Consider the following 57,532-nt stretch of genomic DNA (forward strand, 5'->3'; position numbering starts at 1 on the left):
CCTGGTCATCCCGGACACTGCGAAGGAGAAGCCCCAGGAGGGCGCCGTCCTCGCCGTGGGCCCGGGCCGGTTCGAGAACGGCGAGCGCCTTCCGCTCGACGTCAAGGTCGGCGACGTCGTCCTCTACAGCAAGTACGGCGGCACCGAGGTGAAGTACAACGGCGAGGAGTACCTCGTCCTCTCGGCTCGCGACGTCCTCGCGATCATCGAGAAGTAACACCTCGAGCAGAACCTTTGCTTATGGCTGCGCCCCTGGCCCCCGCGATCGATAAGAAGCCGGGCGCCCGGGGCGCAGTGTCTTTTTACTCCCACAGATTTCCGAGAGGGCTCCCGCTGTCATGGCGAAGATCCTGAAGTTCGACGAGGACGCCCGTCGCGCCCTCGAGCGCGGCGTCAACAAGCTGGCCGACACGGTGAAGGTGACGATCGGCCCCAAGGGCCGCAACGTCGTCATCGACAAGAAGTTCGGCGCCCCGACCATCACCAACGACGGTGTCACGATCGCCCGCGAGGTCGAGATCGAGGACCCGTACGAGAACCTCGGCGCGCAGCTGGTGAAGGAGGTGGCGACCAAGACCAACGACATCGCTGGTGACGGCACCACCACCGCCACCGTCCTGGCCCAGGCGCTCGTCCGCGAGGGTCTGAAGAACGTCGCCGCCGGTGCCTCCCCGGCCGCCCTGAAGAAGGGCATCGACGCCGCGGTCAAGGCCGTCTCCGACGACCTGCTCGCCACGGCCCGCCCGATCGACGAGAAGTCCGACATCGCCGCCGTGGCCGCGCTGTCCGCCCAGGACCAGCAGGTCGGCGAGCTGATCGCCGAGGCGATGGACAAGGTCGGCAAGGACGGTGTCATCACCGTCGAGGAGTCCAACACCTTCGGCCTGGAGCTGGACTTCACCGAGGGCATGGCCTTCGACAAGGGCTACCTGTCGCCGTACTTCGTGACGGACCAGGAGCGCATGGAGGCCGTCCTCGACGAGCCGTACATCCTCATCACGCAGGGCAAGATCTCCGCCATCGCGGACCTCCTGCCGCTGCTGGAGAAGGTCATCCAGTCCAACTCCTCCAAGCCGCTGCTGATCATCGCCGAGGACGTCGAGGGCGAGGCCCTGTCGACCCTGGTGGTCAACAAGATCCGCGGCACCTTCAACGCCGTCGCGGTGAAGGCCCCCGGCTTCGGCGACCGCCGCAAGGCGATGCTGCAGGACATGGCCGTCCTCACCGGCGCCACCGTCATCTCCGAGGAGGTCGGCCTCAAGCTCGACCAGGTCGGCATCGACGTGCTCGGCTCCGCCCGCCGCGTCACCGTCACCAAGGACGACACCACGGTCGTCGACGGCGCCGGCAAGTCCGAGGACGTGCAGGGCCGCGTCGCCCAGATCAAGGCCGAGATCGAGAACACCGACTCCGACTGGGACCGCGAGAAGCTCCAGGAGCGCCTCGCGAAGCTGGCCGGCGGCGTGTGCGTGATCAAGGTCGGCGCCGCCACCGAGGTGGAGCTGAAGGAGAAGAAGCACCGTCTGGAGGACGCCATCTCCGCGACCCGCGCCGCGGTCGAGGAGGGCATCGTCTCCGGCGGTGGCTCCGCCCTGGTCCACGCCTCCAAGGTCCTCGAGGGCAACCTCGACAAGACCGGCGACGAGGCCACCGGTGTCGCCGTGGTCCGCAACGCCGTGGTCGAGCCGCTGCGCTGGATCGGCGAGAACGCCGGCCAGGAGGGCTACGTCATCGTGTCCAAGGTCAAGGACCTGGACAAGGGGCAGGGCTACAACGCCGCCACCGGCGAGTACGGCGACCTGATCAAGGCCGGCGTCATCGACCCGGTCAAGGTCACCCGCTCCGCCCTGGAGAACGCCGCCTCCATCGCCTCCCTGCTGCTCACGACCGAGACCCTGGTCGTCGAGAAGAAGGAAGAGGAGCCGGCCGAGGCGGGCCACGGCCACAGCCACGGCCACGCCCACTGACGCGCTCTCAGCGCTGAGGCCCGGCACCCCGTTCGGGGTGCCGGGCCTTCGCCGTGCCGCCTACTGCTCCAACTCGTCCAGCGCACCCAGCTGCTGCATCAGTCCCAGCTGGTCGTGCTGCCACCACAGCTCGGCGATCTTGCCGTTCTCGCCGAACCGGAAGACGGTCGTCCCGGTCATCGTCACCTGCCGGCCGGTGTTCGGCAGGCCCAGGAACTCGCCCTTCTGGATGCCGCCCCACCTCCAGCGCGCGCAGGCCCGCTCGCCCTGGGCGAACACCTCCTCGACCGTGAACCTGCAGTCGAAGGCCGCGCGCCACATCCGGAACTCGGCGCGGACGCTGTCCAGCCCGATGGTGTCCTGCGGGTTCACCGGGTCGTGACTGTGGATGTCCTCGTCCAGCAGGTCGTTGAGCGGAGACAGCTCACCCGGCGCCCCGAGCGCCTCGAAGAGACGCCGCACGGTGTCCTCGGCCAGTTGCTCGTCCCGTACGACGTCCAGGTCGATGAACGTCGGCATCTCGTCGCACAGGGCGACCATCCCCTGGAAGATCTTGTCGGTCTCCGGGAGGTTCGAGTTCCGCATCGCCTCTTCGTACGACGGGAACTCCACCACTTCGACGATGTGCGACGCGTCCGACCGGTCCTTGCCGACCAGTGCGTGCGTCGCCGTCCGCTTCCCCTTGGTCTGCGCGACCCAGTCGTCCATCAGCCGGTTCATCTCGTCCAGCCGGCTCGTCCTGCACTCGATGAGCTGTACGAAGGTCATGACGCCGCCTCCGGTCCCTGGCCCGGTTTCCGTCACCCTCATTTTCGCACCGGGGCGGCAGCGCCACCCGTCCGCTACTGCGGCCCGTACTTGCGCCCGGTTTTGGAGGAGACCCCGCCCAGCAGCCCGCGGGGCGTCACCTTCACCAGACCCATCAGCGCCTTGTACCGCGGGTCCGGGATGGACACCGACTTGCCGCGCGCCAGGTCCGCCAGCGCCGCCGCGACCAGCTTGTCGGCGTCCAGCCACATCCAGCCCGGGATGTTGTCCGTGCCCATCCCGGCCCGCTGGTGGAACTCGGTGCGCACGAATCCCGGGCACAGAGCCATCAGCCGCACCCCGGTGCCCGCCAGGTCCTTCGCCGCGCCCTGCGTGAACTGCACGACCCAGGCCTTCGACGCCCCGTACGTGCCCCGCGGCACGAAGGCGGCCACCGAGGCGACGTTGACGACTCCGCCCCGCCCGCGCTCGCGCATCGCCGCGGCCGCCGCCGACGTCAGCCGGAGCACCGCCTCGCAGTGCACCTTGAGCATCTTCAGCTCGTCCGCCATCGGCACGTCCAGATAGCGGCCCTTGTTGCCGAAGCCGGCGTTGTTGATCAGCAGGTCGACCGGGTTCTTCCGGTCGCCGAGCCGGTCGGCGACCGCCTCGATGCCCTTGTCCTCGGACAGGTCGGCGGTCAGCACCTCCACCTCGATGCCGTGCCGGTCGTGCAGTTCGGTCGCCTGTTCGCGCAGCCTCTTGGTGTCCCGCGCCACCAGGACGAGGTCATGCCCGTCAGCCGCCAGCCGCCGCGCGAACGCGGCACCGATCCCCGCGGTCGATCCCGTAATCAGAGCCGTTGTCATGACCCAAGCGTAGTGACCCGGACCCACCGCGCCCGCTGCCGCGGCGGCCTCCGCGACGACCCCGCCGACGCCGCCTCAGCCCCCGTACCGCTCGGCGTACTCGCGGGCCGCCGCCAGTGTCTCCGTGTGCAGCGCCTCGCCCGCGGCGAGCAGTCGCGGCAGCAGTTCCCGCTCGGTGGTGACCGCGCGGAACTGCATCGCCGCCGTCACCCCGTGCTCCGGCCGGTGCACGATCTCGACCGGATCACCCGCCCGTATCTCGCCCGGTTCGATCACCCGCAGGTAGGCACCGGTCGCGCCCTTCCGGGTGAACCTCTTCACCCATCCCCGCTCGCCCAGATGGCCCTGGAACGTACGGCACGGGATCCGACCCGAGGTCACCTCCAGCACCACCTCGGGACCGATCCGCCAGCGCTCGCCGATCAGCGCGCCGGAGACGTCCAGACCGTCCGTCGTCAGGTTCTCGCCGAAGCACCCGTTGGGCAGCGATCGGCCCAGTTCGCGCTCCCAGCCGTCGAGGTCCTCGCGCGCGAACGCGTACACCGCCTGGTCGTGGCCGCCGTGGTGCCGCCTGTCGCACACCGCGTCCCCGGCGAGCCCGCTCGCGCCGAACCCCTTAGGGCCCGGCGCCGCCACCCGGACCGGCCCCTCGGCCGGCTTCTTGTCGATGCCCGTCACACCGTCCGGCTGGTCCGTGTACGGCACCGGCTGCGGGCGGCCCAGGTTGACCGAGAGAAGCTTCATGTCCCGCACGCTACGTGACCGACCTCAAAGCGTCGAGCGAATATGTGCCGCCGCCCCCAAGCAGCCCTTATGCTCAGGGGGTGATCGAGGCCCGTCATCTCCGCGTCCTGCGCGCCGTCGCCACCACCGGTTCCTTCTCGGCGGCGGGGCGCGAACTGGGTTGCACCCAGCCCGCGGTCAGTCAGCAGATGAAGGCCCTGGAAGCCTCGGTCGGCACCCCGCTGCTGGTCCGCAGCGGCCGCGAGATGCGCCTCACCCAGGCCGGTGAGGCCCTGGTACGGCACGCCTCCGGCATCCTCGCCGGGCTCACCGCGGCCGAGGAGGAGGTCGCCGCCATCGCCGGCCTCAGGGCCGGCCGGGTCCGGCTGGTCTCCTTCCCCAGCGGCAGCTCCACCCTGGTCCCCACCGCCCTGGCCGCCCTGCGCGCCGCCCACCCCGGCACCCGCGTCTCACTGGAAGAGGCCGAGCCCCCGAAGTCCGTGGAACTGCTGCGCGAAGGCGACTGCGACCTGGCCCTCGCCTTCCGCTACGAGGGCGCCGCGGCCGCCGAGGACTGGGACGACCTGGTCGTACGGCCCTTGCTGACCGACCGTCTGGTGGCCCTCGTGCCCGAGCGGCACCGGCTCGCGCGCGCGGAGGCCGTCGCCATCGGCGAGCTGGCCCAGGAGCCCTGGATCGCGGGCTGTCCGCGCTGCCGCGGCCAGCTCGTGCAGGTCTGCGAGGGGGCCGGATTCACTCCGCGCATCGACTTCGCGACCGACGACTACCCGGCGGTGGTCGGCCTGGTCGGCGCGGGGCTCGGGGTCGCGGTACTGCCGCAGCTGGCGGTGGAGTCGGTACGGCCGAGGGGGGTGTGCGCGGTGCGGCTGGAACCGGCGGTGCGACGGGAGATCGTCGCTCTCACCCTGCCCGACCTGGCGCAGGTGCCGACCGTGGCGGCGACGCTGGAACAGCTGGCCCGGGCGGCCCGGACGACCGGGCGTTCGTAGGGGGCTCCGGCAGAGTCACGGGCACGCACGCGCGTGCCCGGGGGAGCGAGTGCATCCGGGATACGGATGCAGAAACGTTACTTCAGTGGTGCGGGGCGGTGTCCCCGTTGGTGGTCGACGCCGACACCAGACGGTTGCGTGCCCGTCCCATCAGCTCCTCGCGCTCGTCCTCGGTCAGGCCGCCCCAGACCCCGTACGGCTCGCGCACCGCCAGGGCGTGCGCCGCGCACTCCGCACGGACCGGGCACCTCATGCAGACCTCCTTGGCCGAGTTCTCGCGAGCGCTCCGAGCCGCCCCGCGCTCGCCCTCCGGGTGGAAGAAGAGCGAGCTGTCCACCCCGCGGCAAGCAGCCAGCAGCTGCCAGTCCCACAGGTCCGCGTTCGGTCCGGGAAGGCGGGAGAAATCTGCCATTACGTGACCCCTTGTAGCCGTTCTGGGCGGATACGGTGCCAATGACCGTACATGTCCGGTCTAAGGAGATGAAAATATGACTCATTGCGAATCTAGCTCCAGACACCGAGAAACGGGAGCAAAAACGGCTAAATGGGGCATTCGTTGTGATGAAAAGTTGAGGGTCCGCCGCCATGTCTCCACCGTGTCGGCGCCCTCACGTAGAGTGCCGAAGACGGTACGCAGCCCCGTAACTCTTTCGAGTGACCGTCGTTGAGAGTGCGGAGGCGGTTGAAAAAACAAGCGCTCGGGCAGGCGTCCGAGACGGTCGACCGCACAGGTGACGATTCCGTACCAGCCTGGAGGCTCAAGGTGACGCGCATCAGCTGCGGAGGGCGGTCATGACATCCGTCCTCGTCTGCGACGACTCCCCGCTTGCCCGAGAGGCGCTCCGCCGCGCGGTCGCGACCGTGCCCGGTGTCGAGCGAGTGACGACGGCGGCCAACGGCGAGGAAGTCCTCCGCCGCTGGGGCGCCGACCGCTCCGACCTCATCCTGATGGACGTGCGCATGCCCGGACTGGGCGGCGTCGAGACCGTTCGCCGGCTGCTGTCCGCAGACCCGGGCGCCCGCATCATCATGCTCACCGTCGCCGAGGACCTCGACGGCGTGGCCCTCGCGGTCGCCGCCGGCGCCCGGGGCTACCTGCACAAGGACGCCTCGCGCGCGGAGCTGCGGGCCACCGTGACCCAGGCGCTGGCCGACCCGACCTGGCGGCTGGCCCCGCGCCGGCTCCGCTCGGCCGAGATGGGCGCCGCGCCCACGCTCACCGCGCGTGAGATCCAGGTCCTGGAGGGCATGAGCCACGGCCGCTCCAACGCCGAGATCGGCCGCGAACTGTTCCTCTCCGAGGACACCGTCAAGACCCACGCCCGGCGCCTGTTCAAGAAGCTCGGCGCCTCGGACCGGGCCCACGCCGTGGCGCTCGGCTTCCGCTGGGGTCTGGTCCGGTAGGACATGGGCAGCCCTGCGGGGCAGGTGGGACCGGACCGCACCGGGCACCTCTCCCGAGGCCGGGAACGGCTCCGCCTTTCTCGACGGCGGCCGGACGACACGTCGGGGTCCGGGCGGTGCGCGGTACGCCCCTCGCGGATGCGGGGCTGCCCGGCATCGGGGGCGCACCCGTGCGTCCGGTCCGCCCACGAGTGCTTGCGCGACACGCCGTCGGCCGGCCTTCCGGTCCCGGCCGGGATCGGAGGCGTGGGCCGCGCCCGCACCGTCGTTCCGGGCCGTGCCCGGCCGTCGGCGAGGTCCGTGTCACCTCGGGCGCCTGCGCCTCGGGTGCCCCGGGGCGGCGCGCGGCTGCGCGGAGCCGGTTGCCGGCACGGCGCAGGCCGAGTCCCCTCCTCGGCACGGGTGGAGGCACCCGTGGCGGGACCGCTCGACGGGGGCCGGGGCGCACGCGCGCCGGCCGGGTCCGCGTCGGGCGTACGACCCCGCCGGACGTGCCGGCGGGCGGTGTGCAAGGCGACCCGCCGGACGCCCGCTGCTCGTTTCGGCGCGGATGCCGCATCCTTGAGGTGTGGAGTCTCTCGGGGACGAGTCGGTCGAGCGGAAGGGGAGGGCGCAGGGGATGAGTGCCGGCGCACCTGCTCATAACGCTTCGGTGCACAACCACGAACACGATGCGACGGACCGGACGGCCGCAGGGCACCATGGACCGATGCGCGACGACGAGGCGGGCACGGCCCACGGGGGGATCGGTGCGCTCGTGCATCGCGCCGTCGACGGGGACGAGCAGGCCACGCACGATCTGCTCGCCCATGTCCACCCGCTGGCCCTGCGCTACTGCCGCACCCGGCTGTCCCGGCTTCCCGGCGACGCGCGCCACTTCGTCGAGGACCTCGCCCAGGAAGTCTGTGTGGCGGTCCTCCTCGCCCTGCCCCGCTATCGCGACACCGGTCGGCCCTTCGAGGCGTTCGTCTTCGCCATCGCCTCCCACAAGGTCGCCGACCTGCAGCGCGCCGCGATGCGCCACCCGGGCTCCACGGCCGTCCCCTCGGACGAGATGCCGGAGCGCCCGGACGACTCCCTCGGCCCCGAGGAGCGCGCCCTGCTCAGCAGCGACGCCGAGTGGGCCAAGAAACTGCTGGCCAATCTCCCGGAGAACCAGCGGGAACTGCTCCTGCTGCGCATCGCCGTGGGCTTGACCGCGGAGGAGACGGGGCAGATGTTGGGAATGTCACCCGGGGCGGTACGGGTCGCCCAGCACAGGGCGCTGAGCCGTCTGCGCGCCCTGGCCGAACAGTAGACAGACCTCTTCGCGCCGCGACGTCGATCGGCGCCAACGGCGCAAGTGGGCGGTGCCGGGCCCGCGTCAGCCCGCTGCGGCGGCTTCCGCACCATCCGTATGAACAACCGCGCCCACGGTTCCGTACGAACATACGAAGCGCGAACTCACTCGGCACCGTGGAATTTGCTAGCGACGCTTCCCGTTAGCATGGACATCCGCACCGATCAAGGCCATTTGGGGAAGGTGTCATGACTGCCAACGTCGACGGAGTGCCCGGTAAATTCGCGACACTCGGGCTGACCTACGACGACGTGCTGCTGCTGCCGGGCCCGTCGGACATGGCACCCGACGAGATCGACACCGCCTCGTACGTCTCGAAGAACGTGCGGGTCAACATCCCGCTGCTGTCCGCCGCCATGGACAAGGTGACCGAGTCCCGCATGGCGATCGCGATGGCCCGCCAGGGCGGCGTCGGCGTCCTGCACCGCAACCTCTCCATCGAGGACCAGGCCAACCAGGTCGACCTGGTGAAGCGCTCCGAGTCCGGCATGGTCACCGACCCCATCACCATCCACCCGGACGCCACGCTCGCCGAGGCCGACGCGCTGTGCGCCAAGTTCCGCATCAGCGGCGTCCCGGTGACCGACGGCGACAAGAAGCTCCTCGGCATCGTCACCAACCGTGACATGGCCTTCGAGAGCGACCGCAGCCGCCGTGTGCACGAGGTCATGACCCCGATGCCGCTGGTCACCGGCAAGGTCGGCATCTCCGGCCCCGAGGCCATGGAGCTGCTGCGCAAGCACAAGATCGAGAAGCTGCCGCTGGTCGACGACGAGGGCATCCTCAAGGGCCTGATCACCGTCAAGGACTTCGTCAAGGCGGAGAAGTACCCGAACGCCGCCAAGGACGCCGAGGGCCGCCTCCTGGTCGGCGCCGCGGTCGGCGTGGCCGGTGACGCCTTCGAGCGCGCCCAGGCCCTGATCGAGGCGGGTGTCGACTTCATCGTCGTGGACACCGCGCACGGTCACTCCCGGCTGGTCGGCGACATGATCGCCAAGATCAAGTCGAACTCCTCCGGCGTCGACGTCATCGGCGGCAACGTCGCCACGCGCGACGGCGCCCAGGCCCTGGTCGACGCGGGCGCCGACGGCATCAAGGTCGGTGTCGGACCGGGCTCCATCTGTACGACCCGGGTGGTCGCCGGCGTCGGCGTCCCGCAGGTCACCGCCATCTACGAGGCCGCGCTGGCCGCCAAGGACGCCGGTGTCCCGGTGATCGGCGACGGCGGTCTGCAGTACTCCGGCGACATCGCCAAGGCGCTGGTCGCGGGCGCCGACACGGTGATGCTCGGCTCGCTGCTCGCGGGCTGCGAGGAGTCCCCGGGCGAGCTGCTGTTCATCAACGGCAAGCAGTTCAAGTCGTACCGCGGCATGGGATCGCTCGGCGCCATGCAGACCCGTGGCGACCGCAGGTCGTTCTCCAAGGACCGCTACTTCCAGGAGGGCGTCGCCTCCGACGAGCAGCTGATCCCCGAGGGCATCGAGGGCCAGGTGCCCTACCGCGGCCCGCTGTCCTCCGTCGTCCACCAGCTGGTCGGCGGTCTGCGCCAGTCGATGTTCTACGTCGGCGGCAGGACCGTGCCGGACCTCCAGGCGAACGGCCGTTTCGTGCGGATCACCTCGGCGGGTCTGAAGGAGAGCCACCCGCACGACATCCAGATGACGGTCGAGGCGCCGAACTACAGCGGCAAGAAGTGATCCACGCGCGCGTGGAGCCTGTCTGAGGGCGGCCCCGGGTTCTCCGGGGCCGCCCTCGGCATGGGCGTCGGCGATACTGGAAGACGCTGAAACGCATCAGGGAAAGGCCACAGACGTGACTGAGATCGAGATCGGGCGCGGCAAGCGCGGCCGCCGGGCGTACGCCTTCGACGACATCGCCGTCGTCCCCAGCCGCCGTACGCGGGACCCGAAGGAGGTCTCGATCGCCTGGCAGATCGACGCCTACCGCTTCGAGCTGCCGTTCCTGGCCGCCCCCATGGACTCCGTCGTCTCCCCGGCCACCGCCATCCGCATCGGCGAGCTGGGCGGCCTCGGCGTGCTCAACCTCGAGGGCCTGTGGACGCGGTACGAGGACCCGCAGCCGCTGCTGGACGAGATCGCCGAGCTGCCCGTCGACCGGGCGACGCGCCGTCTGCAGGAGATCTACGCGGCTCCCATCAAGGAAGAGCTGATCGGCGCCCGCATCAAGGAGGTGCGCGACTCCGGCGTGGTCACGGCGGCCGCGCTCTCCCCGCAGCGCACCGCCCAGTTCTCCAAGGCGGTCGTGGACGCGGGCGTGGACATCTTCGTCATCCGCGGTACGACGGTCTCTGCGGAGCACGTGTCGTCCTCGCACGAGCCGCTGAACCTGAAGCAGTTCATCTACGAGCTGGACGTCCCTGTGATCGTCGGCGGCTGCGCCACGTACACCGCGGCCCTGCACCTGATGCGCACCGGCGCGGCCGGTGTCCTGGTCGGTTTCGGCGGCGGCGCCGCGCACACCACGCGCAACGTCCTCGGCATCCAGGTCCCGATGGCCACCGCCGTCGCCGACGTGGCCGCGGCCCGCCGCGACTACATGGACGAGTCCGGCGGCCGGTACGTGCACGTGATCGCCGACGGCGGTGTCGGCTGGTCCGGCGACCTGCCCAAGGCGATCGCCTGCGGTGCCGACGCGGTGATGATGGGCTCCCCGCTGGCCCGTGCCACGGACGTGCCCGGCAAGGGCCACCACTGGGGCATGGAGGCGGTCAACGAGGAGCTGCCCCGCGGCCAGAAGGTCGACCTCGGCACGGTCGGCACCATCGAGGAGGTCCTCACCGGCCCGTCCCACACCCCCGACGGCTCCATGAACTTCTTCGGTGCCCTGCGCCGCGCCATGGCCACGACCGGCTACAGCGAGCTGAAGGAGTTCCAGCGGGTCGAGGTGACGGTGGCGGACAGCCAGCACCGGCGCTGACCCGTTCGACGCGAAGGGCCCGGCCACCGGACGATGCGGTGGCCGGGCCCTTCTGCGTGCGGGCGAGGGGTCAGGCCGCGGCCTTCTTGGCGCCCGAGAACGCGGCGAACGCGGCGATGGCGAAGAAGACGAAGGTGAGCGGGTCGGCCTCTTCCTTCCAGACCTTCTGGACCACGTCGAAGTGCTGGAAGAACAGCTCGCCGAAGCCCACGCCCAGCTGGTCGGCACCGATCATGGCCTCGCCGACCAGCTGGCCGATGTAGACCGAGCCCAGCGCGAGGACGGCGCTGACGACCGCGAGAGCCGGGTTTCGGCCACCGGCCTTGCCCGCCGCGAGACCGATGACGAAGCCGACGCCGACGGCCGCCCAGCCGATCTCGTGCTTGGTGGCTCCGATGATGACGCCGTACAGCGCGGCGGCGGCCACGGCGGTGACGACCGCGGCGACCAGGCCGAGGGCGAGGTTGTTCCGGGCCGGCGCGGGGGCCGCGGGCGGCGCGGCGAAGGCGCCCGGCTGCGGCGGGTACGGCGTGCCGGGCGCACCCGGCGCCCCGGCCGGGGCCTGCTGGGCGTACGGGTTGCCGTCGACCGGACCGGACTGCGGCGGCTGAGGCGGCGGAGCTGACTGGCTCATGACAGAAATCCCCCCGATGTGGAGCACTGCTGATGGGAACGGAAGACCCGCGCGCACGCGTGTGCGGCAAGTTCGGGGGAGACTAACAGTCGGGAACGACAACGCCCTGGCTGTTTTTCGCCCGTGACCGCTTTCCCTGTGCGACCGTTCTCCGTTCGTGACCGTTCCCCGCCCCTGAGCCCCCTCAGAGCCGGTGCGCCGCCCCCGTGGGCGTGGCCCCCCGCGTGTCCAGCAGCAGCTGGGCCTTCACCGACAGGCCCTGCAGGTCGTAGGTGCGGTGCTGCTGGAGCAGGATCGTCAGGTCGGCGTCGGCGGCCGCCTCGTACAGGGAGTCCGCGCGCGGGACCGGCCGGTCCAGGACGTTCCATGCGGGCACGTACGGGTCGTGGTAGCTCACGGAGGCGCCCAGTTCCATCAGCCGGATCGCGACCTCCTGCGCCGGCGTGCCCTGCTGGTCGGCGAGGTCGGCCTTGTACGTGACGCCGAGGAGCAGGATGCGGGCACCGCGCGCGGACTTGCCGTGCTCGTTCAGGAGGGTGGCCGCGCGCTGCACGACGTAGCGGGGCATGCGGTGGTTGACCTGCTGGGCCAGCTCCACCATCCGCAGGGTGCGGGTGGCATGGCCGGTCAGGTCCTGCGGGACGCCGTGGCCGCCGACGCCCGGGCCCGGCCGGAACGCCTGGAAGCCGAAGGGCTTGGTCTCCGCGCAGCGGATGACGTCCCACAGGTCGACGCCCAGCTCGTGGCAGAGGACGGCCATCTCGTTGACCAGCGCGATGTTGACGTGCCGGAAGTTGGTCTCCAGCAGCTGCACCGTCTCCGCCTCGCGCAGCCCGCGCGCGCGTACCACCTTGTCGGTGAGCCGGCCGTAGAACGCGGCGGCCGATTCGGTGCAGGCGGGCGTGAGGCCGCCGATGACCTTGGGTGTGTTGGCGGGGGTGTGGTCGCGGTTGCCGGGGTCCACCCGGCTGGGGGAGTAGGCGAGGTGGAAGTCGCGGCCGGCGCGCAGCCCCGAGCCCTTCTCCAGCAGCGGGCGCAGGAACTCCTCCGTCGTCCCCGGCAGCACCGGCGACTCCAGGATGACCGTGGTGTGCGGGCGGAGCCGCTCGGCCAGGGCGCGGGCCGCGGCCTCCACCTGGCCGAGGTCGAGTCCGCCGTCGGCGCCGCGCGGGGTCGGCGCACAGATCACGGCCGTGCGCACCCGGCCGAGCTGGGCCGGGTCGGTGCCGGGCCGGAAGCCCCCGGAGTGCATCCGGCGCAGCTCGGCGGGACTGAGCGAGCCCGCCTCCGGGCCGGTGGCGTAGCCGACGGTGTGGATGCCTGCGGCGACGGCGGCCTGGGCCAGCGGCAAGCCGTAGGGGCCGAGTCCGATGACGGCGAGGTCTGCGGGCATGGCGTGGGCCGTCCTTCCCAGTAACCGAAGCGGGACAGGTGCGCAACCGCTGTGGACAGCATGAGCGAGTGCGATGTCAGACTAGGTACATATATGACCGTTATGTGTGATTGTGTTCGTGTGTCTTCCGAGGGTTGTGCGCGAGTTGTCCACAGGCTGGGAGCGCGTGGTGGCTGAACTCGGGCGACGCGGTCAGAATTTGGGCATGAGGAGGGGATGAACCGGGCTTCGCCCACCGGGTGCGGCCGACGCGAGCGAGTTGTGCGACAGCGGGAGGCAGCGGTGAGGACAGCGACTCTGGGACCGGCGCAGCGCGCCGAGGCACTGGCGGCGATGGTGGAGCGCGAGCTGGACGTGCTGGTGGTCGGTGGCGGAGTGGTCGGTGCCGGCACCGCACTGGACGCGGTCACCCGCGGCCTTTCCACCGGCCTGGTGGAGGCCCGCGACTGGGCGTCCGGCACCTCCAGCCGGTCCAGCAAACTGATACACGGCGGCCTGCGCTATCTGGAGATGCTCGACTTCGCTCTGGTCCGCGAGGCCCTCAAGGAGCGCGGTCTGCTCCTGGAACGGCTCGCCCCGCACCTGGTCAAGCCGGTGCCGTTCCTCTATCCGCTGCAGCACAAGGGCTGGGAGCGGCTGTACGCAGGCTCGGGCGTCGCGCTCTACGACGCGATGTCCATGGCCCGCGGCCACGGCCGGGGCCTGCCCGTACACCGCCACCTGACCCGCCGTCACGCCCTGCGGGTGGCGCCCTGCCTGCGCAAGGACGCCCTCGTCGGCGCCCTGCAGTACTACGACGCCCAGATGGACGACGCCCGCTTCGTCGCCACCCTGGTGCGCACGGCGGCGTCCTACGGCGCGAAGGTGGCCAACCGGGCCCGCGTGACGGGGTTCCTGCGCGAGGGCGAGCGGGTCGTCGGCGCCCGGGTACAGGACGTCGAGGGCGGCGGGGAGTACGAGATCCGCGCCCAGCAGATCGTCAACGCCACCGGCGTGTGGACCGACGACACACAGGCCATGGTGGGCGAGCGCGGCCAGTTCCACGTCCGCGCCTCCAAGGGCATCCACCTGGTCGTGCCCAAGGACCGCGTCCACTCCACCACCGGCCTGATCCTGCGCACCGAGAAGTCCGTCCTCTTCGTCATCCCCTGGGGCCGGCACTGGATCATCGGCACCACGGACACCGGCTGGGACCTGGACAAGGCCCACCCGGCCGCGTCCAGCGCCGACATCGACTACCTGCTGGAGCACGTCAACTCGGTGCTCGCCGTGCCGCTCAGCCGTGACGACGTGCAGGGTGTGTACGCGGGCCTGCGGCCGCTGCTGGCCGGTGAGTCCGACGCCACCAGCAAGCTGTCCCGCGAGCACACGGTCGCCCATCCGGCGCCGGGTCTGGTGGTCGTGGCGGGCGGCAAGTACACGACCTACCGGGTGATGGCGAAGGACGCCGTCGACGAGGCGGTGCACGGCCTCGACATGCGCGTCGCCGACTGCGTGACCGAGGAGACCCCGCTGCTGGGCGCCGAGGGCTACCAGGCGCTGTGGAACGCGCGTGCGCGGATCGCCGCCCGCACCGGACTGCACGTGGTCCGGGTGGAACACCTGCTGAACCGGTACGGCTCGATGGCCGAGGAGGTCCTGGACCTCATCGCCGCCGATCCCGCGCTGGGCGAGCCGCTGGAGGCCGCCGACGACTACCTGCGTGCCGAGGTGGTCTACGCCGCCTCGCACGAGGGGGCCCGGCACCTGGACGACGTGCTCACCCGCCGCACCCGCATCTCCATCGAGACCTTCGACCGGGGCACCCGCAGCGCCCGTGAGGCGGCCGAGCTGATGGCACCGGTCCTCGGCTGGGACAAGGGCCAGATCGAGCGCGAGGTCGAGCACTACGAGAAGCGGGTGGAGGCCGAGCGGGAGTCCCAGCTCCAGCCGGACGACCAGACGGCGGACGCGGCACGGCTGGGGGCCCCGGACATCGTGCCGCTCACCTGACCCGGTCGAGGACCCCGCTCGTGGGGCCGTTATGTCGTGCGCCGAGCGAAGCGCGGTGTTCTGCGACCTCACGGCCCATCAACCCGGTAGCGGAACACCCGCTTCAGGCCGTCTTCGGGCGTGCGGAGGGCGGGCCGCGGCCAGGGGCCCCCTGGGCGTCGGGCACTTGCCGGGTGAGAGACAATGGAGGCTCTGTCAGGGCGGGTTGTATGAGGGGACGCATGTCGGAGGCGGAGCGGGCGGGGACATCTCGTCAGGAGACTCGTCAGGACAAGAACGAGCGGCGTCTCCTCGCCGGGCGGTACCGGCTGGGAGACGTGCTGGGTCGCGGCGGCATGGGCACGGTCTGGCGCGCCGAGGACGAGACCCTGGGCCGGACGGTCGCCGTCAAGGAACTGCGGTTCCCGTCGAACATCGACGAGGAGGAGAAGCGGCGCCTGATCACGCGCACCCTGCGCGAGGCCAAGGCGATCGCCCGGATCCGCAACAACAGCGCGGTGACGGTCTTCGACGTGGTCGACGAGGACGACCGGCCCTGGATCGTCATGGAGTTGGTGGAGGGCAAGTCCCTCGCCGAGGTCATCCGCGAGGACGGCCTGCTGGAGCCCAAGCGCGCCGCCGAGGTCGGGCTCGCCGTCCTCGACGTGCTGCGCTCCGCGCACCGCGAGGGCATCCTGCACCGGGACGTGAAGCCGTCCAACGTGCTCATCGCCGAGGACGGCCGGGTCGTGCTCACCGACTTCGGCATCGCACAGGTCGAGGGTGACCCGTCCATCACCTCCACCGGCATGCTCGTCGGCGCCCCCTCCTACATCTCGCCCGAGCGCGCCCGCGGCCACAAGCCCGGCCCGGCGGCCGACCTGTGGTCGCTCGGCGGCCTGCTGTACGCGGCGGTCGAGGGTCTGCCGCCCTACGACAAGGGCTCGGCGATCGCCACGCTCACCGCCGTGATGACCGAACCTCTGGAGGAGCCCAAGAACGCGGGCCCGCTCCGGGACGTCATCTACGGCCTGCTCACCAAGGACCCGGCCCAGCGACTCGACGACGCCGGGGCGCGGGCCATGCTCAACGCGGTGATCCACGCGCCCGAGCCGGAGCCGATGGACGCCACGCGCGTGGTTCCGCTGCCGGCTCAGCCCGGCTCGCCCGAGGGCAGGCGGGGCGAGGAGGCCGCGGAGAAGCTGCGGGGCGCGCTGCGCTCGGTGCGCAAGGCGGCCGGCGCGGCCACCGCCGCGGCCTCGGCGCGGGCCAAGAGCGCAAGCGACACCGCGCCGGGTGCCGGTGGTCCGGCCGGCGCGGGCGGCGCGGTCGCCGGTGGGCCGCGGCCCACCCCCTCCGGACCGCTGGGCGCCGGACCCGCGGCGAGGCCGGCGGGCCCGGCCTCGGGCGCCGCCGCCGTGCCGAACTCCAGCGCGAACAAGACGAGTTCCGGCTGGCCCGTGGTGCCGCCGCCGGACCTCGACCTGCGGCCGCGGCCGGTGCCGAGGGCACCGCTGACCGACGTGGTCCCCAGGCGCACGCTGGTGATCATCGCCGTGGTGGCCGTCCTCGCGGTGATCGGTACGGTGCTGGCCCTCGTGCTGAACGGCGACGACTCCGACGGCGGCCAGGACAACGGGGCCGGCGCCGCGGCCAGTGCGAGCGCGTCCACCAAGCAGGACAAGGGCACCGGCGGCGCGGACGGCAAGGACGGCGGCGCGCGGACGGACGGGTCGAACTCGGCGACCGCGAGCACCGGTTCGGACCCGGACGACGCGAGCGCCAGTGCGTCCGCCGACCGCTCCGGCTCGCCGGACGCGTCCGGACCCGAGGACGGCGGGGGCGCCCCGGTGGTCCGGACCCGCAAGAGCGGCCAGGGCTACTCGATCGGACTGCCCAAGGGATGGACGTACAAGTCCTCCGACGGCGCCGGCGACCGCTACACCGGGCCCGACGGGCAGCGGCTGCTCGTCGGGTGGACCAGCTCGCCCAAGGACGACCCGGTGGCGGACTGGGAGAGCCAGGAAGGCGGCATGGTCCGCCCCCAGTACCGCAGGATCCGCATCGAGAAGGTGGACTACCGCGACTGGAACACCGCGGACTGGGAGTTCACCTACGTCGACGACGGCACCAAGTACCGCAGCATCGACCGCGGGTTCGTGGTGAACGGCCATCTCGGTTACGGGATGATGTACACCGCGAAGGCCGCGAACTGGGGCAGCGAGCTGCGCAAGGACACCTGGAAGACGCTGACGAAGTCTTTCAAGCCCAAGTCGTAGGCGCACGGCGCCGGTTTGGCGCCTGAGAATCCGTCATCCTCTCAATGCGGGTTGCCTACGGCACGTATCGTGAAGGGTCGCGGACCGTACGCAGCCGGATGTGCGTGCGAAACGGTCGTGAGGCGAACGGATGTGAGCAACCGGGCGGCCGGGGGAGGCAACGTGGACGACTACGCGGGTCGGGTGCTCGCCGACCGTTACCGCCTGCCGCTGCCGCCCTCCGACGAGTACGAACTCACCGAGACCCGGGCCTTCGACACCTACAGCGGCCAGGAGGTGCTCGTCCGGCAGGTGCCGTTGCCCGAGGTCGTCGAGGCCGAGGTGCTCGACGCGGAGGGACTGCCCGAGGGCTTCACCGCACGCGCGCGCGGCACACGCCCGGCGCCGGCGGCACGCGACGCCACCCGGCGGCCCGCCGAACCCGCCGTCCGGCGCGCCGTCGAGGCCGTGCAGGCGGCGGCCCGCATCCCCGACCATCCGCGTCTGGACCAGGTCTTCGACGTCTTCGCCGAGGGCGGTTCGCTGTGGATCGTCAGCGAGTCGGTGGCAGCGCGTCCGTTGGCCGCGCTGCTTGCCGAGAAGCCGCTGACGCCGTACCGGGCGGCCGAGGTCGCCTCCGACGTGCTCATGGCGCTGCGGGTGCTGCACGCCCACGGCTGGGTCCACCGCAACATCACCGCCCGCACGGTGCTCGTCTGCGACGACGGCCGCGTCATGCTGACCGGCCTCGCGGTCGGCGCGGCGGAGGAGGCACTGTGCGGATACGACCCGGTGCCGGCACACGAGGGCGTCGCGGAAGGACCGGAGGGGGCGGAGAGCGCAGCAGGCGCCGCGCCGGGGGCCGGGGGAGGTTACGCAGGTGGCCCCGGGGTACCGGCGGCCGGCGCTCGTGGTCCGGGTGGTTCCTCCGGTTCCGGTGATCGCGCACGGGGTGCGGTCGGCGGAGAGGCCGGTGCGGCGCCGGGTGCCGAGGTCGATCCCGAGGCCGCGCGCCGGGCCGCGATCCAGGCTAGGGCGGCCGGCGGGCTGCCGGTGCCGGGGGCGAACGGGGTTTCCGGCGGCACCGGTGCACCCGGGGCGTCCGGTCCGCCGGCACAGCGGGCCCTGGACAGCGGTACGGACGTCCGTGCCGCCCGTGCCGGGGCCATCGCCGCCTACCGCGCGGGTGCCCGCGCCGCCGCCCGGGTGCAGGAGGCCCAGCAGAACGGGCGTGCCGCGCTGCCCGGGGCCCGGCCGCCAGCCGAGGGCGACACCGGTGCGGACCGGTACGACGGTGCCGGGCAGCCGTCGTACCCCGCCGGACCGGGCAGCGCCACACCGCCCGGCCGGATCGCCGACCCGTACGGCGTGCACGGCCCGCCCTGGCACGGCGCCTCGCCGCGTACCGGATCCGACGCGACGCCACCGGGTCCGGGCGACGGTCCGCAGCGGGCGGGGCCGGCCCCGGGGGACGAGCGTGTCGGCCATGCGTCCGGACCTGGCCGACCGGGCACCGCCCCCGTCCCCCTCGACCACGCCTCCGGTGACCAGGGCGTCATCCCGGCCCAGGGCGTCACCCCCGCCTCCCGGACCCCTGCCCTGCCCGCACAGGCGGCCGACCGGTGGGACGGCACCGGCACCGAGGGGGCCGTACGGCGGGGGCCCGCCACCGCGCTGGCCGCCGAGCGCGCGCGGCAGGTGCGGATGACCGTCGTGGGGCCGGTGACCGAGCGGTGGGCGCCGGAACAGGCCGGGCCCGTGCACGAGAACTGGCAGCTGGCGGCGCCGATCGGCCCGGCCACCGATCTCTGGGCGCTGGGCGCGCTGTTGTTCCGGGCGGTGCAGGGGCACGCGCCGTACCCGGAGGAGTCGACGGCCGAGCTGGTGCAGCTGGTGTGCGCCGAGCCGCCCGCGTTCGCCGAGGAGTGCGGACCGCTGCGCCCGGTCGTGGAGTCGCTGCTGCGCCAGGACCCCACCGACCGGCTGGACTTCGAGGAGCTGAGCGGCTGGCTGCGGTCGCTGGTGCGGTCCGCGCCCGAGCCGGACGCCGGCACCCATGTCGTCCCCGTCCCGCCCGCCGACCCGAGCCGGCTGCCGATCGTCCGGCGCCGTGGCGAGCTGGTGCGGCGGCGCCGCGCCGGACTGCCCGCGGCCCATCCGCACGGCCGGCACAAGCGGGCCCGGGACGAGGGCCGTTCGCCGCGCAGCCTGGGCCGGACCCTGCTCCTGCTGATCCTGCTGCTGCTGGCCGGCGCGATCGCGTACGCGATGCTGTTCATGCCGAAGCAGAAGGACAGCGGCGCGGCCGGCGGCGACCGTACCGGCAGCGCCGGGCAGGCGAATCCCGCACCCACCCGGTCGGCGCAGCTGCCGTCCGGGCGGAGCACGCCGGACGGCAGCCCTTCGGCGTCCGCGCCCGCCACCGAGCCGCAGTCCGGCGGCAACCCTGCCGTCGCCGACGGCTTCACCCTGCGCAAGGATCCGGACGGCTTCCAGGTCGCGGTCGCCAAGGGCTGGAGCCGCACCCCGAAGAACGGCAGCGGCCAGGTCGTCTACGCACACGAGAAGTTCGAGCTGATCCTCGTACCCGGCCGGGACAGCGCCTCCGCCTACGGCGGCGATCCGATGGTCTACCAGCGGGACAAGGAGAGCGAGCTGCAGCCGTACCGCAACTCCAGCTGGGCCACCGCCACCGGTCTGCGCACCATCGAGGTGGGCGGACGGACCATGGCCGAGGGGCAGTTCACCTGGACCGACGGGCAGGGGCGCGATCTGTTCGTGCGCAACATGGCGATCCTGCTGAACGGCCGCTACCACATCGTCCAGGTCCGCGGTCCGGAGGCCGAGCGGGACGAGGTCACGCGGCTGTACGAGCAAGCTACCGCGACGTACCGCTACACCGGTTGAGCGCCCCGTATACCGGTCGACAGGAGCGGGATCCGGTAACCGTCACAGGACTGTCACCTTGGTACCCCGCTTGTTCCCAGCGGCAGGGGCGGTCCTTAGTCTGACCCTGTCAAGAGCATTGCGGGGCAACGTGAATCAGATGCAGGGCCTGCTCATAGCGGGCCGCTACCGGCTCGCCGATTCGATCGGCAGCGGCGGCATGGGCCGGGTCTGGCGCGCCCACGACGAGGTGCTGCACCGGTCGGTCGCCATCAAGGAGTTGACCGCCGCGCTCTACGTCTCCGACAGCGATCAGGCCATTCTGCTCGCCCGCACCCGGGCCGAGGCGCGGGCCGCCGCGCGCATCAACCACTCCGCCGTCGTCACCGTGCACGACGTCCTCGAGCACGACGGCCGCCCGTGGATCGTGATGGAGCTGGTCGAGGGCCACTCGCTGGCCGACGCGGTCAAGGAGCGGGGACGCGTCGAGCCGCGGGAGGCCGCGCGGATCGGCCTGTGGGTGCTGCGGGCGCTGGGCGCCGCGCACTCCGCCGGCGTGCTGCACCGGGACGTCAAGCCCGGCAACGTCCTCCTCGGCCGCGACGGCCGGGTCCTGCTCACCGACTTCGGCATCGCCCAGATCGAGGGCGACACCACCATCACCCGCACCGGAGAGGTCGTCGGCTCGGTCGACTACCTCGCTCCCGAGCGGGTGCGCGGCCACGACCCCGGCCCGTCCTCGGACCTGTGGGCGCTCGGCGCCACCCTGTACACGGCCGTCGAGGGCCGCTCGCCGTTCCGCCGCACCTCGCCGCTGGGCACCATGCAGGCGGTCGTCGAGGAGGAGGTGGACGAGCCGCGCCACGCCGGTCCGCTCGGACCGGTCATCGCCGCGCTGCTGCGCAAGGAGCCGGACCGGCGCCCGGGCGCGCAGGAGGCGGAGCAGATGCTCGCCGAGGCGGCGGAGGGCCGCCGGCCGAGCGCGGCGCAGGCCTTCGTGCCGACGCAGGGCTCGGGCCTGCACTCGGGAAGCGGCCAGGGACCGGGAACCTCCGGTCACCGGCCGGGAATCTCGGGCCACGGGTCGGGCACCTCCGGGTACCCGTCCGGCACTTCGCGTCACGGCTCCGGGACGGCCGCTTCCGGCTACGGCTACGGCTCCGGCACCTCGGCCTCCGGTTACGGCTCGGGGGCGAGAGGCCCCGGTTACGGAGCCGGTGCGGCGATGGGCGCGGGCCTTTCCGGTACCGGGCCGACCGGCGTGGCGCCGACGGTCGTGGGACCGGCGGGTGGGGCACGCCCGGCCGCCGGCCGGCCACGGCGCCGGCTGCGCACGCTCGCGCTCGTCGTCGCCGTCGCGGCCGTGCTCGGCGGCGGGGCGGCGGTGGCCTACCAGCAGTGGGGCGGGACGGGGCAGCCGAGCGGCAGCGGGACCGCCGGTGGTACGACCCCGGCTCCGGCGTCCTCGGGGAGCGCCGGCGGCACGTCCGGCCAGGAAGGCACGATCCCCGCCGGCTGGGAGTCCCACGACGATCCCCTGGGCTTCAGCCTCTCCCTGCCCAAGGGCTGGAAGCGCAAGGTCTACGACGTCCAGGGCGACCTCAAGCAGATCGACTACTCGCCCGACAACGGCAGGCACTTCGTCCGCATCGCCATCGACGGCTCACCGGACTTCGCCGACGCCCGGCTCCACCAGGAGGATCTGGAACAGCAGCTCCAGCGCCTGGTCGACTACAAGCGCGTGACCCTGCAGGAGAACATCTACCGCGACCGCAAGGGCTCGCTGTGGGAGTACACCTGGACCGCGCTGAGGAAGGACCCGCCCTACGTCCCCGGGCCGCGGCACGCCATCGAGGAGACGTACTTCTCCCGGCAGGGCACCGAGTACGCGATCTACATGTCCTCGCCGGCCGAGGACTGGGCGACGACCAGCAAGCAGTTCACGTGGGTGCTGCAGAGCTGGCAGCAGCCGGACGCTGGCTGACCCGGCCGGAATCGCCGGGACAGTCGGCGACGCCGAGACGGCCGGAGCGCCGAGACGGCCGAAAATGGCAGGCTGGGCGGGCCGCTTGGCCGATCGGCGCCCCGGAGCGGATGGGTCCGGTGCGGCATGATGGGCCTCATGGGGACCGAGGGCGCCGACTTCCGGGTGATCGCGGGCCGTTACCGCCTGGAGGCACGCATCGGGCGCGGCGGCATGGGCGTCGTATGGCGGGCGAGCGACCAGGTGCTGGGCCGCCATGTGGCGGTCAAGGAACTCCTCCCGGACGACTCGCTCCCGGAGGACGACACGCGCCGCCGCCGCGACCGTACCTTCCGCGAGGCCCGCGCGGTCGCCCAGCTGCGGCACCCGCACATCATCGTCGTGCACGACGTGGTCGAGCATGACGAACGGCCGTACCTGGTCATGGAGCTGGTGGACGGCGGGTCGCTCGCCGACCGGATCGCCCGGCAGGGCCCGGTCGACGCCGCCGAGGCCGCGCGGATCGGCATCGCCCTGCTGAGCGCGGTGGGCACCGCGCACGAGGCGGGGGTACTGCACCGCGACATCAAGCCCGCGAACGTCCTGATCGAGTCCGGCACCGACCGCGTCGTGCTCACCGACTTCGGGATCGCGCAGGTAGCGGGCGCCACCACGCTCACCGAGACCGGTTCCTTCGTCGGCTCGCCCGAGTACACCGCGCCGGAGCGGATGTCCGGGCTGCGCACCGGGCCGGAGTCCGACCTGTGGTCGCTGGGGGCGCTGCTGTGTACGGCGCTCAGCGGCGAGTCACCGTTCCGGCGCGACTCGCTGGGCGGCATCCTGCACGCCGTCGTCGCCGACGACATCCGTCCACCCGCCCAGGCCGGGCCGCTGCTGCCCGTCGTACGGGGGCTGCTGGAGCGCGACCCCGACCGCAGGCTGGGCGCGGCGGACGCCGAGCGGATGCTGCGCACCTACCTGGAGACGGGCCGCACACCGGCCGCGCCGGACGGTCCCGGTACGGCGGGCGCGCACGGCAACGCACGCATCCCCTGGCTCGGCGGCGGCCGCACGCACAGATCCGGGACGGCCGGGGGCCACACCTCCAGGTCCGCGGTGCCCGGCAGCCGGCCGCCCGAGGACCCGGCGCCCTACACACCGACCCGGCAGGACGTCCCGTCCAGCGGCCCGCTCCCGTCCGCCGCGCCCCGGCCGTCGGCGCCGGCCCCCGCCCGGCCGTCCCCGCGCGGGGTGCTGGTCGCCGCCCTGCTCGTCGCCGCGCTGGCCGGCGCCGGTGTGTCGGCCGCGGCGCTGCTGCTGCACGGCGACGGGGACGGGGGCGGCGGCACCCCGGGCGGGACGGCGGCGACGACCCCGGCACCCCGGACCGGCACGAGCACGAGCGCGCCACCGACCGCCACCACACCGCTCCCGACGCCCACCGGCACCTCCCCGGCCCCCAGCGCGGCACGCCCGGCAGGCACCGGCCAGACCGGCGCCGACTCGCCCACGCCACCCTCGGGTTACCGCACCGCCCGGGACCCGGCGGGCTTCTCCCTCGCCGTACCGGAGGACTTCACCCGCAGCCTCCAGGGCGAGCGCGTCTTCTACCTCTCGCCGGGGCAGACCTTCCGGCTCGGCGTCAAGGTCTCCGACCCCCAACCGGGAGGCCCCACCGGTGTGATGGAACGCTCGGCCGCCAAGGGGCCAACCACGAACCCCGGTTATCACGACGGCCGGGTCACCCCGACCACGCACGACGGGCGCCCCGCCGCGCTGTGGGAGTTCACCTGGGACGGCTTCAGCGCCGCGGAGGGCCCTCGGCACACCTACGACCTGTGCTGGGAGGAGGCCGGGCGGCTGTACGACGTGTGGGTGTCGGCGCCGGTGGGCCAAGTACGGGAGGCCCGGGAGTACTTCGACGTGGCGGTCGGCACCTTTTCGGTCCCGGGCGGCTGAGCGGAGTCCCACAGTCTCGCAGTCCCGGAGTGGCGGGCGCCTGGAGTCCCGGAGTCCCGGAGTGGCGGGCGCCCGGAGTCCCGGAGTCCCGGAGTCGCGGACGCCCGGTCGCTCGTCACCGGGTCACGGGTGTGTGACCGGTTCGTGTGCGCGGTGGCTCCGGGCGGCGGCGGCGCGATATGGATGACGCATGAACGATGACGGGGGAACCGGTCACGGGACCGACGACACGACGAGTTTTGTTCTGCAACCGCCGAGGCCGCAGCCGCGGCCCGACGCGTACCCGATGGCGCGCCCGCTCGCCGGGCCGCAGCCGCAGGCCCACGCGGCGCCGGCCCCGGCGGTGCCCGCCCAGGGCGCGGGCGGCGAGCGGCTCGTCGCGGGCCGGTACCGGCTGCTCGGCAAGCTGGGCCACGGCGGGATGGGCACCGTATGGCGGGCCAAGGACGAGATGATGGACCGCGAGGTCGCCGTCAAGGAGCCCCGTGTACCGGACCACCTTCCCGAACGGGAACGCGCCAACGCCTTCGAGCGGATGCGCCGCGAAGCCCGCGCGGCGGCCCGCCTCGACCACCCGGCGGTGGTGAACGTGTACGACGTCGCGGTGGTCGACGGCCGGCCGTGGATCGTGATGGAGCTGGTGCACGGCCGCAGCCTCGGCGACGCGCTGGGGGAGGGCACCCTGGGCGCGCGCGAGGCGGCCCGGATCGGCCTTGAGGTGCTCGGCGCGCTGGAGGCGGCGCACACGGCGGGTGTCCTGCACCGTGACGTCAAGCCCGACAACGTCCTGCTCGGCCGGTACGACCGGGTGGTCCTGACGGACTTCGGGATCGCCCAGATCGAGGGCGACACACGGCTCACGGACACCGGCGGCTTCGTCGGCTCGCCCGAGTACATCGCGCCGGAACGGGTGCTGGGGCAGCGGCCCGGCCCGGCGAGCGACCTGTGGTCCCTGGGCGTGGTCCTCTACACGGCCACCGAGGGCGTCTCGCCGTTCCGCCGCAGCAACACCCCGGCGACCCTCCAGTCCGTCCTCAACGCCACCCCGGCCCCGCCCGCGTCCGCCTCGGGCCCGCTGGCGGAGGTCATCAACGGGCTGCTCCAGAAGGATCCCGCGCACCGGCCGGCCGTGGATCGGGTCCGTGCCCTGCTCGAGGAGGCGGCGAAGCCCCCGGCGCCCCCGGTGCCGACCCGGGCCGCGCCGGTGCCCAGCCCCTCCCGCCGCCCGCGCCGTGCGGCGTGGCTCGGCGCGGGTGCCGTGGTCGTCGCGGCGGCCGTGACCGGGTACCTCGTCCTCGCCGACCCCTTCGCGGGCCCGCTCCCCGACGGCTGGGCGAAACGGCAGCAGACCGGACTGGGCGTCACCCTCGCCGTCCCCGCGCACTACCAGGTCGCCCGGCCCGAGAAGACGGACAGCGACAAGAACTGGGTGACGTACGGGGACTGGAGCGGCGACATCTGGGTCCGTCTGCACCTGGACCGGAAGTCGGAGGACGACCTGAACCGGATCAGATCCAGCGCGCGGTCCCAGATGTACGACGACAACGAGAAGTTCAAGAGCCAGGGCGACTACGAACTCGGCATGGACGAGGCCACGAAGACGGTCCCGGACGCGCAGGCCACGTACCACGGCCGGCAGGCCGCCCAGAACACCGTCACCTATCAGACCGACGACCTGCGCAAGCGCCCCCGCGAACTGCGGATCTTCTACTACCGCACCACGTCCGGCGACATGTACGAGCTGGCCGTCGGCTACCCGGCCCGGGGCGACTTCACCGCCCGCGGCCGGGAGGTGGCGAAGGCGGCGATCGCGAACCTGGAGATCACGAAGCCCTGAGGTCGCGGTATCGGCCCGGCGTGATCCCGAACTCCCGGCTGACCGCGTGCGAGAGCGCGTACGGGCTGCCGTACCCCGTCACCCGGGCCACTGTCGCGAGCGGGGCGTCGGAGTCACGCAGCCGGGTCGCCGCCAGGGTCAGCCGCCACCAGGTCAGGTCCGCCATCGGCGGACGGCCGACCAGGGAGGCGAAGCGGCGGGCGAGGGTGGCGCGGGAGACGCCCGCCTCGGCGACCGGACGGCCGGCCGTCCAGGGGGCCGCCGGATCGGAGTGCAGGGCGCGCAGCGCGGCCGTCGTCACCGGGTCGTTCAGGACGGCCGGCCAGGGTCCCGAGGCGAACGCGCGGTGTTCGTCGGCGACCTGCCGCACAGCCCGGTGCGGATCCTGCGGCCCGAGCACAGCAGCTGCTCCTGCGCCGACCCGCGCCGAGCGGCCGTCACCCGGCTGGGCGAGCTGGAAAAAGCCTCCGCGGAACGGGCGTTGGTCGTCCCGGCCCACTTCGCCGGGGCCGGCGCCGTGGAGGTGCGGAAGGCGCGGGACGGCTTCACCGTGCACCGGTGTGCCGCCTGACCGCCCGCTTCGACAACGGCGTGGTGCGCACGGTACTCATGTGACATGACTGAAGACGGCGAACACCCGCCCGACGGACGTCTGATCGGCGGCCGCTACCGGCTGACCGGACGCCTGGGCACCGGCCCGGCCGGGACCGTCTGGCGCGCCCGGGACGAACAGGGGGAGGCCCCGGTCGCCGTCAAGGAGCCGCTGCTGCCCGGCGATCCGGCCGACGACGAGGAGAGCCGGCGCATCGCGCACCGCCTGTACCGGGAGGCCCGCGCCGCCACCCGCGTGCGGCATCCCTCCGCCGTCTCGGTGTACGACGTCGTCACCGAGGCCGGAATCCCGTGGATCGTCATGGAGTTGGTGGTGGGCGAGTCCCTGCACGAGGCCCTCCGACGCGGGCCCCTTCCCCCCGCCGAGGCCGCCCGCATCGGACTCGCCGTACTCGGCGCCCTGCGCGCCGCCCACGCCGTCGGCATCGTGCACCGGGACGTCAAGCCGGCCAACGTCCTGCTGGAATCGGGCACCGGGCGGGTCGTCCTCACGGACTTCGGGATCGGCGACGGGCACGCGGGGGACGCGCCCGCCGGGTTCGTGGCCCCGGAGCGGGCGGCGGGACCCGGCGCCGGCCCGGCCTCCGACCTGTGGTCCCTCGGCGCGCTGCTCCGCGCGGCCCTCGGGGACACGGCCCCCGGCCCGCTCGGCCCGCTGCTGGACCGGCTGCGCGCCGACGAGCCCGAGGCGCGGCCCGACGCGGAGGAGGTCGACGCGGCACTGCGCGCATACCTGGGCCCGACGCCGGTACGGGACACGGCACCGGGGACGGAGCGGGAGCGGGCGCAGGAGCGGGAGTTGGAGCGGGAGCTAGAGCCGGAGCCGGGGCGGAAGCGGGAGCAAGAGGCGAGGCCGGGGCCGAGGCCGGAGGCTCGGCCCGTGACCGTGGCACCCGCACCGGCACCCGCTCCACCGGCCTCCGCTCCACCGGCCTCCGCCCCACCAGCCCCCGCCCCGTCCGCCGACGGGCGCCGCCGGACCCCGCTCACCGCTCTCAGCATGCTCCTCGCGAAAAAACCGGGAGACGGATGATCGCCCTGCCCGCCGACGCGCCAACGCCCTGATCAGTACATTCACTGCCAGTGATCACTGGCGGCATGTGAGCAGTCGGTGAATCCCCGTTACCGACGGGTACACAAAGCTTCCCCACCGGCATACCCTGCGCGTCATGACGGACACGCAGGCCCCGGACATCGCCGGTACCAACCCCCTCGCGCCCGCCCCCGAAGGGGCCCGCACCGCCGCCGACGTGGTCACCCCGGAACTGGTGGCCCAGCTCACCAAGGGTGTCGTCGGCTCCGGCCGCACCGCCAACCACACCCCGTTCACCGGTGAGAAGCTGGCCGACCTGCCCGAGTCCACCCCCGAGGACGTGCGGCGGGCCTTCGAGGCGGCCCGTACCGCGCAGGCCGTGTGGGCGAAGGTCCCGGTACGGCAGCGGGCCGCCGTCCTGCTCGGGTTCCACGACCTGCTCCTGGAGCGGCAGGCCGAGGTCCTCGACCTCGTGCAGTTGGAGACCGGCAAGGCCCGGCTGCACGCGCACGAGGAGGTGCAGGCCGTCGCCGTCGCGGCCCGCCACTACGGCCGCCGGGCCGCCGCCTACCTGCGCCCGAAGCGGCACGCCGGTGCCGTGCCGACCCTCACCAAGACCGTCGAACTGCGCCATCCGCGCGGTGTCGTGGGCCAGATCGCCCCCTGGAACTACCCGCTGGAGCTGTCCGTCGGCGACGCGCTGCCCGCCTTCGTCGCCGGCAACGCGGTGGTGATGAAGCCGGACACCGAGACCTGCCTCACCGCCCTGTGGGCCCGCGACCTGCTCATCGAGGCCGGGCTCCCCGAGGGGGTCTTCCAGGTCGTCCTCGGCGAAGGTCCCGTCGTCGGCCCGGAGTTGGTCAAGCACGCCGACTACGTCTCGTTCACCGGCTCCACCCGCACCGGCCGCGAGGTCGCCCAGGGCGCGGCCGCCCGCCTGGTCGGTGTCTCCCTCGAGCTCGGCGGCAAGAACGCCATGCTGGTGCTGGACGACGCCGACATCGAGAAGGCCGCCGCCGGCGCCGTGCGCGCCTGCTTCTCCTCGGCCGGCCAACTCTGCATCTCCATCGAGCGGCTGTACGTCCACGAGTCGATCGCCGACGCCTTCCTGGAGCGCTTCGCCGCCCGCACCAAGGCCATGCGGCTCGGCAACTCCCTCGCCTACGGCGCCGACATGGGCTCGCTGGTCGGGGAACGCCAGCTCACGACCGTCGAACGCCATGTCCAGGAGGCCGTCGCCAAGGGCGCGAAGGTGATCGCGGGCGGGACGGCCCGCCCCGACATCGGCCCCTACTTCTTCGAGCCCACCATCCTGGACGGCGTCGAGGACTCCATGGCCGTGTGCGAGGAGGAGACCTTCGGCCCGGTCGTCTCGATCTACCGCTTCACGCACGAGGACGAAGCCGTCGAGCGCGCCAACGCCACGCCGTACGGCCTGAACGCGTCCGTGTGGACGAAGAACGCCCGCCGCGGCCTGGACCTCGCCTCCCGCCTGCGCACCGGCACCGTCAACGTCAACGAGGGCTACGCGCCGGCCTACGGCAGCGTCCAGTCCCCGATGGGCGGCATGAAGGACTCCGGCCTCGGCCGCCGCCACGGCTCCGAGGGCATCCTCAAGTACACCGAGGCCCAGACCGTCGCCCAGCAGCGCCTGCTGCCGATGGCGCCGTCCCTGGGCATGACGGACGAGAAGTACGCGGCCTTCATGAGCACCAGTCTCCGCCTGATGAAGGCATTCCGGTTCAGGTGACCCACCCGAGGGGCGCGGGGCCGCATCGATGTGCGGCTCCGCCGCCCGGGCGCGATCGACCACAGACGGCCCGCACGCGAAACCCAACGAGGAGACCCCCGTGCCCCAGGACGCTTACGACTACGACGTCCTCATCGTCGGCTCCGGCTTCGGCGGCTCGGTGTCGGCCCTGCGCCTCACCGAAAAGGGATACAAGGTAGGCGTCCTGGAAGCCGGCCGCCGCTTCACCCGCGACAGCCTTCCGAAGAACTCCTGGGACCTGAAGAACTACCTCTGGGCCCCCCGACTCGGCATGTACGGCATCCAGCGCATCCACCTGCTGGGCAACGTCATGGTGCTGGCCGGCGCCGGCGTCGGCGGCGGTTCGCTGAACTACGCCAACACCCTCTACGTACCGCCGAAGGCCTTCTTCGACGACCCGCAGTGGAAGGACATCACCGACTGGCAGGAGGAGCTGAAGCCGTACTACGACCAGGCCCAGCGCATGCTCGGCGTACGGCTCAACCCCACCATGACCCCCTCCGACGTGCACCTGAAGGCGGCGGCACAGCGGATGGGCGTCGGCGACACCTTCCACCTCGCGCCGGTCGGCGTGTTCTTCGGCGACGGCAAGGACGCCGACGGAACGGCGCGGGCGAAGCCGGGGGAGCGGGTGGCGGACCCGTACTTCGGCGGTGCCGGCCCCGCGAGGAACGCGTGCACCGAATGCGGTGAGTGCATGACCGGCTGCCGGCACGGCGCGAAGAACACCCTCAACGAGAACTACCTCCACCTCGCCGAGAAGGCGGGCGCGGTGGTCCACCCCATGACGACGGTCGTGTCCGTCACGGACGACTCGCGCGGCGGGTACGCGGTGGCCACCCTGCCGACGGACCGGAAGAAGAAGGGCGAGGGCCGGGTCTTCACCGCGCGCAAGGTCGTCCTCGCGGCCGGCACCTACGGCACCCAGACACTGCTGCACCGCATGAAGGCGGGCGGTCGGCTGCCCTACCTGTCGGACCGGCTGGGTGATCTGACCCGCACCAACTCCGAGGCGCTGGTCGGCGCGCAGACCGACAACCGCCGCTACCGCAAGGCGACCGGCGAGCCGAAGGCCGACTTCACACGGGGCGTCGCCATCACGTCCTCGATCCACCCCGACGAGAGCACCCACATCGAACCCGTCCGCTACGGCAAGGGCTCCAACTCCATGGGCGGCCTGTCGATCCTCCAGGTGCCGTACGCCGAGGGCTCCTCCCGCGTGCTGGCCTGGCTGGCGAACGCGGCCCGGCACCCCCTGCTGGTCGCCCGCTCCCTGTCCAACCGGCGCTGGTCGGAGCGGACCATCATCGGCCTGGTGATGCAGTCGCTGGACAACTCCCTGACGACGTACCTGAAGCCCGGCGGTCTCGGCAAGGGCCTGCTGACCGCGCGCCAGGGACACGGCTCCCCGAACCCCAAGCAGATCAAGGCCGCCACCCAGGCCGCCTCCGCGCTCGCCGCCGAGATCAACGGCTTCGCGGGCAGCAACGTCGGCGAGCTGATGGGCACCCCGCTCACCGCGCACTTCCTCGGCGGCTGCCCCATCGGCGACTCCGCCGAGACGGGCGTGATCGACCCGTACCACCGGCTGTACGGCCACCCCGGTATCTCGGTCGTGGACGGCGCGGCGGTCTCGGCGAACCTGGGCGTGAACCCCTCGCTGACAATCACCGCGCAGGCCGAGCGGGCGATGTCCTTCTGGCCGAACAAGGGCGAGGAGGACCCGCGGCCTGCGCCGGGTGCGGCGTACGAGCGGCTGAAGCCGGTGGAACCGCAGTCCCCGGTGGTCCCGGCGGAGGCGTTCGGGGCGCTGCGGCTGCCGTTCCTCGGCATGCCGGCCGTACCTCCGAAGAAGTAGCCCGGAAGAGCCGGAAAGAGGGGCAGCGCGGGCCGCAAGGGCGCGGGCGGCAAGGGCGCGGACGGCAAAGAGGGACCTGCATCCCCCTCCGAAGGCAGGTCCCTCTCACCGTCTTTTGGATCTGGCAGGTTTGATCAGCGAAAGGCTGGAAGGGTTGCCCCGGCCGCGCCGGTTCTTCATGTGGGATGGGTCACACCGAGGCGGTCACGTCGCGTGCGCGGCGAACGGGCGGGCATGACGAAGGGCCCCGCGGAACGGAGCGACCGCGGGGCCCTTCTCCCCGTCAGCACCGACGTCAGGGCGGCGCCGGTGCCGGGGGCGGCGCCGGGGGGGTGCGCCGCTTGTTCGTGTGCCTCGTGGCGGACGGTCTCGACCTCTGGCGGTCGGTCGGTGCACCCGATGCCGTTGTCCGTGCCGGGACATGGGACTGGTGCGCGTCGTGCTGGATGAACACGTCATCCGCAACCGCTCGGCCCGGCATCGGTGCCTATCCGCGATGTTCCGCCGGCCGGCCCCGGGCGTCCCCGGAGCCGACCGTTCTCTTGGGTGACCGGGCTGCTGTCCCCTGCCGTCCGGTCACTTCCCTGGAGCGAGGTCCCACGGCGTACGGCACGACCCGTACGCCTCATCGCTCCAGCAAGCCACGCGTGGTCTGTCGGGCCCGCCCCTGGCTGGCACGGACACCCACCTCAACGAAGCGGTGCGCGAGGCGGTCACGCGCCGTACGGGTGAGAACGGGACCGAACTCAGGCGCGACCCCGGCACAGCTCCAGCAGGGTCATGGCGAGGGCGGTGCCGGGCTTGCCGAGGGCGTCGCGGTAGCGGCCGAGGATCTCCATCTCGCGGGACAGGTTCACCCGCCGGCCGCCGGCGGCGATCCGGGTCTGCTGGACGACGTCGGAGACGGCCATCCGCTCCTGGACAAGGCCGATGATTCGGTCGTCGAGCGCGTCGATGCGCTCACGGGCGTCGGCGATGGCCGCTTCCGGGGTGGTGGTGGTCACGTCGGGCTCCTTGCTTCGGAAAAGTGGATGCCCTGGAACGACAGAACCCGGAAAACGACAGGCGCCCCGGGCCTTGTCGGCCCGGGGCGCCTGGGAAGTCGCTTGGCGTTTCGCTCAAGCAGCACGACCATGGCAGCCGGCGGGCCGGATGCCATAGGTAAAGACGAAGGTCGAGTGCGTGAGCATGGGACCAGTATGCCACGGCGCCTCTCCGGCCGGCCGAGACGGCCGCCAGGGGGCTGAAACCTGGGGGCCGGGGCGGAGGGCCCGGTGACGGGAGCTGTCCCCCCGCACCCCGTTAGAATCGGAAGCACAGACCCCCGCCCAAACCGCCGGAAGGCACCCCGTGTCATCAGCGACTCAGTCTGCCGCCACGCCCGACACCGTCCTGGTCGTCGACTTCGGCGCGCAGTACGCCCAGCTCATCGCCCGTCGCGTCCGCGAGGCGCGGGTCTACAGCGAGATCGTGCCGAGCACCATGCCGGTTCAGGAGATGCTCGCCAAGAACCCCGCGGCGATCATCCTCTCCGGAGGCCCCTCGTCGGTGTACGAGGAGGGTGCCCCCACCCTCGACCGCGAGATCTTCGAGGCCGGCGTCCCCGTCTTCGGCATGTGCTACGGCTTCCAGCTGATGGCGCAGAGCCTCGGCGGCACCGTCGACAACACCGGCGCCCGCGAGTACGGCCGTACCGACCTGCACGTCTCCCGCACGTCCTCCACCCTCTTCGAGGGCACCCCGGACGAGCAGCACGTGTGGATGTCGCACGGCGACGCCTGCTCCGCCGCTCCCGAGGGCTTCTCGGTCACCGCGTCCACCGACGTCGTACCGGTCGCCGCGTTCGAGAACGACGTGAAGAAGCTCTACGGCGTCCAGTACCACCCCGAGGTCATGCACTCCACGTACGGCCAGCAGGTGCTGGAGCACTTCCTGTACCGCGGTGCCGGCCTGGAGCCGAACTGGACCACCGGCAACGTGATCGAGGAGCAGGTCGCCGCGATCCGCGAGCTGGTCGGCGACAAGCGCGCGATCTGCGGTCTGTCCGGCGGTGTGGACTCCGCCGTCGCGGCCGCCCTCGTCCAGAAGGCCATCGGCTCCCAGCTGACCTGCGTCTACGTGGACCACGGCCTGATGCGCAAGGGCGAGACCGAGCAGGTCGAGAAGGACTTCGTCGCGGCCACCGGCGTACAGCTGAAGGTCGTCGACGCCGAGGAGCGCTTCCTCACCGCTCTGAAGGGGGTCTCCGACCCCGAGGAGAAGCGCAAGATCATCGGCCGTGAGTTCATCCGCGTCTTCGAGCAGGCGCAGGCCGAGATCATCGCCGACGAGGGCCCGGCCGTGGAGTTCCTGGTCCAGGGCACCCTGTACCCGGACGTCGTGGAGTCCGGCGGCGGCACCGGCACCGCCAACATCAAGTCGCACCACAACGTCGGCGGCCTGCCCGAGGACCTCGAGTTCAAGCTGATCGAACCGCTGCGCAAGCTGTTCAAGGACGAGGTCCGCATGGTCGGCCAGGAGCTGGGCCTGCCGGAGGAGATCGTCCAGCGCCAGCCGTTCCCGGGCCCGGGTCTCGGCATCCGTATCGTCGGCGAGGTCACCAAGGAGCGCCTGGACCTGCTGCGCGAGGCCGACGCCATCGCCCGCGAGGAGCTGAGCGCGGCCGGCCTGGACCGTGACATCTGGCAGTGCCCGGTGGTCCTGCTCGCGGACGTCCGCTCGGTCGGCGTCCAGGGCGACGGCCGGACCTACGGCCACCCGATCGTCCTGCGCCCGGTCTCCTCCGAGGACGCCATGACCGCCGACTGGTCCCGGCTGCCGTACGACGTCCTCGCCCGTATCTCGACCCGGATCACCAACGAGGTCCGGGACGTCAACCGGGTCGTGCTCGACGTGACGTCGAAGCCGCCGGGCACCATCGAGTGGGAGTGAGCCTCGCTCGGTGAGGCTCAGGTCCGGCGGAGCGTGCGCACCGGCTCGCCGGGCTTCCAGACCTGGACGACCAGGTACTTCTCGTCCTCGACGTAGGTCCGTACGACCTCCGTCAGCTCGGTGCGGAAGAGGTGGAACGGCTGCGGCGGTTCCACCTCTTCGACGTACGCCCCCTTCACGGCCGCGTCGACGACCTCGCACGCCCGCCCGCTGATCCGGACGTCCCCGCTGCCCACGTCGGTACCCGGGTTGGCCTGGAGCGCGAAACGGGGGTCGCGCAGCAGATCGAGGGCCTTGAGGGAGTCCGGCATCATGCCGAGCCACAGCTCTCCGCCCAGGAAGCGGACCTCCAGGCCGGTGGTGCGGGGGGAGCCGTCCTTGCGCAGGGTCGCGAGGACATGGTGCCGGTAGGCGCCGAAACGCTTCTCGGCGATCGCCGCCAGTTCCGGTGCGGCGATGGTGAAGTCTGCCCAGTTCATACGCGCCAGTCTCGCGGCCAATCCAGACAGCCTCTGTCGTGTATTCGCTGCCTGTGCGACGCGGTCGTCAACTTCACAGAACTGCTCCTCCCTCGTGCTCTGCCCTTTTGCGCTGACCGGCGGTAACTTCCGGCCCGTACCGCAATCCCCCACGCTGGAGGACCTATGCACGGGCCCACCCCGCCCCTGCCGCTGCCCACCGACCAGCTGCAGTTCGCCATGCCGCCGATGCACGACTCGGTCGAGGACGAACGCCGGCACCGCAAGGAGCGGCTCGCCGGCGCCCTGCGGATCTTCGGGCGCAGCGGCTTCGAGGACGGGGTGTCCGGGCACATCACCGCCCGCGACCCCGAATTCACCGACTGCTTCTGGGTCAACCCGTTCGGCATGCCGTTCAAGCACGTCACCGTCAGCGATCTCGTCCTCGCCAACCAGGACGGGCAGGTCATCGAGGGCCGCTACCACGTCAACCAGGCCGCGTTCACCGTGCACGCCCAGGTCCACGCCGCTCGCCCGGACGTCGTCGCCGTCGCCCACTGCCACGCCGTGCACGGCCGTGCCGTCGCCGCCCTCGGCGAGCTGATCGACCCCATCACCCAGGAGAGCTGCGCCTTCTACGAGGACGTGGCGCTCTACGCCGCCTACAGCGGTGTCACCGTCGACGCCGAGGAGGGCCGCCGGATCGCGAACGCCCTCGGCTCCCGCAAGGCGCTCGTGCTGCGCAACCACGGGCTGCTGACCGTCGGCGACTCCGTGGACGCTGCCGCCTGGTGGTTCCTGTCCATGGAACGGTCCTGCCAGGTGCAGCTCATGGCCCGGGCGGCCGGACGTCCGGTGCTCATCGACCACAAACAGGCCGTCGCCACCCGCGAACAGCTCGGCGGCGACCTGGTGGCCTGGATCAACTACCAGCCCCTGTGGAAGGACATCAGCCGCAGCGAACCCGACCTGCTCAGCTGAACCCTCTGAGCACGGCCGCCTTCGTCATCGTGAACTCCTCGTCGGTGAGCACGCCCTCCCGGTGCAGCTCCCCCAGCTCCCGCAGCCGGCGCAGCAACACGTCGTGGTGGCCCGCCTGCGCCGGTACGACGGCCCGCCGCCGGTCCCGGCCGTCCAACGCGCCGCCCGTGCGGGTGGAGGGATGCGGCAGCCGGCGGTGACGGCCGCCGCGACCAGCGCGGTCAGCAGATCGCGCCGCACGCTGCCCCACAGGTCCAGGGTGTAGGGGTCCCGCTCGGGCGGCAGCTCGGAGAACACCGTCTCCGGGGTCACGAACCGCAGGAAGCCGTCCTCGCGGCCGGAGTTGGGCAGCCACTCCACCTGCACCAGGTCGCCGAGGCCGATGATCCGCGGGCCCGTCGCGCGCTTGACCCGGTCGGAGGTGTCGGCCCAGTCGATGCGCACCTGGGAGCCGTCGAAGGAGACCGTGCCGTCGGAGGACCGCACCGACACCGGCACCGGGGGCCCCGGCAGCAGATAGGCGGTCGTGGGCCCCTTGGGGACCTCCTCGAGAAACAGCGCGTGCCGGATCTCCTCGGCGACATACTCCGCGACCCCCGAGCGGTCCGCGTCCACCGTCAGCCGGTAGGGGTCGGCGCTGTCCGGCAGCCGGCCGCCCGTGGCCTGCAGCAGCGGATCGGCGCCCTCGCGCAGCCGCATCCGCAGCCGGCCACGCCTCCGCTCGGGCTCGTGGACGACGCCCGCGACCGCTTCCAGGGGTACGGAGATCTCCCCGTAGGTCTGCCGGAACAGCGCCACGGAACGGTGCAGCCCCGGGGTGATCCGGATCGTGCTGCCGTCGAAGGCCCAGGTCCCGTCCCGCTGGATGATCTCGGCCATGCGGGAATTCTCGCAGCCGGGTCAACACTGCGGCGCGTGCGTCACCCGCGGTGACCCGGTCCGGCGCACCCGGAGGTCCTGGGTTGGGGCACAATTCGCTCTCGTCACAGGGGAGTTGCGCGGCCCCGTCGCGGGTGTCGGCGGCCGTGCCGGAAGTTCGTGGGGAAGGCGGGCGTCGGGCGTGGCGGTGCAGGAAGCGAGAGGGGGCACGGGCCCCGGCGGGATCCACGAGGGCGGCTGCACCTGCGGGGACTGCCCGCACGGCGCCCGGGAGGGGCACCGGAGGGCCGTCGCCGCGTTCCTGCGCCGGCGCGACGAGCTCGCGGCCGGGCAGGGCCTGCCGGCCGCGGTGGCGCACTCGGCCTCGGCGTCCCGCCAGTGGGTCTCGGAGGAGCTGACCCAGCGCGCGGAGGCCGTCGCCGAACGCGGCCGCGCGGAGGGCGAGGCATGGCTCGCCCGGCTGTGGCTGCGGACGGTGTGCGTGGTGTGGGGCGCGATCGCCGTCCTGCTGCTCGGCGAGGCGCTCACCGCGATCGGCCCGGGCTGGACCGACGCCCGCACCGCCGCCCTGCTCGCCGCGCTGGTCGTCGCCGGGGCGCTGACGGCCGCCTGCCGGCTCCACCGGGTCCGCGGCGGGGCAGTCGCGCCGGTGATCGGCGAGGACAACCGGATGTCCACCTCCCGTACGGTGGCCGCCTGCTGGGTGCTGTTCGTCGCCTACGCGATCCTGCTGCTGGCCGCCCGGCTGGCCGCCGCCTCCGACCATGCCGAACGCGACGCGCTGATCGCGGGGCTGGACCTCGCGCGCGGCGCGGGCGTGGTGACCGTCCTCTGCGTGGTGTGCGGCATCGCCGTCCTGGTGCGCCGGGTGGTGGGCCTGCGCATCCTCGCCCAGCGGCTGCAGAAGGTGCCGGCCCACCGGCCGCGCGCCGCCGACCTGCTCACCGACGACTCCGGCCGGGGCACCTTCGCCGACATCCAGTACGTCGTCATCAGCGCCGTCGCCCTGCTGTTCGCCGCCGTACGGCTCGCCCGCCGCCCCGACCAGCTGCCCGACCTGCCCTGGGGCCTGGGCATGATCGTGCTGATCTCGGCCGCGACCTACCTGGCCGGCAAGTACGCCGAGGGCGGCCGCCCGGCCATCCTCTCCGTGGTCCGCGCCCGCGAACCCGGCGACCTGGACGGGCCGATCCGCACCGGCGACGACATCGAGATCCGCGGCACCGGCTTCGTCCCGCCCGGCGCGCAGAGCGCCGACCGGCTCTCGCGCATGGTCGTCCGCATCGGCGCGGTCGACGTCCATGTACCGCTCGTCCCCGTCGCGGGCGGCTTCCGCAACCCCACGGACACCGTCCTGACCGTGCCCGTACCGGCCGATGTCGAGCCCGGCTCGGTGGAGGTCCAGGTGGTGACCGCGGCCGGGGTGGCCACCAACCGCTGCATCGTCGAGGTGACGGAGTGAACCACCACGGGGTGAACCACGACGGGGGCAACCACGACGGGGTGAACGACCAAGGAGCGGATGACCAAGGAGCGGATGACCGGAGAGGCGGGGGAGCGGCGGACCGATGAGCGAGGGCGTCCTGCCGGTGATACCGGCCGATCCGCACGGACAGCGGGCCGCCGACGCCGACGCCGACGCCGACGCCGACGACCGCGCCGCGGCTCTGGTCCTGGAACCGGTCTCGGACCTGCCCACCCTCGACATCTCCACCCCTTGCTGCTCCACCGACACGTCCCTGGACCGGTTGGACCACGACTGGCCGTGCGGCTTCGGCCGTTTCGAGATCGTCGCATCCACCCCCGCCGTACACGCGAAGAGCCGAAATCCGGAAAATCAACCGGGAGAGGATTGAACGGGCCACTCTCGTCATACGTATCGTCAGACGGGGGGCGGCATGTCGGGCGAGAGGCGGATGGCAGCGATGACACACGGCATTCGGACGGAAACACCCACCCCCCGGCTCGAGGGCCGCCGCGGCCTGCGGGACACCGCCGCCCACTACGCCCTGCTGCCGCTGCGCATCTTCCTCGGCGTCACCTTCGTCTACGCCGGCCTGGACAAGCTCACCGACAGCGCCTTCATGAAGTCCGGGGGCGTCGGATCGATCGGCGAGACCATGCGCGCGGCACGTGCCTCCTCCGCCGTCCCGGCCCTGATCGACCTGGCCCTCAAGAGCCCGGTCGGCTTCGGCTACGCCATCGCCCTCGGCGAGCTGGCCATCGGCATCGGCACCCTGCTCGGACTGTTCGGCCGGCTGGCCGCGCTCGGCGGCGCGCTGATCTCGCTCAGCCTGTGGCTGACGGTCAGCTGGGCGACGACCCCCTACTACTTCGGCAACGACCTCGCCTACCTGATGGCCTGGCTGCCCCTGATCCTCGCCGGCACCCCCTACTTCTCCGTGGACGCGGCTTGGCGCGCCCGGCGCCGACAGCGGTCCGGCGGCTACGGCTACTGAGGAGTGGCGCCCAGCGCCGGGTGAACGTCCCGGCCGGGTGAACGTCCCGGCCGGGTGAACGTCCCGGACTCGCCGCACCGGATTCGGTAGCCGCCATCCGGATTCAGTAGCCGCCCTCGGCGCCGCCTCGTCCGCGTATCCGGCGGGTCAGGGCGGCCGTGGCGCCGGCCAGGCACAGGCCGCCCACGACCAGCGGGACGACCACGAACCACGGCGTCTCCCACAGGCCGCCCGCGTCCCCGGCGTAGACGGCACCGGTGGCGGTCAGGAAGAGCCCGGCGACCAGCTTCCCGGGCTGGAACTCATGACGCAGCACGGCTGACCTCCACCTGTCCCGCACCGACCTCGAGCGTGAGGTCCAGCCTGCCGGAGTCCTCGGCACCCTTGGCCGGCGCCAGTGTCACGTCCTTGTGCCTGTCCGGCTGCACGTCCACGTCCTTCCTGTTGTCCCCGGGCAACCGGATGTCGCCCACTCCCACATCGATGCTTATCCGCACGGTCGCGTCCGCCGGCACGACCACCTTCAGTTGTCCCGCGCCCACATGGGCGCTCGTGGCGACCTTCTGGCCCTTGGCCGGACGGACCAGGGTCAGGTCCAGCGTGCCCCGCCCCGTGCCCAGCTCGTAGGCGGACCGCACCTGTGCCGTCGCGGCGGGCTTCCAGGACATGTCCCGCCAGTGCGTGGTGATGTCCTTCGGCAGGGCCGACGCCCCGGCGAGCAGCACCGCCGTGACGACCGCCAGGAACACCGTCCCCGCGCCCGTACGGCCGAGGAACGCGCTGACCGCGATGCCCAGGCCGAACACCGCCAGCGCGCAGGCCAGGCCGGTCTGCAGGCTGGTGCCCAGCGGGTGCGTGTCCCAGGTCAGCCCCGTGCCGAGGCCGCCCGCCGGCAGGGCGAGCAGGAACAGCAGGCCGCCGATCCAGCGCGGGCCGCGGGGTCTGGGAGGGGCGGCGTGCGGCGGCCGTACGGGGGCGTGGTGGGCCCAGGGGGTGGCGACAGCGACGTCGAGGTCCGCGGTGAGGTCCCGCTCGCGGGTGTCGCTGGGACCCCACAGATAGCCGGTGCCGCCGACATGGGTGCCGTCCTTGACGATGGGGTCCCGCCACCAGGACGGGTAGAAGGTGACGACGGGCGGCGCCTGGGCCTCCGGCGGGGCGTCGGCGGCGGCCTGGGCCGCGAGCGGGTCGGGGTCGGAGGCGCCACGGCGGCGCGACCAGTACCCGGCGCCCGCGAGCAGCAGGGAGAGCACCACGGCGAAGGTCAGCACCCCGCCGTTTCTCAGCATGGTCAGGAGAATCCCGCAGCCGACCAGGGCGAACAGCACGGCGGCCAGCGCCTGGCCGTCGACCCGGCCGGTCAGCAGCTTGCGGACCTCGTTCTCCTCGTCGTCCTCGTACGGCACCAGGAGCCAGGCGAAGCCGTAGAAGATGAGGCCGATGCCGCCGGTCGCCGCCAGCACGGCCAGGGTGATGCGGAAGATCACCGGGTCCATGTCGGTCTTCCGGCCGAGACCCGCGCACACGCCCGCGATCATCTTGTGCCGGCGGTCGCGCCGGAACGGGGCGGGGACCTCGGCGGTCTCCTGCTCCCGCTCATGCTCCGGCTCGGGGGCGCCGGTGCTGTTGTCGGCGCCCCTCCCGGTACCGGCGGCGGTGTGTCCGCCGGTCTGGGTGCCGGCGCCGGTGTGCCTGCCGGCGCCTGTGTTCGTGTCGGCCGCTCCCGTCTTCCCCGTCGCGGCGGGCGCGGCATCCGTCGGTCCGGTGCCCGGGGCCGGGCGCGGGCCGGTGCCGGGTCCCGGACCCGTCGCGGCGTGCTCGTGATCCGTCATGCGTCCATGGTGACGGCCCGGCTGCCACGACGGCAGTCGGGACGACCCTGGGCGAACCCTGAGATCGGCCCTGAGACGGTGCGGGGAAGCGTTCGAGTGGCAGCCGACCGCCTTGTCCGGTGCTCCCCGAGCCGACCCTGCCGAAGATCAGGGGCGTCTCCGGGGCCGACCCTGATGCCCTGCCCCGCCGACCGTGTGACCATCGTTGCCATGCCGGAAGCCGCAAGCCTGCCACTCGACGACCCGCGGCCGCCGCGCAAGCTCTACCGCAGCAGCGACGGACGCTGGCTCGGCGGAGTGGCGCGGGGCCTCGCCGGGCATCTCGGGCTGCCCGTCATCTGGGTGCGGCTCGTCTTCGTCGGCCTGTTCATGGCCGACGGACTCGGTGCGCTGCTGTACGCGGCCTTCTGGTTCTTCGTCCCCCTCGGCGTCGGCGGCGTCGGCGACCAGAAGCCGCCGACGCTGGTCGGCACCGAGACCTCGCCGGACGGCCGCCGCAGACTGGTGGCCCGCAAGCCGGACCGGGGACAGATCGTCGCACTGCTCCTCATGGTCATCGTGTCCCTGGTCTTCGTGGGCAGCGTCAACGTGGGCAGCGCGGCCAAGGCGTACCTGCTGCCCACCGTCCTCGTCGCGGCCGGTGTCGCCCTGGTCTGGCGGCAGGCGGACAACGCCCGCCGGGCCCGCTGGGTCGAGGTCGGCCGACGGCGCCGCACCCTCACCCTGGTGCGCGCGGCCGCCGGTGTCCTGCTCGTCACGGCCGGTGTCTCCGCCGTCTTCTGGCTGCAGGGCTCGGCCGCCCACCTCGGCGCGGTCCTCCAGGCGGCGCTCGCCGTCCTCGTCGGCATCACCCTCCTCGCCGGCCCCTACCTGGTCCGCATGACACAGGATCTGTCCGAGGAACGCCTGATGCGTATCCGCGCCCAGGAGCGGGCCGAGGTCGCCGCCCACGTCCACGACTCCGTGCTGCACACCCTCACCCTGATCCAGCGCAACGCCGACAATGCGAGCGAGGTGCGCCGCCTCGCCCGCGCCCAGGAGCGCGACCTGCGCACCTGGCTGTACAAGCCGGAGGGCACCGGCAAGGACGAGGCCGACGAGCCGGGCACGGTCGCGGAGGCGGTGCGGCGCAACGCCGCAGAGGTGGAGGACAAGCACGGCGTGCCCATCGAGGTCGTCGTCGTCGGCGACTGCCCGTTGGACGACAAGACCGGGGCGCAGATGCAGGCCGCGCGCGAGGCGATGGTGAACGCCGCCAAGTACGGTGGCGAGGGCGGTGCCGTACAGGTCTATGCCGAAGTCGAGGGAAAGACGGTCTTCGTGTCCGTGCGCGACCGCGGCCCGGGCTTCGACCTCGACTCGATACCCGCCGACCGCATGGGCGTCAGAGAATCGATCATCGGCCGCATGGAGCGCAACGGCGGCACGGCCCGGCTGCGGGCGGTGCCGGGCGGCGGCACGGAGGTCGAACTGGAGATGGAGAGGGCGGAGAAGACGTCATGAGCGACGCGACCGAGGCGAACGGCACGGCGGCAGCGGCGGCGGAGGCGGCCGAGTCCGGCCGGCCCGCCGACGGCGGCGCGGGCGGGCGGCACGTCCGGGTGGTGCTCGTGGACGACCACCGGATGTTCCGCACCGGCGTCCAGGCCGAGATCGGCCAGACCGCCGAGACCGGCGTCGAGGTGGTCGGCGAGGCCGCGGACGTCGACCAGGCGGTCACGGTCATCACCGCGACCCGGCCCGAGGTCGTCCTTCTCGACGTCCACCTGCCGGGCGGCGGCGGTGTCGAAGTACTGCGCCGGTGCGCGGCGTTGACGGCCGACGCCGAGCGACCCGTGCGCTTCCTCGCGCTGTCGGTGTCGGACGCGGCGGAGGACGTGATCGGCGTGATCCGCGGTGGCGCCCGCGGTTATGTCACCAAGACCATCACCGGTGCCGACCTGGTCGACTCGATCTTTCGTGTGCAGGAGGGTGACGCCGTCTTCTCCCCGCGGCTGGCCGGGTTCGTCCTCGACGCCTTCGCCTCCACCGACGCCCCGCCCGTGGACGAGGACCTGGACCGCCTCACCCAGCGCGAGCGTGAGGTGCTGCGCCTGATCGCCCGTGGCTATGCCTACAAGGAGATCGCCAAGCAGTTGTTCATCTCGGTGAAGACGGTCGAGTCCCACGTCTCGGCGGTCCTGCGCAAGCTCCAGCTGTCCAACCGCCATGAGCTGACCCGCTGGGCGACCGCACGCCGCCTGGTCTGACCCCTGCGGGGAACGCCCTCACGCCACCCGGGTGGCCCCGGCGAACGGCATCTCGTCGATCGGGGCCAGCCGGACCGGTGCCGACGGGTTCGGGGCGTGGATCATCCGGCCGCCTCCGACGTAGAGCCCGACATGGCTGACACCGGAGTAGAAGAACACCAGGTCACCGGGCTGGAGTTCGGAGCGGGAGACGCGCCGGCCCGCGTTGATCTGGGCGTAGGTGGTGCGGGGCAGGGAGATGCCGGCAGAACGGTAGGCGGCCTGGACCAGGCCCGAGCAGTCGAAGGCGTTCGGGCCGGTCGCACCCCACACATAGGGACTGCCGAGCTTGGCGTAGGCGTAGGAGACGGCCGCCGCGGCGCGGGTGCTCGGGGCCGCGGTGGACACGGCCCGCTCCAGTGCCTGCCGTGTGTCGGAGGCCGACCGGGAGACGTGTCCGGTCGGGGCGCGGTCACCGGTGACCTCGGTCCGCTGCCGCGGGGTGAGCCGCGCCAGCAGCCGCCGGGCCTCGCCGAGCTTTCCGGTGATGGTCGTCTTCTGCCGTTTCAGCTCCGCCTGCCGTGAGCGCAGGGACTTCAGCTCGATCTGTGCGGCGCCGCGCAGCCGCTCGATCTCCCGGAGCTGTTCGCGCACCCGTGACACGGCTGCGGCCTGCCGGTCTCCGGCCCGCTCCGCCAACGCGGCGCCCTCCAGGTACTGGTCGGGGTCGCTGGACAGGGCCAGCTGCCAGGCCGGGTCGATGCCGCCGTCGCGGTACTGCGCCGCCGCGATCGAACCCAGCGCTTCCCGGGCCGAGTTGAGCTTCGCCTGCTTGCGGGCGGCCTGATCCCGCAGCGCGTTCACCCGGCGCTGGGCCGTTTCGGCCTTCTCCTTCGCCCCGTTGTACTTCTCGGTGGCGGCCTCCGCCTCCTCGTACAACTTGTCGACCTTCTCCCTCACCTGGGCGGGCGTCAGCTGTGGCTCGGCGTGTCCCGTCCCGTCGAAGCCCGTCGCGGTGGCCGCGCCCGCCAGGGCGAGAGTGGCGGCCGTCCGGGCCGTATGGCCGCTGAGCGGGCGTTGCCGGGGCTTGCGGTGCGCTGCCACCTGGACCGTCACGTCCTTTCGTAGGACTCGTACGACCGAGCGGTCGGTGTGCCCGGCGGCGGCCCGCACAGGGGGAGAGGGCCACCGCCGGGCCTTTCTCGGCGGAGGTGGCCGACTGCCGCCCCTGGCCCGGGCGGCGGTGGGGAGCCGGTCACCTGGGGGAGGACGCTAGGCCGCTCTGTGACGGGTCGGTAACGCGGTGTACGGAACTGACTTCGACGGACCAGGAGGTGACCGTATGTGACCGCTTCGGCGGGGTGGAGCCGTCGTCTTCACGCAGCGTGGTGACCGAAGCGGAGAAAGTGGGACCGGCGGGAGTCGTGGGGTGCTATGGGGCGCATATATGCAAGATCCACAACTCCCTTGGGCGTACCCCGCGGCCACCGTGGCGGCCACCGGTGCAACGTCGTCGCCGGGCCCGGTCACGGAGAGCGCAGGTACCCCTCGTTAGGCTCCGGCTCCATGGACCTACTCATCCATCTTTTCGTCGGCCTGCACATCATCGGTATCGCCGCGCTGCTCGGCGGCTTCCTCACCCAGATGAAGGCGATGGGCGAGGGCACCGCCCGGTTCGTCCCCGGCATGCTGCACGGCGCCCTGACCATGCTGGTCACCGGAGTGGCCCTGGTCGGCCTCAACCAGGCCGACGACCACCATGTCAACAACATCAAGATCGGCGTGAAGCTGGCCCTGCTGATCGTGATCCTCGGCCTGGTCTACGTGAAGCGCGACGAGGAGCGGGTCGACAAGGGGCTGTTCGGCCTGGTCGGCCTGCTGACCACGGTGAACATCTTCATCGCCGTCCTGTGGACCTGACGCTCAGCCGATGTCGTCGCCGGCCCGGGCCGCGAGCACCGCACCGGCGGCGACCGTGAGCCACGCCGCCACCGCCACCCACCCCACCACCCGTCCCGGCCCCGTGAGCCACGGGATGTGCACGGCGGCCGCGACGGACAGCGTGGCGGCCGCCGTCATCCCCATCGGGAACACCGTCGCCCAGCGCAGCGTGTCGTAGCCGGGCCGCGGCCGGGTCGCCTCGGCCGCCAGCAGCACGAGGTACCCGGTCAGGTCCAGGACGAGCAGCACCACCGTCACCGTGCGCAGGACGCCGCGGTCGTCGTCGTTCCACAGGTCCAGGCGCCCACTGCCGGCGGCGAGCAGCTTCGCCCCGGCCAGCGCCGAGATGGCGAGCGTCCCGCCGGCGATCCAGTGGTCCCCGGCGCCCTCCACCACCTGCCGCGGGTCGAAACGGGCCAGGGCGAGGCCGTAGAGCACCAGGCCCAGCCAGAACAGCGCCAGCGCGGTGTGCGCGAGCCACGCCGTCCCCTCGGCCGCGCCCAGCGTGGCACCCAGCACCGCGAGCCCCTGTGTGGCCACACAACACAGGAAAACCGCTCCCGGCATGCGCCGCTTCCAGCGCCGTACGACGAGGACCAGCAGCGCCGGCCAGAGCAGCGCCGCGAGCGCCAGCAGGATCTCCGCCAGGGTCTGCCGGCCCAGCACCGAGACCGGGTGCCCAGCACGGCCGTGGCGGCGACGGCGGTCAGCGCCCCCGGACTCTGCGCCTCGGTCATCCATCGCTGCCGTTCGCCGAGCAGTCGCAGGACGAAGTCGGCGGCCAGGCGACGCCGGTCATCGCCAGCGCCACCCGGGAGGCCGTCTCGTCACCGGCCAGGTGCAGGCCCACCGACAGGATGCCGGTCGCCATCACGGCGACCCCGGCCGCGGGGGGCCGCCTCGCCCATCACGCGCGCAGACCTGAGATGCCGGGCATGCGCCCGATGCCAAGCAGCCGCGCGCACCCGTCCGGGCAGGGCACGCGCGCGTAGAGCGCAAAAACGCCGGTACGCGTGCGTGCACCGAAAGAACGCCGGTACGCGTGGGAGGGGCCCGACACCGTGGGGGCCGGGAGGGCAACGGTCAGGCCGGCCGCACCACGCTGTGGATGACCGATGCGCCACCGCGGTCGACGGCCTCCTCGCGGACGTACGCGCCGGGCTCCGGGGCGTGGATCATCATCCCGTCGCCCGTGCAGAGGCCGACATGACTGCTGTCGTCGTGGAAGAAGACCAGGTCACCGGCGCGCGCGTCGGAGAGGGGGACCGGGGTGCCCGTGGCGGCCTGGGCCTGGGCGGTACGCGGGAGGGTGACGCCGGCGGCCTTCCACGCGGCCCGGGTGAGGCCGGCGCAGTCGTAGGAGCCGGGTCCGCTGGCACCGCTCACGTACGGCTTGCCGATCTGGGCCCGGGCGAAGGCGATCGCCTTCTCGGCCTGTGTGGTCTGCCGCCATCCCCGGGGTCCGTACGCCCGCGGTCCGGGCTCCTCCAGGTGCCGCGGGCCGGCCGCGGTAGGGCGCGCGCCCTCCTGGGCGGTGAGCCGGGACAGCAGCTCGCGCGTGGTGGCGAGCTTGTGCTGGACGGCGGCCTTCGCGGCCTTCACGTCGTAGTGCGCGGCGGCCGGCGTCTGCGGGCTGCTGGTGGCCTTGCCCCGCTCGGCCGTGGGCTTGCCCCGCTCGGTGGTGTCCTTCACGCGCGAGGCCAGCCGGTTCATCACCCTGTTCTGGGCGAAGTGGTCCTGCGGAAACTCCGCGAGGAGAGAGGCAGCCGTGTCGGGGGCGGCCGCGAACGGGATCAGCCCCTCCCGGGCCTTGGCGCGCCGGCCCGCGCGCCGGGCGCCCTCCTGACGCGGGTCCTCGGCATGCGCCCGCTGCCTGGCCGCCGGTTCCTCCTCCGACGTCGCGTCGGCCCGGCGGTAGAACTCGTCGATCTTCTTCTCGACCTCCTCCACGCTCGGCCTGCCGTCGTCGGCGGGGGCGGCCTCGGCCGTCTGGGAGAGGACGGCCACGGAGGTGAAGGCGGCGGTGGCGAGGGCGGGGCCGTGCAGGCCCGGTCCACGGGTGCCGCCGGGGCGCGGCTTGCGGTGCGACGCCAAGGGAGGCGACTCCTTCCAACGTGCCGCCTACCGGGTTAGCTGTCGGGTTCGGGCGGATGCTTCGGAAGGGTTGCCCTACGGCGTCGTCCCGGGCGGGAGTCGGCCGATTCACCCCAGGATCGGTGGGTCCCCGGCTCCGGGCACCGTGGGGGGCGCGCCGGACTCGGCGGAGGCCGCGCGGCCCGGCGACGTTCGCCGGAGAGGGGTCGTGCGGCCTGACGGCAACTTAGCCAACTGGTGTGTCTCCTGTGAAGGTTGGTGTGCGGTTTGTCCGATACATTTCCGTGACCTGGGGCAGGTTTCACACCGGCGTGAACAGGCGCTTCCGCAGCGTGAGGGGCTGATGGGCGCGGATGGGGCGGAGATCGACTCGCCGGGATGCGTCCGGTGGCGGGGGCTCCGCCGGGGGGCCGTGTTCCGGGGACGGGGACCGGTTGTCGGTGGGGCGCCCTAGACTCGTAGAGCGATGAGCAGCCTCTTTGACGACAGCTTCCTGGCGGACCTCCAGCACCCTCGCGGGCGTGAGGAGGAGCCTCCGCCACCGCCCGAGGACGATCACGCTCCGGAGTCGCTTCCGGACGATCTGTTCGGCGGGAAGTTCGACGTGCCGCCGGACCGGGACGCCTACTATCGCGACGGCGCTCCCCGCCCGGCGATCGACGCGGCGGCCCTCCTGGAGGGGCTGAACGAGAACCAGCGCGCCGCGGTCGTGCACGCCGGCTCCCCGCTGCTCATCGTCGCCGGCGCCGGCTCCGGCAAGACGCGCGTGCTCACCCACCGCATCGCCCACCTGCTCGCCGAGCGGAACGTCCACCCGGGCCAGATCCTCGCGATCACCTTCACCAACAAGGCCGCGGGCGAGATGAAGGAGCGCGTCGAGCAGCTCGTCGGCCCGCGCGCGAACGCGATGTGGGTGATGACCTTCCACAGCGCGTGTGTGCGGATCCTGCGCCGCGAGTCGAAGAAGCTCGGCTTCACCTCCTCCTTCTCGATCTACGACGCCGCCGACAGCAAGCGCCTGATGGCCCTGGTCTGCCGCGACCTGGACCTCGACCCCAAGCGCTTCCCGCCCAAGTCCTTCAGCGCCAAGATCAGCAACCTGAAGAACGAGCTGATCGACGAGGAGGACTTCGCCGCCCAGGCCACCGACGGCTTCGAGAAGACCCTCGCCCAGGCCTACGCGCTGTACCAGTCGCGGCTGCGCGAGGCGAACGCGCTCGACTTCGACGACCTGATCATGACGACGGTCAACCTGCTGCGCGCCTTCCCGGACGTCGCCGAGCACTACCGCCGCCGCTTCCGGCACGTCCTGGTCGACGAGTACCAGGACACCAACCACGCCCAGTACGCGCTGGTGCGCGAGCTGGTGGGCACGGGCGAACGCGCCGCCGAGGACGTCGACACCCCGCCCAGCGAGTACGACCTCCCGCCCGCCGAACTCTGCGTCGTGGGCGACGCGGACCAGTCGATCTACGCCTTCCGGGGTGCGACGATCCGCAACATCCTCCAGTTCGAGGAGGACTACCCGAACGCGACGACGATCCTGCTGGAGCAGAACTACCGCTCCACGCAGACCATCCTGTCCGCCGCCAACGCGGTCATCGAGCGCAACGAATCCCGCCGCCCGAAGAACCTGTGGACCAACGCCGGCCAGGGCGCGCGGATCACCGGCTACGTCGCCGACACCGAGCACGACGAGGCCCAGTTCGTCGCCGACGAGATAGACCGTCTCACCGACGCGGGCGAGGCGAAGGCCGGGGACGTCGCCGTCTTCTACCGCACCAATGCCCAGTCCCGTGTCTTCGAAGAGGTCTTCATCCGCGTCGGCCTGCCCTACAAGGTCGTCGGCGGCGTGCGCTTCTACGAGCGCAAGGAGGTCCGGGACGTCCTCGCCTACCTGCGTGTCCTCGCCAACCCCGAGGACTCGGTACCGCTGCGGCGGATCCTCAACGTGCCCAAGCGGGGCATCGGTGAGCGTGCGGAGGCGATGATCGACGCCCTCTCCCAGCGCGAGAAGATCAGCTTCCCGCAGGCGCTCAAGCGCGTCGACGAGGCGTACGGCATGGCCGCGCGCTCCACCAACGCGGTCAGGCGGTTCAACGCGTTGATGGAGGAGCTGCGCACGATCGTCGAGTCCGGCGCGGGTCCGGCGACCGTCCTGGAAGCGGTGCTCGAACGCACCGGCTATCTGGCCGAGTTGCAGGCGTCGACCGACCCGCAGGACGAGACCCGTATCGAGAACCTCCAGGAACTCGCCGCCGTGGCCCTGGAGTTCGAGCAGGAACGCGGCGAGGGCGAGCAGGGGACGCTCGCCGACTTCCTCGAACAGGTCGCCCTGGTCGCCGACTCCGACCAGATCCCCGACGAGGAGGACGGCGACGGCGTCATCACCCTGATGACCCTGCACACGGCCAAGGGCCTGGAGTTCCCGGTCGTGTTCCTGACCGGCATGGAGGACGGCGTCTTCCCGCACATGCGCGCCCTCGGCCAGACCAAGGAGCTGGAGGAGGAGCGGCGCCTGGCGTACGTCGGCATCACACGGGCGCGGGAGCGGCTCTACCTGACGCGGTCGGCGATGCGCAGCGCCTGGGGCCAGCCGTCGTACAACCCGCCCTCCCGCTTCCTGGAGGAGATCCCGGCCGCCCACGTGCAGTGGAAGCGAATGGGCGCGACGGCGCCGGTGTCCTCCGGTCCGGCCTCGGGGATCGCGGCCTCGCTGTCCTCGACCCGCTCGCGCTCCTCGGCGTCGGGCGCCTCCGGGTTCGCCACCCGGCGCACCGCGGAGAAGCCGGTGGTCGCGCTGGCCGTCGGGGACCGGGTCACCCACGACCAGTTCGGGCTCGGCACGGTCGTCGGGGTGAAGGGCACGGGCGCGAACGCGGAGGCGACGATCGACTTCGGCGACACCAAGCCGAAGCGGCTGCTGTTGCGGTACGCGCCGGTGGAGAAGCTGTAGAAGCGGGGGCCTGGGGACGAAGCCCCCGGGTCCTACGTCGGATCGAGTCCGTGACTACGGAGCCACGGCAGCGGGTCTATGGCCGCTCCGGCCGCCGGCCGTACCTCGAAGTGCAGGTGCGGGCCGGTGGAGTTGCCGGAGTTGCCCGAGTAGGCGATCGGCTCACCGGCCTTGACGGTCGTACCGGAGGCCACGCGGTAGCTGGACAGGTGGCAGTACCAGGTCTCCGTGCCGTCCTTCGCCGTCACGATCATCATGTTGCCGTAGGCGCTGTTCCACTTGGTGGTGACGGTGCCGTCGGTGGCGGCCATCACCGTGGTGCCGTAGGAGACGGGGAAGTCGATGCCGGTGTGCACCGACATCCAGTTCACGCCCGCCTGGCCGTAGTAGGCGCTGAGCCCCCGCTGCTCGACCGGCAGCGCGAACTTGGGGCGCAGCCGCTCCTTGAGCGCGGCCTCCGCCGCGGCCTTCTTCTTCTCCAGCTCCTGCTGCACCTTGAGGTCGATCCGCTCCTGGGTGCGGCTGGCGCGGTCGGCGAAGTCGTCGGCCCCGGCGGAGAGGGTCTTGAGCTGGGTGTCCAGTTTGCTGTTGGCGACCGACGGCTGCACCGCGTGCGCGTCCGCGGCGGAGGCGGTGGTGTCGTTGGAGTCGTCGGTCAGGGCGCCGACCGAGGCCGCGGCGATCCCGGCGACCCCCATCACACAGGCCGAGGGCACGGCGACGGTCAGCAGCGCGGAACGCTTGGCGGGCGTACGACGTCGGGAACGCGTCGCGCCGCGCGAGCCCGCGCGGGTCGCCGGGGCCGGCGTGACCTCTTCCTGCTCGTCCAGCAGCTGCACCGCGGGCAGTTCACCGGTGGCGGCCGGCTCTGCCTCGTCGCCGTGCTGTTCCTCGAAGGCGGCGTCCTCGTACGGCACGTGCTCGAAGGGCGCGGTCGCGTGCGCGTCGCCGACCTGCTCGAAGGTGGCGGTGGCCTGCTGGTCGAACGGTTCACCAACCTGCTCGGGCCCCGTCGGCACGGCCTGGCCGGCCACATTCCACTGCGTGGCGTCGTACGCGCCCGTGTCGAACGTCTGGGTGCCCCACTCCCACTGCTGGGTGGGGTCGGCGCCGACGGACTGGTCGGGCTGGAGCCAGGCGCTCGCGTCCCACTGACCGCTCACGTCGTTCCCGGTGGCCTGCGCGGGAACCGTCCACGCGGTGGTGTCGTACCCACCGGAGTCGTAGGCGGCGTGCTGCTGCGCCGCGTACGGGTCGTGGTGCAGCGTCTGGGCGGTGCCGGTCTGCCACTGCGTGGAGTCGTAGCCGCCGGTGCTCTGCTCGCTGCCCGGGAAGCTGCCGAAGAGGGGGTCGTGGGCGAAGGCCATGGTGCCGGTGGAAGCGCCCGTAAAACCGGTGGCTTCGTAGTCGCCGTACGTGGTGAGGTCGTCGTAGGAGACTTCCGGTGTGCCGTACGGCGCGTAGTGCGGGGTGGAGGCGTCGGAAGCCGGGGCCGGGGTAGTCGTGATCCCCGACGGGTGACGGTCGTTCACCAACTTCTCTTTCGCCTCGACAACAGGGGCTGCCAGAGCAGTGCGGCGACTGTACCCGGCGGTACGCGGGCGCGACAATCTTCGGCCTGTTTCGTGTGGACGGGAAACGGGCATTCGGCCGTGTTTCGGGGGACGCCGGGCGCGAGTTTGGCCTTGTGTTCGAAGAGTGTTCGATATTGGGTGACAATGAGTCACCTACGCGCAGGCTGTGCCGCGCCTTTTCTCCACCCGTCCGGCCCGCGTGTCCGCCCTCCGGTCCGCTTCTCCGCCCCTTCGGCCCCCTTGTCGGCCCCTTCGGCCTGCCCGGCCGGTGGGGTGGCCCGCACGGCCGGGCCGCGGCCGCTAGGCCACCGTCAGGCCGTCGGCCAGCCGCTCCCCCGGCTGTGCGGTGTCGAGGGCCTCGCGTATCCCGGTCGCGACGGCGGGGTGCACGGGCAGGGCGAGATGCCCGATGCCGCTCACCCGGACGTTCTGCGCGTCGAGGTCGGGGTGCTCCAGGCGGGCCGTCTCCAGCGGGACCATCACGGAGTCCAGGTCGCTCCAGAAGCTGACGAACCGCGTACGGCAGCCGGGCGCGGGCCGGGCCAGCTCCTCGATCACCTCCGAACCGGGCCGCATCTGGCGCACGATCGGATGCGCGTTGGCCAGCGGTGCCACCCGGGTCCCGGAGTGCGGGGTGCCGAGGGTGACGAGCGTGCGCACCCGCAGGTCACCGCCGAGACACTGCACGTAGTAACGGGCGATGAGCCCGCCGAGGCTGTGCCCCACGATGTCGACCCGCGTGCTTCCGGTGCGCTCGCAGATCTCCTCGACGTGTCGGCCGAGCAGCTCGGCGGCGGCGCGGATGTCACAGGTCAGCGGAGAGTAGTTGAGCGATTCCACCCGCTGCCTGCCGTGCTGGGCGAGGCTGCGGCGCAGCAGCAGGAACACCGAGCGGTTGTCGATGAAACCGTGCAGCAGCACGACCGGCGGGCCGGGCCGCACCGGCAGCTGAACGGTGCCGGCGGCGGCCGACGCGTTCGTCTCGGGCAGGGCGGCCGCGCGGCGTTCCTGGGTGAGGCCCGTCGGATACAGCAGGAGATGACCGGCAAGGATCGCGGCCTCCAGGGCGGTCGCCTTGAGCAGCGCCATGGAGAGTCCGGCCAGGCTGCCGGGCCACAGGCGGCGGCAGAGCGGGAGGAACAGTGGCAGTATCCCGGTGACCTTCATGGCCGACCTCCTGTCGGCACGCCGGAGGGCGGCTCCGTCCCCCGTGCATGTCCCACCATGTGATTTCCCCCTCCCCGGGCACCGTGAAACCGCCGGTTGCGGGATGCTGGGGATAACGTTCGTTCACTTCACGACGGGTGGCGGAACGCGCCAAAAGTGCGGTACTTGTCGTTACGGACGGAAGCGATCGCTTCCGTGGTCGTTTTTTGGAGGCAGTGATGGGTGTGGCAGCCGGTCCGATCCGTGTGGTGGTGGCCAAGCCGGGACTCGACGGCCACGATCGTGGGGCCAAGGTCATCGCGCGCGCCCTGCGCGACGCCGGTATGGAGGTCATCTACACCGGGCTCCACCAGACGCCGGAGCAGATCGTCGACACCGCCATCCAGGAGGACGCCGACGCGATCGGCCTGTCCATCCTGTCCGGTGCGCACAACACGCTGTTCGCCGCGGTCATCGAGCTGCTCAAGGAGCGGGACGCCGAGGACATCCTCGTCTTCGGCGGCGGCATCATCCCGGACGAGGACATCCCGCCGCTGAAGGAGAAGGGCGTCGCCGAGATCTTCACCCCCGGGGCGACGACCGCATCGATCGTGGAGTGGGTCCGGGCGAACGTCCGTCAGCCGGCCGCGTCCGGCGGCTGACCGGGCGCCCGCGGCGGCTGAGCCGATGCCTGCCGCGGTTGAGCGGGCGCCCGCGACGGCTGCGGTGCCTGCGGCGGCTGAGCGTGTATTCATGCCGGTCGGTCGGGTGTCTGCGGTGGTTGAGCGGGGGCTTGTGACGGCTGCGTACGTGCCTGCGGCGGTTGGGCGTGTTTTCATGCCGGTCGGTCGGGTGTCTGCGGTGGTTGAGCGGGTGCTTGTGACGGCTGCGTACGTGCCTGCGGCGGTTGGGCGTGTTTTCATGCCGGTCGGCCGGGTGTCTGCGGTGGTTGAGCGGGTGGGGCGGGCTTGAGTTCGTCCGCCATCTCCGCCCGCAACCGCAGCGTGGTGACCAGTCGCTGGAAGGCCTCCGCCCAGTAGCCACCGGCCCCGGGCGCCGCGTCCTCCCGCTCGTCCGGTATCGCCAGCAGCGCCTCCAGGCGGGTCGTCTCCGCCGGGTCCAGGCAGCGCTCCGCAAGCCCCATCACCCCGCTGAAGCTCCAGGGGTAACTGCCCGCGTCCCGGGCGATGTTGAGGGCGTCCACGACCGCCCGGCCCAACGGCGGAGCCCAGGGCACCGCGCACACGCCGAGCAGCTGGAAAGCCTCCGACAGGCCGTGGGCCGCGATGAATCCGGCCACCCACTCGGCTCGTTCGGCCGGGTCCAGGGCGGCCAGCAGCTTCGCCCGTTCCGCCAGGGAGACCGACCCCGGCCCGCCCGCCTCCGGCGCCGACGGCGAACCGAGCAGCGCCCTCGACCAGGCGGCGTCCCCCTGCCGTACCGCCGCCCGGCACCAGGCCGCGTGCAGCTCGCCCTGCCAGCCGTCCGCCACCGGCAGCGCCACGATCTCCCGCGCGGTCCGTCCGCCGAGCCGCTCCGGCCACGTACCGAGGGGCGTCGCCTCCACCAACTGACCCAGCCACCAGGAGCGTTCCCCTCTGCCCGCGGGCGGTCTGGCCACCACACCGTCCCGCTCCATGCCGGAGTCGCACTCGAACGGGGCTTCCACGACGATCGCCGGCGAGTGGCCCATGCGATCCAGGGCCACACATGCCGCGGCCCGTACGGCCATGCGCGCGGCGAGCGCCGAGTGCGGCAGCGCCGACAGCAACTCGGCGGCCGTCGCACGGACATTGCGGCTGCGGTCGCCCAACGCCTGCTCCAGGAACGGCTCGTCCGCGGCGGACAGGCCCGTGCGCAGCGAGTCGAGGAACATCAGCCGGTCCTCCGCCCGCTCCGTCGCCCAGGTCGAGGTCAGCAGGTCACGCGCGAGTGCCGGCGTACCGGCGCGCAGCGCACCCAGCAGGGCCACCCGCTCGGCGAACAGCCCCTCCTGCCACAGTCGGCGCACCGCCTCGGCGTCCCCCGGGTCGGGCAGCGCCGCGCCGCCGCCGGGGGCCGCGCGCAGGGCGAAACGCCAGTCCGGGTTCAGCCGGGCCAACCACAGTGCCCGCGGGCCCGCGAACGCCAGCGCCGCCGGACGCAGGTCCGTACGGCCCCGGGCCGCGTCCAGCAGCGCCGGGAGCGCCTGCGCAGGTGCCGCGTAGCCGAGCGCATTGGCAGCCGCGAGCCACTGCGGGAGCAGCTCCATGAGGTCCGGAGAGCTGCCCCGCCGACCGCCGGCCGTGCCGCCGGAACGGTCGGCCAGCAGCAGCGCGAGCCTGCGGGCCGCGGCGGCGGGCAGCGCCGGGCGCGGGTCCTCGGGGGCCGGCTCCGGCCGCCGCGCCGCCCGCGCGGGTCGCAGCCCGGCCCGCCGCCGTACGGTCGCCACGGCGGCCGCGTCCAGCAGGGCCACGGGCGCCGCCCGGCCGGGCGCCCCGTGCGCCGGAGGACGCCGGTCGGTGCCCAGCAGGGCATGGGTGACCAGGTCTTCCCAGGCGGCCGCGGGGGGCGTCGCGGAGGTCCGGGAGGGGCGTGCTGGGAACGCCGCGGGTGTCTGAGCGGGCCCCGGGGGACGTGCTTCGGCTGTCTGAACAGGGTTTGTCGGAGGCGCCGCGGGTGTTGGGGCGGTGCTGGGGCAGGGCGTCGAGGGTGTCGGGGTGGCGCTTGCGGAAGGGGTCGGGGGTGTCTGGGTGGGATTGGTGGGAGGCGTCGCGGCTGGGGTCGCGTTCATGACCGTCCCTTCCGAGGGGTGTGTCCAAACGGCTGGCGAAGGCGCGTGCCGGAGTGAACGGCGGGCTGCCGAGTGCGCGTGCCGACGAGGTCGGCGGGTTGCGGGGTGTGACTGTCGGTGGAGTTGGCGGGTTGCGGGGTGCGGCCGTCGGGGGAGTTGGCGTGCTGCGGGGTGCGGCTGTCGACGGGGCTCGCGGGCTGGGCGGTGTGGCTGCCCTTGTGGCGGGTGCGTCCCAGGTCCTTCGAGGGCGGCCGGGTCAGCACAGCGTCACCGCCTCGCCCGTACCCTGCGGCCAGGCCGTGAGCGGGGTGAAGCCGCGGTGGCCGCACTCGCCGAAGACCGTGACGGGCGCGCCGCCGGACAGGGCGACCAGGCGCCACAGACCGGGGCGGGAGCGGGCGGCTCGGGACAGTGGCAGGGCCGAGTCCGTGTCGGCGTCGGCCAGCTGCCACAGGTCGCCGTCCGGGACCGGTATGACCCGGTCCAGGGTCACCGGGACCGACTCCAGCCAGGGGTCGTCGCGCAGGGCCTCGCCGTACCCTGCCGCCGCCTCGGCCGTGGTCACGCCCGGGGGCCGGAACGCGGCCGGTGCGGGCGGGGCGAACCGCTCTCCGAGGGCGGCCCGGGACTGACCGGCGCCCGGGTAGGCGGACAGCTCCGCGTCCAGCGCCAGGCCGACCGGCAGGGCCAGCTCGGGTGCCCGGCCGGCCGCGCCGTAGGAGAGGAGCAGCCGAGTGTGGCCCGACTGGGCGCCGTGCAGCCATATCCGGCGCGTCGTCAGTTTCGGGTCCACTGTGTCGCACTGAGCGAGGACCAGCCAGCGGTCGCGCACGGGCGGGCCGTCCGCCGGGGCGGGCAGACCGAGCCGGGAGCGGACGGTGGCCGCGAGGGCGTCCGGTAGCCGGTCGCGGTGCAGCCAGCCCTGGTCGAGCAGGTGCAGCAGCGCGCACTCCTCCAGCAGCCGCGTCGGCCAGCCCGCGCCCGATGCCGGGATCGCTCCCAACTCCCGTACTCGCGCGGCCAGTCCGGGAGCCTGGGCGTCGACCATGCGGGCCGCCGTCTCGTCCCACAGGCCGTACCCCGCCTGCCCGGCCGAGGCCAGGCCGCCGCGCAGCAGGTCGGCCAGGCGCTGCTCCAGCTCCGTGGCGCCCGCCGTGACCCGCTCGGCGCGGCGCTCGGCCCGGCGCCGCGCCGCCTCCGGATCGGTGGCCCCGGTCGCGGAACCGCCCTCGGCGGGTGTCCGCTCGGTCTCGGCGCGCCGGCGTCTGCCCGACAGCCACTGCTCGGCCCAGTCCGGCGGGGGCGCGGACGTCGGCACCGAGCCGTCGTCACCCGCCCACAACAGGAGCAGGCCGAGCGCGTGCTTGCACGGGAACTTACGGCTCGGGCAGCTGCACTTGTACGCCGGGCCGGTTGCGTCGGCGAGGTCCACCACCGTCTGATACGGCCTGCTGCCACTGCCCTTGCACAGCCCCCACACCGTCCCCTCTCCGCTTCCCGCCTCGGACCACGGCCCGGCCGTACCGAGTTTGCTTCCCGCTTTGCGTGACGCGGCGTCAGGCGCCAGTGCCAGCACCTGCTCCGCGGTCCAGCGCACCCCCTGCTCAGTCATGCCAACGACGGTAGGTCCCGCCACTGACAATCGGCTCGGCAAGCGTGTTTGCGCAGGTCAGAGCGATTGTCAGTGGCGTGGTGCACGGTGGATGCCAGATCCGAACCGGCCGAGCTGGAGGGGGCCTCAGCCATGTCTGTGTCCGTGCAACCGACGACTGCCGAACCGAGCCGCGACGAGAGCGCCCAGGAATTGCGGCCGCACGCCGAGCACGCCTTCGCCGCCGAGCTCGCCGCGCTGGCCGCGCAGGACGACCGCCCGCGTCCGGCCCGCTGGAAGCTGTCGCCGTGGGCGGTGGCGACGTACCTGCTCGGCGGCACCCTGCCGGACGGCACGGTGATCACACCGAAGTACGTGGGCCCGCGCCGGATCGTCGAGGTCGCCGTCACCACGCTCGCCACCGACCGCGCCCTGCTCCTGCTCGGCGTGCCCGGTACCGCCAAGACGTGGGTGTCGGAGCATCTGGCGGCCGCCGTCAGCGGTGACTCGACCCTGCT

Annotated in this window: 46 protein-coding genes, 2 pseudogenes and 1 riboswitch (2 of these 49 cut by a window edge); of the genes and pseudogenes, 28 read left to right on the top strand and 20 right to left on the bottom strand. The window is 72.6% G+C overall.

Annotated elements, in window-relative coordinates; genetic code table 11:
* Positions 1-217 carry the 3' portion of a co-chaperone GroES gene (gene groES, locus ACGFRF_RS13100; protein ID WP_039652762.1) on the top strand. 92 nt of this gene lie to the left of the window's left edge, so only the last 217 of its 309 coding nucleotides appear in the window; its start codon lies beyond the left edge, outside the window; its stop codon occupies positions 215-217.
* Positions 218-338: 121 nt separating this feature from the next.
* Positions 339-1,967: a chaperonin GroEL gene (gene groL / locus ACGFRF_RS13105; RefSeq protein ID WP_393739136.1), complete on the top strand. Its 1,629-nt coding sequence runs from the start codon at positions 339-341 to the stop codon at positions 1,965-1,967.
* A gap of 60 nt (positions 1,968-2,027) precedes the next feature.
* Here the strand turns inward: groL and ACGFRF_RS13110 are convergent, their stop codons facing one another.
* The 3 genes from ACGFRF_RS13110 to ACGFRF_RS13120 all read right to left on the bottom strand — a co-directional run bounded on the left by ACGFRF_RS13110 (position 2,028) and on the right by ACGFRF_RS13120 (position 4,327).
* Positions 2,028-2,735: an ester cyclase gene (locus ACGFRF_RS13110; protein ID WP_393739138.1), complete on the bottom strand. Its 708-nt coding sequence runs from the start codon at positions 2,733-2,735 to the stop codon at positions 2,028-2,030.
* Between the two features lie 74 nt (positions 2,736-2,809).
* Positions 2,810-3,583, bottom strand: coding sequence for an SDR family NAD(P)-dependent oxidoreductase (locus ACGFRF_RS13115; RefSeq protein WP_393739140.1), 774 nt, complete (start codon positions 3,581-3,583; stop codon positions 2,810-2,812).
* Positions 3,584-3,658: 75 nt separating this feature from the next.
* Positions 3,659-4,327, bottom strand: a complete 669-nt coding sequence (locus ACGFRF_RS13120) for an MOSC domain-containing protein (RefSeq protein ID WP_393739142.1) — start codon at positions 4,325-4,327, stop codon at positions 3,659-3,661.
* An 80-nt stretch (positions 4,328-4,407) separates the two neighbouring features.
* On the opposite strand from ACGFRF_RS13120, the gene ACGFRF_RS13125 reads away from it, so the two are divergent.
* The gene (locus ACGFRF_RS13125) at positions 4,408-5,316 is read left to right on the top strand and encodes a LysR family transcriptional regulator (RefSeq protein WP_393739144.1); all 909 of its coding nucleotides are present in this window, start codon (positions 4,408-4,410) and stop codon (positions 5,314-5,316) included.
* An 82-nt stretch (positions 5,317-5,398) separates the two neighbouring features.
* On the opposite strand, the gene ACGFRF_RS13130 is transcribed toward ACGFRF_RS13125, so the two are convergent.
* Positions 5,399-5,728, bottom strand: a complete 330-nt coding sequence (locus tag ACGFRF_RS13130) for a WhiB family transcriptional regulator (RefSeq protein ID WP_393739146.1) — start codon at positions 5,726-5,728, stop codon at positions 5,399-5,401.
* Between the two features lie 380 nt (positions 5,729-6,108).
* On the opposite strand from ACGFRF_RS13130, the gene ACGFRF_RS13135 reads away from it, so the two are divergent.
* The 4 genes from ACGFRF_RS13135 (at position 6,109) to ACGFRF_RS13150 (ending at position 10,996) form a co-directional block, all read left to right on the top strand.
* The gene (locus tag ACGFRF_RS13135) at positions 6,109-6,720 is read left to right on the top strand and encodes a response regulator transcription factor (protein WP_003948568.1); all 612 of its coding nucleotides are present in this window, start codon (positions 6,109-6,111) and stop codon (positions 6,718-6,720) included.
* Positions 6,721-7,429: 709 nt separating this feature from the next.
* Entirely contained in the window at positions 7,430-8,017 is a 588-nt protein-coding gene (locus ACGFRF_RS13140) for a sigma-70 family RNA polymerase sigma factor (protein WP_393739148.1), read from the top strand.
* 230 nt (positions 8,018-8,247) lie between these two features.
* Positions 8,248-9,756: an IMP dehydrogenase gene (gene guaB / locus ACGFRF_RS13145; protein WP_393739150.1), complete on the top strand. Its 1,509-nt coding sequence runs from the start codon at positions 8,248-8,250 to the stop codon at positions 9,754-9,756.
* Positions 9,757-9,871: 115 nt separating this feature from the next.
* The gene (locus ACGFRF_RS13150) at positions 9,872-10,996 is read left to right on the top strand and encodes a GuaB3 family IMP dehydrogenase-related protein (RefSeq protein ID WP_393739152.1); all 1,125 of its coding nucleotides are present in this window, start codon (positions 9,872-9,874) and stop codon (positions 10,994-10,996) included.
* A gap of 70 nt (positions 10,997-11,066) precedes the next feature.
* Here ACGFRF_RS13150 and ACGFRF_RS13155 read toward each other — a convergent pair whose 3' ends face one another.
* Together ACGFRF_RS13155 and ACGFRF_RS13160 are read right to left on the bottom strand one after the other, a co-directional pair.
* On the bottom strand, positions 11,067-11,630 hold the full coding sequence (locus ACGFRF_RS13155; RefSeq protein ID WP_393739154.1) for a hypothetical protein: 564 nt from the start codon (positions 11,628-11,630) through the stop codon (positions 11,067-11,069).
* 184 nt (positions 11,631-11,814) lie between these two features.
* Positions 11,815-13,023 (bottom strand): nucleotide sugar dehydrogenase, encoded by a 1,209-nt coding sequence (locus tag ACGFRF_RS13160; RefSeq protein WP_393739156.1) that lies wholly within the window; start codon positions 13,021-13,023, stop codon positions 11,815-11,817.
* Positions 13,024-13,305: 282 nt separating this feature from the next.
* Between ACGFRF_RS13160 and ACGFRF_RS13165 the strand changes: the two genes are divergently transcribed.
* The 6 genes from ACGFRF_RS13165 to ACGFRF_RS13190 all read left to right on the top strand — a co-directional run bounded on the left by ACGFRF_RS13165 (position 13,306) and on the right by ACGFRF_RS13190 (position 25,897).
* Complete coding sequence (locus tag ACGFRF_RS13165; RefSeq protein WP_393739158.1) at positions 13,306-15,015, top strand: glycerol-3-phosphate dehydrogenase/oxidase; 1,710 nt, start codon at positions 13,306-13,308, stop codon at positions 15,013-15,015.
* A gap of 221 nt (positions 15,016-15,236) precedes the next feature.
* Positions 15,237-17,273: a serine/threonine-protein kinase gene (locus ACGFRF_RS13170; protein ID WP_393739160.1), complete on the top strand. Its 2,037-nt coding sequence runs from the start codon at positions 15,237-15,239 to the stop codon at positions 17,271-17,273.
* Positions 17,274-17,435: 162 nt separating this feature from the next.
* Positions 17,436-20,159: a protein kinase gene (locus ACGFRF_RS13175; protein ID WP_393739162.1), complete on the top strand. Its 2,724-nt coding sequence runs from the start codon at positions 17,436-17,438 to the stop codon at positions 20,157-20,159.
* 139 nt (positions 20,160-20,298) lie between these two features.
* Entirely contained in the window at positions 20,299-22,122 is a 1,824-nt protein-coding gene (locus tag ACGFRF_RS13180; protein WP_393739164.1) for a protein kinase, read from the top strand.
* 138 nt (positions 22,123-22,260) lie between these two features.
* Positions 22,261-24,060 carry a serine/threonine-protein kinase gene (locus ACGFRF_RS13185; protein WP_393739166.1) on the top strand — a complete coding sequence of 600 codons (1,800 nt, stop codon included), beginning with the start codon at positions 22,261-22,263 and terminating at the stop codon, positions 24,058-24,060.
* Between the two features lie 190 nt (positions 24,061-24,250).
* Positions 24,251-25,897, top strand: a complete 1,647-nt coding sequence (locus tag ACGFRF_RS13190; protein WP_393739167.1) for a serine/threonine-protein kinase — start codon at positions 24,251-24,253, stop codon at positions 25,895-25,897.
* Here ACGFRF_RS13190 and ACGFRF_RS13195 read toward each other — a convergent pair.
* A pseudogene (locus ACGFRF_RS13195) lies at positions 25,884-26,228 on the bottom strand (helix-turn-helix transcriptional regulator); the annotation flags it as partial. The gene ACGFRF_RS13190 and the pseudogene ACGFRF_RS13195 overlap by 14 nt on opposite strands.
* 15 nt (positions 26,229-26,243) lie before the next feature.
* On the opposite strand from ACGFRF_RS13195, the gene ACGFRF_RS13200 reads away from it, so the two are divergent.
* From ACGFRF_RS13200 to ACGFRF_RS13215, 4 genes are all read left to right on the top strand, one after another.
* A complete protein-coding gene (locus ACGFRF_RS13200; protein ID WP_393739169.1) occupies positions 26,244-26,468 on the top strand; it encodes a hypothetical protein in 225 nt (74 codons plus the stop codon).
* A 45-nt stretch (positions 26,469-26,513) separates the two neighbouring features.
* Positions 26,514-27,542 (top strand): serine/threonine-protein kinase, encoded by a 1,029-nt coding sequence (locus ACGFRF_RS13205; protein ID WP_393739171.1) that lies wholly within the window; start codon positions 26,514-26,516, stop codon positions 27,540-27,542.
* Between the two features lie 136 nt (positions 27,543-27,678).
* A complete protein-coding gene (locus ACGFRF_RS13210; RefSeq protein ID WP_393739173.1) occupies positions 27,679-29,292 on the top strand; it encodes a succinic semialdehyde dehydrogenase in 1,614 nt (537 codons plus the stop codon).
* A gap of 100 nt (positions 29,293-29,392) precedes the next feature.
* A complete protein-coding gene (locus ACGFRF_RS13215; RefSeq protein ID WP_393739175.1) occupies positions 29,393-31,171 on the top strand; it encodes a GMC family oxidoreductase N-terminal domain-containing protein in 1,779 nt (592 codons plus the stop codon).
* Between the two features lie 746 nt (positions 31,172-31,917).
* Here the strand turns inward: ACGFRF_RS13215 and ACGFRF_RS13220 are convergent.
* On the bottom strand, positions 31,918-32,175 hold the full coding sequence (locus ACGFRF_RS13220; RefSeq protein ID WP_393739177.1) for a chorismate mutase: 258 nt from the start codon (positions 32,173-32,175) through the stop codon (positions 31,918-31,920).
* Between the two features lie 346 nt (positions 32,176-32,521).
* On the opposite strand from ACGFRF_RS13220, the gene guaA reads away from it, so the two are divergent.
* Positions 32,522-34,102, top strand: a complete 1,581-nt coding sequence (guaA, locus tag ACGFRF_RS13225; RefSeq protein WP_393739179.1) for a glutamine-hydrolyzing GMP synthase — start codon at positions 32,522-32,524, stop codon at positions 34,100-34,102.
* Between the two features lie 17 nt (positions 34,103-34,119).
* Here the strand turns inward: guaA and ACGFRF_RS13230 are convergent, their stop codons facing one another.
* Positions 34,120-34,581 carry a pyridoxamine 5'-phosphate oxidase family protein gene (locus ACGFRF_RS13230; protein WP_393739181.1) on the bottom strand — a complete coding sequence of 154 codons (462 nt, stop codon included), beginning with the start codon at positions 34,579-34,581 and terminating at the stop codon, positions 34,120-34,122.
* Positions 34,582-34,746: 165 nt separating this feature from the next.
* Here ACGFRF_RS13230 and ACGFRF_RS13235 point away from each other — a divergent pair, with 165 nt between their 5' ends.
* The gene (locus tag ACGFRF_RS13235; protein ID WP_393739183.1) at positions 34,747-35,541 is read left to right on the top strand and encodes a class II aldolase/adducin family protein; all 795 of its coding nucleotides are present in this window, start codon (positions 34,747-34,749) and stop codon (positions 35,539-35,541) included.
* Here ACGFRF_RS13235 and ACGFRF_RS13240 read toward each other — a convergent pair.
* Positions 35,534-36,420, bottom strand: a pseudogene (locus ACGFRF_RS13240) (DUF4429 domain-containing protein). The gene ACGFRF_RS13235 and the pseudogene ACGFRF_RS13240 overlap by 8 nt on opposite strands.
* Positions 36,421-36,601: 181 nt before the next feature.
* On the opposite strand from ACGFRF_RS13240, the gene ACGFRF_RS13245 reads away from it, so the two are divergent.
* From ACGFRF_RS13245 to ACGFRF_RS13255, 3 genes are all read left to right on the top strand, one after another.
* The gene (locus ACGFRF_RS13245) at positions 36,602-37,882 is read left to right on the top strand and encodes a hypothetical protein (protein WP_393739185.1); all 1,281 of its coding nucleotides are present in this window, start codon (positions 36,602-36,604) and stop codon (positions 37,880-37,882) included.
* A 106-nt stretch (positions 37,883-37,988) separates the two neighbouring features.
* Positions 37,989-38,276, top strand: coding sequence for a hypothetical protein (locus ACGFRF_RS13250; protein WP_393739187.1), 288 nt, complete (start codon positions 37,989-37,991; stop codon positions 38,274-38,276).
* Between the two features lie 69 nt (positions 38,277-38,345).
* The gene (locus ACGFRF_RS13255; protein ID WP_393739189.1) at positions 38,346-38,879 is read left to right on the top strand and encodes a DoxX family protein; all 534 of its coding nucleotides are present in this window, start codon (positions 38,346-38,348) and stop codon (positions 38,877-38,879) included.
* A gap of 103 nt (positions 38,880-38,982) precedes the next feature.
* Here the strand turns inward: ACGFRF_RS13255 and ACGFRF_RS13260 are convergent, their stop codons facing one another.
* Together ACGFRF_RS13260 and ACGFRF_RS13265 are read right to left on the bottom strand one after the other, a co-directional pair.
* Positions 38,983-39,195, bottom strand: coding sequence for a hypothetical protein (locus ACGFRF_RS13260; RefSeq protein ID WP_393739191.1), 213 nt, complete (start codon positions 39,193-39,195; stop codon positions 38,983-38,985).
* Positions 39,182-40,711, bottom strand: a complete 1,530-nt coding sequence (locus ACGFRF_RS13265; protein WP_393739193.1) for a PspC domain-containing protein — start codon at positions 40,709-40,711, stop codon at positions 39,182-39,184. Before ACGFRF_RS13265 ends, ACGFRF_RS13260 begins: the two co-directional genes overlap by 14 nt.
* Before the next feature lie 210 nt (positions 40,712-40,921).
* Between ACGFRF_RS13265 and ACGFRF_RS13270 the strand changes: the two genes are divergently transcribed.
* Positions 40,922-42,214 carry a PspC domain-containing protein gene (locus ACGFRF_RS13270; RefSeq protein ID WP_393739195.1) on the top strand — a complete coding sequence of 431 codons (1,293 nt, stop codon included), beginning with the start codon at positions 40,922-40,924 and terminating at the stop codon, positions 42,212-42,214.
* Entirely contained in the window at positions 42,211-42,960 is a 750-nt protein-coding gene (locus tag ACGFRF_RS13275; RefSeq protein WP_393739197.1) for a LuxR C-terminal-related transcriptional regulator, read from the top strand. The genes ACGFRF_RS13270 and ACGFRF_RS13275 overlap by 4 nt, the downstream gene beginning before the upstream one ends.
* An 18-nt stretch (positions 42,961-42,978) precedes the next feature.
* On the opposite strand, the gene ACGFRF_RS13280 is transcribed toward ACGFRF_RS13275, so the two are convergent.
* Positions 42,979-44,043 (bottom strand): NlpC/P60 family protein, encoded by a 1,065-nt coding sequence (locus ACGFRF_RS13280; protein ID WP_393739199.1) that lies wholly within the window; start codon positions 44,041-44,043, stop codon positions 42,979-42,981.
* Between the two features lie 462 nt (positions 44,044-44,505).
* On the opposite strand from ACGFRF_RS13280, the gene ACGFRF_RS13285 reads away from it, so the two are divergent.
* On the top strand, positions 44,506-44,859 hold the full coding sequence (locus tag ACGFRF_RS13285; protein WP_393739201.1) for a hypothetical protein: 354 nt from the start codon (positions 44,506-44,508) through the stop codon (positions 44,857-44,859).
* Positions 44,860-44,862: 3 nt separating this feature from the next.
* Here ACGFRF_RS13285 and ACGFRF_RS13290 read toward each other — a convergent pair whose 3' ends face one another.
* The 3 genes from ACGFRF_RS13290 to ACGFRF_RS13300 all read right to left on the bottom strand — a co-directional run bounded on the left by ACGFRF_RS13290 (position 44,863) and on the right by ACGFRF_RS13300 (position 46,974).
* Positions 44,863-45,546 (bottom strand): hypothetical protein, encoded by a 684-nt coding sequence (locus ACGFRF_RS13290; RefSeq protein ID WP_393739203.1) that lies wholly within the window; start codon positions 45,544-45,546, stop codon positions 44,863-44,865.
* A 67-nt stretch (positions 45,547-45,613) separates the two neighbouring features.
* On the bottom strand, positions 45,614-45,751 hold the full coding sequence (locus ACGFRF_RS13295; RefSeq protein ID WP_393739205.1) for a hypothetical protein: 138 nt from the start codon (positions 45,749-45,751) through the stop codon (positions 45,614-45,616).
* 212 nt (positions 45,752-45,963) lie between these two features.
* Entirely contained in the window at positions 45,964-46,974 is a 1,011-nt protein-coding gene (locus ACGFRF_RS13300; protein ID WP_393739207.1) for a C40 family peptidase, read from the bottom strand.
* 7 nt (positions 46,975-46,981) lie between these two features.
* A riboswitch (cyclic di-AMP (ydaO/yuaA leader) is annotated at positions 46,982-47,153 on the bottom strand.
* Positions 47,154-47,440: 287 nt separating this feature from the next.
* Here ACGFRF_RS13300 and pcrA point away from each other — a divergent pair.
* The gene (pcrA, locus tag ACGFRF_RS13305; protein ID WP_393739209.1) at positions 47,441-49,930 is read left to right on the top strand and encodes a DNA helicase PcrA; all 2,490 of its coding nucleotides are present in this window, start codon (positions 47,441-47,443) and stop codon (positions 49,928-49,930) included.
* Between the two features lie 32 nt (positions 49,931-49,962).
* Here pcrA and ACGFRF_RS13310 read toward each other — a convergent pair whose 3' ends face one another.
* Positions 49,963-51,462: a peptidoglycan DD-metalloendopeptidase family protein gene (locus ACGFRF_RS13310; RefSeq protein WP_393739211.1), complete on the bottom strand. Its 1,500-nt coding sequence runs from the start codon at positions 51,460-51,462 to the stop codon at positions 49,963-49,965.
* A gap of 342 nt (positions 51,463-51,804) precedes the next feature.
* Positions 51,805-52,671 carry an esterase/lipase family protein gene (locus tag ACGFRF_RS13315; RefSeq protein ID WP_393739213.1) on the bottom strand — a complete coding sequence of 289 codons (867 nt, stop codon included), beginning with the start codon at positions 52,669-52,671 and terminating at the stop codon, positions 51,805-51,807.
* 218 nt (positions 52,672-52,889) lie between these two features.
* On the opposite strand from ACGFRF_RS13315, the gene ACGFRF_RS13320 reads away from it, so the two are divergent.
* Entirely contained in the window at positions 52,890-53,312 is a 423-nt protein-coding gene (locus ACGFRF_RS13320) for a cobalamin B12-binding domain-containing protein (protein ID WP_393739215.1), read from the top strand.
* 257 nt (positions 53,313-53,569) lie between these two features.
* On the opposite strand, the gene ACGFRF_RS13325 is transcribed toward ACGFRF_RS13320, so the two are convergent.
* Positions 53,570-55,177, bottom strand: coding sequence for a DUF5691 domain-containing protein (locus ACGFRF_RS13325; protein WP_393739373.1), 1,608 nt, complete (start codon positions 55,175-55,177; stop codon positions 53,570-53,572).
* Between the two features lie 502 nt (positions 55,178-55,679).
* Positions 55,680-57,035, bottom strand: a complete 1,356-nt coding sequence (locus tag ACGFRF_RS13330) for an SWIM zinc finger family protein (RefSeq protein WP_393739217.1) — start codon at positions 57,033-57,035, stop codon at positions 55,680-55,682.
* A 132-nt stretch (positions 57,036-57,167) separates the two neighbouring features.
* On the opposite strand from ACGFRF_RS13330, the gene ACGFRF_RS13335 reads away from it, so the two are divergent.
* On the top strand, positions 57,168-57,532 hold the beginning of the coding sequence (locus tag ACGFRF_RS13335) for an AAA family ATPase (RefSeq protein WP_393739219.1). Its footprint extends 766 nt past the window's final position; 365 of the gene's 1,131 nt are visible here — the first part of the coding sequence; the start codon lies at positions 57,168-57,170; its stop codon lies off the right edge, out of view.

It is taken from the genome of Streptomyces sp. NPDC048521 (assembly GCF_043199855.1).
Classification (GTDB): domain Bacteria; phylum Actinomycetota; class Actinomycetes; order Streptomycetales; family Streptomycetaceae; genus Streptomyces.

Coding starts and splice junctions, on each gene's coding strand:
- groL (WP_393739136.1), top strand. CDS start 339: ATGGCGAAGATCCTGAAGTTCGACGAGGACGCCCGTCGCGCCCTCGAG.
- ACGFRF_RS13110 (WP_393739138.1), bottom strand. CDS start 2,735: ATGACCTTCGTACAGCTCATCGAGTGCAGGACGAGCCGGCTGGACGAG.
- ACGFRF_RS13115 (WP_393739140.1), bottom strand. CDS start 3,583: ATGACAACGGCTCTGATTACGGGATCGACCGCGGGGATCGGTGCCGCG.
- ACGFRF_RS13120 (WP_393739142.1), bottom strand. CDS start 4,327: ATGAAGCTTCTCTCGGTCAACCTGGGCCGCCCGCAGCCGGTGCCGTAC.
- ACGFRF_RS13130 (WP_393739146.1), bottom strand. CDS start 5,728: ATGGCAGATTTCTCCCGCCTTCCCGGACCGAACGCGGACCTGTGGGAC.
- ACGFRF_RS13135 (WP_003948568.1), top strand. CDS start 6,109: ATGACATCCGTCCTCGTCTGCGACGACTCCCCGCTTGCCCGAGAGGCG.
- ACGFRF_RS13140 (WP_393739148.1), top strand. CDS start 7,430: ATGCGCGACGACGAGGCGGGCACGGCCCACGGGGGGATCGGTGCGCTC.
- guaB (WP_393739150.1), top strand. CDS start 8,248: ATGACTGCCAACGTCGACGGAGTGCCCGGTAAATTCGCGACACTCGGG.
- ACGFRF_RS13155 (WP_393739154.1), bottom strand. CDS start 11,630: ATGAGCCAGTCAGCTCCGCCGCCTCAGCCGCCGCAGTCCGGTCCGGTC.
- ACGFRF_RS13160 (WP_393739156.1), bottom strand. CDS start 13,023: ATGCCCGCAGACCTCGCCGTCATCGGACTCGGCCCCTACGGCTTGCCG.
- ACGFRF_RS13170 (WP_393739160.1), top strand. CDS start 15,237: ATGTCGGAGGCGGAGCGGGCGGGGACATCTCGTCAGGAGACTCGTCAG.
- ACGFRF_RS13180 (WP_393739164.1), top strand. CDS start 20,299: ATGCAGGGCCTGCTCATAGCGGGCCGCTACCGGCTCGCCGATTCGATC.
- ACGFRF_RS13185 (WP_393739166.1), top strand. CDS start 22,261: ATGGGGACCGAGGGCGCCGACTTCCGGGTGATCGCGGGCCGTTACCGC.
- ACGFRF_RS13190 (WP_393739167.1), top strand. CDS start 24,251: ATGAACGATGACGGGGGAACCGGTCACGGGACCGACGACACGACGAGT.
- ACGFRF_RS13205 (WP_393739171.1), top strand. CDS start 26,514: ATGACTGAAGACGGCGAACACCCGCCCGACGGACGTCTGATCGGCGGC.
- ACGFRF_RS13210 (WP_393739173.1), top strand. CDS start 27,679: ATGACGGACACGCAGGCCCCGGACATCGCCGGTACCAACCCCCTCGCG.
- ACGFRF_RS13230 (WP_393739181.1), bottom strand. CDS start 34,581: ATGAACTGGGCAGACTTCACCATCGCCGCACCGGAACTGGCGGCGATC.
- ACGFRF_RS13235 (WP_393739183.1), top strand. CDS start 34,747: ATGCACGGGCCCACCCCGCCCCTGCCGCTGCCCACCGACCAGCTGCAG.
- ACGFRF_RS13250 (WP_393739187.1), top strand. CDS start 37,989: ATGAGCGAGGGCGTCCTGCCGGTGATACCGGCCGATCCGCACGGACAG.
- ACGFRF_RS13255 (WP_393739189.1), top strand. CDS start 38,346: ATGACACACGGCATTCGGACGGAAACACCCACCCCCCGGCTCGAGGGC.
- ACGFRF_RS13265 (WP_393739193.1), bottom strand. CDS start 40,711: ATGACGGATCACGAGCACGCCGCGACGGGTCCGGGACCCGGCACCGGC.
- ACGFRF_RS13270 (WP_393739195.1), top strand. CDS start 40,922: ATGCCGGAAGCCGCAAGCCTGCCACTCGACGACCCGCGGCCGCCGCGC.
- ACGFRF_RS13275 (WP_393739197.1), top strand. CDS start 42,211: ATGAGCGACGCGACCGAGGCGAACGGCACGGCGGCAGCGGCGGCGGAG.
- ACGFRF_RS13285 (WP_393739201.1), top strand. CDS start 44,506: ATGGACCTACTCATCCATCTTTTCGTCGGCCTGCACATCATCGGTATC.
- ACGFRF_RS13295 (WP_393739205.1), bottom strand. CDS start 45,751: ATGGCGACCGGCATCCTGTCGGTGGGCCTGCACCTGGCCGGTGACGAG.
- pcrA (WP_393739209.1), top strand. CDS start 47,441: ATGAGCAGCCTCTTTGACGACAGCTTCCTGGCGGACCTCCAGCACCCT.
- ACGFRF_RS13315 (WP_393739213.1), bottom strand. CDS start 52,671: ATGAAGGTCACCGGGATACTGCCACTGTTCCTCCCGCTCTGCCGCCGC.
- ACGFRF_RS13320 (WP_393739215.1), top strand. CDS start 52,890: ATGGGTGTGGCAGCCGGTCCGATCCGTGTGGTGGTGGCCAAGCCGGGA.
- ACGFRF_RS13330 (WP_393739217.1), bottom strand. CDS start 57,035: ATGACTGAGCAGGGGGTGCGCTGGACCGCGGAGCAGGTGCTGGCACTG.